Source organism: Corynebacterium phoceense, assembly GCF_900092335.1.
GTDB classification, from domain to species: domain Bacteria; phylum Actinomycetota; class Actinomycetes; order Mycobacteriales; family Mycobacteriaceae; genus Corynebacterium; species Corynebacterium phoceense.
In genome coordinates, this window is sequence record NZ_LT596208.1 from 1,627,358 (window position 1) to 1,685,028 (window position 57,671).

The 57,671-nt window shown below is 64.2% G+C and carries 53 protein-coding genes and 2 pseudogenes (1 of these 55 cut by a window edge); 22 read left to right on the forward strand and 33 right to left on the reverse strand.

Annotated features, from left to right (window positions below):
• The first annotated feature begins 119 nt into the window (after positions 1–119).
• Positions 120–1,346, forward strand: a complete 1,227-nt coding sequence (locus BN9444_RS11915) for a carboxylesterase family protein (protein WP_068801992.1) — start codon at positions 120–122, stop codon at positions 1,344–1,346.
• Between the two features lie 112 nt (positions 1,347–1,458).
• On the opposite strand, the gene idi is transcribed toward BN9444_RS11915, so the two are convergent.
• On the reverse strand, positions 1,459–1,962 hold the full coding sequence (gene idi, locus BN9444_RS11920; RefSeq protein WP_066511469.1) for an isopentenyl-diphosphate Delta-isomerase: 504 nt from the start codon (positions 1,960–1,962) through the stop codon (positions 1,459–1,461).
• Positions 1,959–2,501, reverse strand: a complete 543-nt coding sequence (locus tag BN9444_RS11925) for a hypothetical protein (protein ID WP_196131411.1) — start codon at positions 2,499–2,501, stop codon at positions 1,959–1,961. Before BN9444_RS11925 ends, idi begins: the two co-directional genes overlap by 4 nt.
• A 114-nt stretch (positions 2,502–2,615) precedes the next feature.
• Here BN9444_RS11925 and BN9444_RS11930 point away from each other — a divergent pair, with 114 nt between their 5' ends.
• The 12 genes and pseudogenes from BN9444_RS11930 to BN9444_RS11985 all read left to right on the forward strand — a co-directional run bounded on the left by BN9444_RS11930 (position 2,616) and on the right by BN9444_RS11985 (position 17,466).
• On the forward strand, positions 2,616–4,478 hold the full coding sequence (locus BN9444_RS11930; RefSeq protein WP_068801993.1) for an ABC transporter ATP-binding protein: 1,863 nt from the start codon (positions 2,616–2,618) through the stop codon (positions 4,476–4,478).
• A 9-nt stretch (positions 4,479–4,487) separates the two neighbouring features.
• The gene (locus BN9444_RS11935; RefSeq protein ID WP_066492437.1) at positions 4,488–5,564 is read left to right on the forward strand and encodes a MalY/PatB family protein; all 1,077 of its coding nucleotides are present in this window, start codon (positions 4,488–4,490) and stop codon (positions 5,562–5,564) included.
• Between the two features lie 92 nt (positions 5,565–5,656).
• Positions 5,657–7,027, forward strand: coding sequence for a branched-chain amino acid transport system II carrier protein (gene brnQ / locus BN9444_RS11940; RefSeq protein ID WP_066492439.1), 1,371 nt, complete (start codon positions 5,657–5,659; stop codon positions 7,025–7,027).
• 56 nt (positions 7,028–7,083) lie between these two features.
• Complete coding sequence (locus BN9444_RS11945) at positions 7,084–8,073, forward strand: LLM class flavin-dependent oxidoreductase (protein WP_068801994.1); 990 nt, start codon at positions 7,084–7,086, stop codon at positions 8,071–8,073.
• 141 nt (positions 8,074–8,214) lie between these two features.
• Positions 8,215–8,979, forward strand: coding sequence for a GntR family transcriptional regulator (locus tag BN9444_RS11950; RefSeq protein ID WP_066492442.1), 765 nt, complete (start codon positions 8,215–8,217; stop codon positions 8,977–8,979).
• 11 nt (positions 8,980–8,990) lie between these two features.
• Complete coding sequence (locus BN9444_RS11955; RefSeq protein ID WP_066492443.1) at positions 8,991–10,424, forward strand: ABC transporter substrate-binding protein; 1,434 nt, start codon at positions 8,991–8,993, stop codon at positions 10,422–10,424.
• Positions 10,421–11,326, forward strand: coding sequence for an ABC transporter permease (locus tag BN9444_RS11960; RefSeq protein WP_068801995.1), 906 nt, complete (start codon positions 10,421–10,423; stop codon positions 11,324–11,326). The genes BN9444_RS11955 and BN9444_RS11960 overlap by 4 nt, the downstream gene beginning before the upstream one ends.
• Entirely contained in the window at positions 11,323–12,108 is a 786-nt protein-coding gene (locus tag BN9444_RS11965; protein ID WP_066492448.1) for an ABC transporter permease, read from the forward strand. The genes BN9444_RS11960 and BN9444_RS11965 overlap by 4 nt, the downstream gene beginning before the upstream one ends.
• Complete coding sequence (locus tag BN9444_RS11970) at positions 12,105–13,388, forward strand: ATP-binding cassette domain-containing protein (protein WP_068801996.1); 1,284 nt, start codon at positions 12,105–12,107, stop codon at positions 13,386–13,388. The genes BN9444_RS11965 and BN9444_RS11970 overlap by 4 nt, the downstream gene beginning before the upstream one ends.
• A 1-nt stretch (position 13,389) precedes the next feature.
• Positions 13,390–14,979, forward strand: coding sequence for an FUSC family protein (locus tag BN9444_RS11975; protein WP_068801997.1), 1,590 nt, complete (start codon positions 13,390–13,392; stop codon positions 14,977–14,979).
• A gap of 357 nt (positions 14,980–15,336) precedes the next feature.
• A pseudogene (locus BN9444_RS11980) lies at positions 15,337–17,120 on the forward strand (BCCT family transporter).
• Positions 17,101–17,466, forward strand: coding sequence for a hypothetical protein (locus BN9444_RS11985; RefSeq protein WP_066492457.1), 366 nt, complete (start codon positions 17,101–17,103; stop codon positions 17,464–17,466). The pseudogene BN9444_RS11980 and the gene BN9444_RS11985 overlap by 20 nt, the downstream one beginning before the upstream one ends.
• Here the strand turns inward: BN9444_RS11985 and BN9444_RS11990 are convergent.
• Positions 17,422–18,750, reverse strand: coding sequence for a M20 metallopeptidase family protein (locus BN9444_RS11990; protein WP_066492459.1), 1,329 nt, complete (start codon positions 18,748–18,750; stop codon positions 17,422–17,424). The two genes, BN9444_RS11985 and BN9444_RS11990, sit on opposite strands and share 45 nt — an antisense overlap.
• Before the next feature lie 25 nt (positions 18,751–18,775).
• Between BN9444_RS11990 and BN9444_RS11995 the strand changes: the two genes are divergently transcribed.
• Positions 18,776–19,864 (forward strand): alpha/beta hydrolase, encoded by a 1,089-nt coding sequence (locus BN9444_RS11995; RefSeq protein ID WP_066492462.1) that lies wholly within the window; start codon positions 18,776–18,778, stop codon positions 19,862–19,864.
• Positions 19,865–20,073: 209 nt separating this feature from the next.
• On the opposite strand, the gene lepA is transcribed toward BN9444_RS11995, so the two are convergent.
• The gene (gene lepA, locus BN9444_RS12000) at positions 20,074–21,921 is read right to left on the reverse strand and encodes a translation elongation factor 4 (protein ID WP_066492466.1); all 1,848 of its coding nucleotides are present in this window, start codon (positions 21,919–21,921) and stop codon (positions 20,074–20,076) included.
• 18 nt (positions 21,922–21,939) lie between these two features.
• Between lepA and BN9444_RS12005 the strand changes: the two genes are divergently transcribed.
• The 4 genes from BN9444_RS12005 to BN9444_RS12020 all read left to right on the forward strand — a co-directional run bounded on the left by BN9444_RS12005 (position 21,940) and on the right by BN9444_RS12020 (position 25,495).
• Complete coding sequence (locus BN9444_RS12005; RefSeq protein ID WP_066492468.1) at positions 21,940–22,467, forward strand: type II toxin-antitoxin system PemK/MazF family toxin; 528 nt, start codon at positions 21,940–21,942, stop codon at positions 22,465–22,467.
• Between the two features lie 168 nt (positions 22,468–22,635).
• Positions 22,636–22,899, forward strand: a complete 264-nt coding sequence (rpsT, locus tag BN9444_RS12010; RefSeq protein ID WP_066511407.1) for a 30S ribosomal protein S20 — start codon at positions 22,636–22,638, stop codon at positions 22,897–22,899.
• An 80-nt stretch (positions 22,900–22,979) separates the two neighbouring features.
• Complete coding sequence (locus BN9444_RS12015) at positions 22,980–23,801, forward strand: DNA adenine methylase (protein ID WP_068801998.1); 822 nt, start codon at positions 22,980–22,982, stop codon at positions 23,799–23,801.
• 59 nt (positions 23,802–23,860) lie between these two features.
• Entirely contained in the window at positions 23,861–25,495 is a 1,635-nt protein-coding gene (locus tag BN9444_RS12020) for an alpha-keto acid decarboxylase family protein (RefSeq protein WP_068801999.1), read from the forward strand.
• On the opposite strand, the gene BN9444_RS12025 is transcribed toward BN9444_RS12020, so the two are convergent.
• The 24 genes and pseudogenes from BN9444_RS12025 to BN9444_RS12130 all read right to left on the reverse strand — a co-directional run bounded on the left by BN9444_RS12025 (position 25,496) and on the right by BN9444_RS12130 (position 46,527).
• Complete coding sequence (locus BN9444_RS12025) at positions 25,496–26,140, reverse strand: LysE family translocator (RefSeq protein ID WP_066492478.1); 645 nt, start codon at positions 26,138–26,140, stop codon at positions 25,496–25,498.
• Complete coding sequence (locus BN9444_RS12030) at positions 26,137–26,469, reverse strand: ankyrin repeat domain-containing protein (RefSeq protein ID WP_066492529.1); 333 nt, start codon at positions 26,467–26,469, stop codon at positions 26,137–26,139. Before BN9444_RS12030 ends, BN9444_RS12025 begins: the two co-directional genes overlap by 4 nt.
• 65 nt (positions 26,470–26,534) lie before the next feature.
• Positions 26,535–26,684, reverse strand: a complete 150-nt coding sequence (locus tag BN9444_RS14560) for a hypothetical protein (RefSeq protein ID WP_154666918.1) — start codon at positions 26,682–26,684, stop codon at positions 26,535–26,537.
• Positions 26,685–26,692: 8 nt separating this feature from the next.
• Positions 26,693–27,301, reverse strand: coding sequence for a ComEC/Rec2 family competence protein (locus BN9444_RS12035; protein WP_141681594.1), 609 nt, complete (start codon positions 27,299–27,301; stop codon positions 26,693–26,695).
• A gap of 431 nt (positions 27,302–27,732) precedes the next feature.
• Positions 27,733–28,596: a DegV family protein gene (locus BN9444_RS12040; RefSeq protein WP_066492489.1), complete on the reverse strand. Its 864-nt coding sequence runs from the start codon at positions 28,594–28,596 to the stop codon at positions 27,733–27,735.
• The gene (locus BN9444_RS12045; RefSeq protein ID WP_068802001.1) at positions 28,596–29,294 is read right to left on the reverse strand and encodes a histidine phosphatase family protein; all 699 of its coding nucleotides are present in this window, start codon (positions 29,292–29,294) and stop codon (positions 28,596–28,598) included. The genes BN9444_RS12040 and BN9444_RS12045 overlap by 1 nt, the downstream gene beginning before the upstream one ends.
• 6 nt (positions 29,295–29,300) lie before the next feature.
• The gene (rsfS, locus tag BN9444_RS12050) at positions 29,301–29,771 is read right to left on the reverse strand and encodes a ribosome silencing factor (protein ID WP_066492492.1); all 471 of its coding nucleotides are present in this window, start codon (positions 29,769–29,771) and stop codon (positions 29,301–29,303) included.
• A gap of 73 nt (positions 29,772–29,844) precedes the next feature.
• Positions 29,845–30,456, reverse strand: coding sequence for a nicotinate-nucleotide adenylyltransferase (gene nadD, locus BN9444_RS12055; protein WP_066492495.1), 612 nt, complete (start codon positions 30,454–30,456; stop codon positions 29,845–29,847).
• Between the two features lie 31 nt (positions 30,457–30,487).
• The gene (locus tag BN9444_RS12060; RefSeq protein WP_066492499.1) at positions 30,488–31,408 is read right to left on the reverse strand and encodes a cutinase family protein; all 921 of its coding nucleotides are present in this window, start codon (positions 31,406–31,408) and stop codon (positions 30,488–30,490) included.
• 43 nt (positions 31,409–31,451) lie between these two features.
• The gene (locus BN9444_RS12065; protein WP_066492500.1) at positions 31,452–32,285 is read right to left on the reverse strand and encodes an alpha/beta hydrolase family protein; all 834 of its coding nucleotides are present in this window, start codon (positions 32,283–32,285) and stop codon (positions 31,452–31,454) included.
• Complete coding sequence (locus tag BN9444_RS12070) at positions 32,286–33,566, reverse strand: glutamate-5-semialdehyde dehydrogenase (RefSeq protein ID WP_066492502.1); 1,281 nt, start codon at positions 33,564–33,566, stop codon at positions 32,286–32,288.
• Positions 33,544–34,296 carry an ABC transporter ATP-binding protein gene (locus tag BN9444_RS12075; protein ID WP_046646211.1) on the reverse strand — a complete coding sequence of 251 codons (753 nt, stop codon included), beginning with the start codon at positions 34,294–34,296 and terminating at the stop codon, positions 33,544–33,546. Before BN9444_RS12075 ends, BN9444_RS12070 begins: the two co-directional genes overlap by 23 nt.
• Positions 34,290–35,378, reverse strand: a complete 1,089-nt coding sequence (locus tag BN9444_RS12080) for a FecCD family ABC transporter permease (RefSeq protein ID WP_005528313.1) — start codon at positions 35,376–35,378, stop codon at positions 34,290–34,292. The genes BN9444_RS12075 and BN9444_RS12080 overlap by 7 nt, the downstream gene beginning before the upstream one ends.
• A 3-nt stretch (positions 35,379–35,381) precedes the next feature.
• Complete coding sequence (locus tag BN9444_RS12085) at positions 35,382–36,593, reverse strand: ABC transporter substrate-binding protein (protein ID WP_066511386.1); 1,212 nt, start codon at positions 36,591–36,593, stop codon at positions 35,382–35,384.
• A 258-nt stretch (positions 36,594–36,851) separates the two neighbouring features.
• Positions 36,852–37,073, reverse strand: a complete 222-nt coding sequence (locus tag BN9444_RS15240; RefSeq protein ID WP_230384159.1) for a hypothetical protein — start codon at positions 37,071–37,073, stop codon at positions 36,852–36,854.
• Between the two features lie 177 nt (positions 37,074–37,250).
• Positions 37,251–37,337, reverse strand: a pseudogene (locus BN9444_RS15500) (hypothetical protein); the annotation flags it as partial.
• A gap of 51 nt (positions 37,338–37,388) precedes the next feature.
• Entirely contained in the window at positions 37,389–38,294 is a 906-nt protein-coding gene (locus BN9444_RS12095) for a D-isomer specific 2-hydroxyacid dehydrogenase family protein (RefSeq protein ID WP_068802002.1), read from the reverse strand.
• A gap of 34 nt (positions 38,295–38,328) precedes the next feature.
• Positions 38,329–39,522 carry a glutamate 5-kinase gene (proB, locus tag BN9444_RS12100; RefSeq protein ID WP_084759311.1) on the reverse strand — a complete coding sequence of 398 codons (1,194 nt, stop codon included), beginning with the start codon at positions 39,520–39,522 and terminating at the stop codon, positions 38,329–38,331.
• A gap of 60 nt (positions 39,523–39,582) precedes the next feature.
• The gene (obgE, locus tag BN9444_RS12105) at positions 39,583–41,103 is read right to left on the reverse strand and encodes a GTPase ObgE (protein WP_068802003.1); all 1,521 of its coding nucleotides are present in this window, start codon (positions 41,101–41,103) and stop codon (positions 39,583–39,585) included.
• 115 nt (positions 41,104–41,218) lie between these two features.
• Entirely contained in the window at positions 41,219–41,497 is a 279-nt protein-coding gene (gene rpmA, locus BN9444_RS12110; RefSeq protein WP_066492511.1) for a 50S ribosomal protein L27, read from the reverse strand.
• Positions 41,498–41,537: 40 nt separating this feature from the next.
• Complete coding sequence (gene rplU, locus BN9444_RS12115) at positions 41,538–41,843, reverse strand: 50S ribosomal protein L21 (RefSeq protein ID WP_066492512.1); 306 nt, start codon at positions 41,841–41,843, stop codon at positions 41,538–41,540.
• 159 nt (positions 41,844–42,002) lie between these two features.
• On the reverse strand, positions 42,003–45,524 hold the full coding sequence (locus BN9444_RS12120) for an Rne/Rng family ribonuclease (RefSeq protein WP_068802004.1): 3,522 nt from the start codon (positions 45,522–45,524) through the stop codon (positions 42,003–42,005).
• 235 nt (positions 45,525–45,759) lie between these two features.
• Complete coding sequence (gene ndk, locus BN9444_RS12125) at positions 45,760–46,170, reverse strand: nucleoside-diphosphate kinase (RefSeq protein ID WP_066492532.1); 411 nt, start codon at positions 46,168–46,170, stop codon at positions 45,760–45,762.
• 39 nt (positions 46,171–46,209) lie between these two features.
• Positions 46,210–46,527 carry a hypothetical protein gene (locus BN9444_RS12130; protein WP_068802209.1) on the reverse strand — a complete coding sequence of 106 codons (318 nt, stop codon included), beginning with the start codon at positions 46,525–46,527 and terminating at the stop codon, positions 46,210–46,212.
• Between the two features lie 214 nt (positions 46,528–46,741).
• Between BN9444_RS12130 and BN9444_RS15390 the strand changes: the two genes are divergently transcribed.
• Positions 46,742–49,063, forward strand: coding sequence for an HtaA domain-containing protein (locus BN9444_RS15390; RefSeq protein ID WP_068802005.1), 2,322 nt, complete (start codon positions 46,742–46,744; stop codon positions 49,061–49,063).
• Positions 49,064–49,066: 3 nt separating this feature from the next.
• Here BN9444_RS15390 and BN9444_RS12140 read toward each other — a convergent pair whose 3' ends face one another.
• Genes BN9444_RS12140 through BN9444_RS12155 form a run of 4 tightly spaced genes read right to left on the reverse strand, consistent with a single transcriptional unit; the run spans position 49,067 to position 54,690 of the window.
• Positions 49,067–49,543 carry a DUF4233 domain-containing protein gene (locus BN9444_RS12140; protein ID WP_068802006.1) on the reverse strand — a complete coding sequence of 159 codons (477 nt, stop codon included), beginning with the start codon at positions 49,541–49,543 and terminating at the stop codon, positions 49,067–49,069.
• 33 nt (positions 49,544–49,576) lie between these two features.
• Entirely contained in the window at positions 49,577–50,416 is an 840-nt protein-coding gene (locus BN9444_RS12145; RefSeq protein ID WP_068802007.1) for an ATP-grasp domain-containing protein, read from the reverse strand.
• Positions 50,417–51,961: a bifunctional folylpolyglutamate synthase/dihydrofolate synthase gene (locus BN9444_RS12150; protein WP_066511358.1), complete on the reverse strand. Its 1,545-nt coding sequence runs from the start codon at positions 51,959–51,961 to the stop codon at positions 50,417–50,419.
• Positions 51,961–54,690 carry a valine--tRNA ligase gene (locus BN9444_RS12155; protein ID WP_068802008.1) on the reverse strand — a complete coding sequence of 910 codons (2,730 nt, stop codon included), beginning with the start codon at positions 54,688–54,690 and terminating at the stop codon, positions 51,961–51,963. The genes BN9444_RS12150 and BN9444_RS12155 overlap by 1 nt, the downstream gene beginning before the upstream one ends.
• 94 nt (positions 54,691–54,784) lie before the next feature.
• Here BN9444_RS12155 and panB point away from each other — a divergent pair, with 94 nt between their 5' ends.
• Both panB and panC read left to right on the forward strand, forming a co-directional pair.
• The gene (panB, locus tag BN9444_RS12160) at positions 54,785–55,594 is read left to right on the forward strand and encodes a 3-methyl-2-oxobutanoate hydroxymethyltransferase (protein ID WP_068802009.1); all 810 of its coding nucleotides are present in this window, start codon (positions 54,785–54,787) and stop codon (positions 55,592–55,594) included.
• Positions 55,594–56,388, forward strand: coding sequence for a pantoate--beta-alanine ligase (gene panC, locus BN9444_RS12165; RefSeq protein WP_068802010.1), 795 nt, complete (start codon positions 55,594–55,596; stop codon positions 56,386–56,388). Before panB ends, panC begins: the two co-directional genes overlap by 1 nt.
• Here panC and BN9444_RS12170 read toward each other — a convergent pair.
• Positions 56,385–57,350 carry a malate dehydrogenase gene (locus BN9444_RS12170; RefSeq protein ID WP_066490512.1) on the reverse strand — a complete coding sequence of 322 codons (966 nt, stop codon included), beginning with the start codon at positions 57,348–57,350 and terminating at the stop codon, positions 56,385–56,387. The genes panC and BN9444_RS12170 overlap by 4 nt on opposite strands.
• Positions 57,351–57,568: 218 nt before the next feature.
• Between BN9444_RS12170 and BN9444_RS12175 the strand changes: the two genes are divergently transcribed.
• On the forward strand, positions 57,569–57,671 hold the 5' portion of the coding sequence (locus BN9444_RS12175) for a TetR/AcrR family transcriptional regulator (RefSeq protein WP_066490503.1). 650 nt of this gene lie beyond the right edge of the window; only the first 103 of its 753 coding nucleotides appear in the window; its start codon is at positions 57,569–57,571; its stop codon lies off the right edge, out of view.

The following is a 57,671-nucleotide window of genomic DNA, read 5'->3' on the forward strand; positions in this document are numbered from 1 at the left end:
CCACCGTCACCGTGAGGATGAGCATCTGCACCGCGATGGGCGCCTCCACCATCCACTGGGAGAAGGCGTCCAGGACCTCGCGCAACCATTCCATGGGGAGCAATTGTAGTCTTTAAGGCATGCACGAGTTGAGCATTGAGGCCCCCAGCGGCACGTTCCGCGGCACCGCGGAAGGCGGAGTCCGCTACTTCCACTCCATCCCCTACTCGCATATCCCGAGTCGCTTCGCGGACGCGGAAAAGCTGGGTGACCAGGGCATCGTCGACGCGCGCGAGCCGCAGCCGGACGCAGTGGCGCTCACCATCACCACACCGGAGGACGCCTGCGACGCCCCCGTCATCGTCTATATCCACGGCGGACGCTTCGAGTCGGGCACCCACGAAGATCCGCGGGCCGAGGGCAGCGCGAATGCACGGGCTGGCATCGTCGAGGTGCAGCTCGGCTACCGCGTGGGCCTGGCGGGACTCGCGAAATTCCCCGAGGACGAGTACTTCCGCTACCGCGCCATCGACGACGCGCAGCTGGGCCTCGAGTGGATCCAGCGCAATATCGAGGCCTTCGGCGGTGACCCCACGAATGTCACGCTCGTCGGTCAATCCGCGGGCGCGACCATCGGCCTGTGGCTCGCGCGCCGGGACCACTACCGCGGCGCGTTCCGTCGTCTCGTCGCGCTCTCGCCGTGCTACCCACGCGAGCCCTTCGAGGCACGCAAGGCCACCCTGCGGCAGTTTCTCAAGGTGCCCATTACGCGCGCGGGCCTGGACAAACTCACCGACGAACAACTCGCGGCCGGCTACGCGAAGTTTCGCAAGAAGTTTGGCTTCGACATGGCGCTCGGCCCCTACCCGCTCGACCCGACGCAGCTCGCGGATATTCCCATCGTGCTCGGTTCCACGCGCGAAGAGTTCGCCAACCTCGGCGAGCGTTTCGACCGCGCGCCGTTTCCCAAGGCGATTGGCTGGTATATTGCGCCCAAGTTCGGCATGCGGCGCGAGCGCTTCAGCACGTGGGCAGACCTCGCGGGCACGAAGGGCATTGTGGGTCGGCTCATCGGCGACGGCTGCATCCGCCGCTGGGTCGAACTCGTGGGCCACAACGTGAACACGTGGATGGTCGAATTCGTTCGTGACGGCAACGCCTTGCACTGCCAAGAGCTGCGCCCGCTCTTCGGCGTCACCGAGTCCCCACTCACCGGCTGGCTCCAGCGCCTCGCACGCACCGGCGAGCCGGGCTTCGAGCCGTACCACCCCGAGCACGCCGTGTGGCGCTTCAACCTCGACACCGGCGAGGCGACCACCACGTACGGTGCGCTCGACTACGTGGGACAGGCGTTCCAGGAGGACTAAAACCAAGAAGGCCATGTCACGGTGGCCATAACCGCAGGTCGCCTAAACGAGACGAAAATGAGCGACCAGGGAATATGGCCAACGGGATATGGCCTTTGAGGTCGTAGGGGAATTAGAGGAGCGCGAGCTCCTCCACCATCCACGGACTGAACGCGAAGGGGGTCGCGGCGACAGCGCGGCGCACGTCATCGAGGGGAACCCACGCGTAGGAGTCGATTTCCTCCGGGTTCGGGTCGATGGTGCCCGCGAGCCAAGCGGTGTAGACGGGACAAATCTCGTTTTCTACGACGCCTGAGGAATCAACGGCGCGGTAGCGGAAATCGGGTAGGGCAAGGGCGACATCGGAAAGCTGGGCGCCGAGCTCGAAGGCGGCGCGGCGGTGGACAGCGTCGACGGTGGCCTCGCCGGGGCCGGGGTGGCCGCAGAAGGTGTTGGTCCACACGCCGGGCCACGTCTTCTTCGTGAGCGCGCGGCGGGTGAGGAGCACGTCGTCGCCGCGGAAGACCCAGCAGGAAAACGCGAGGTGCAAGGGGGTGTCGCTAGTGTGGACGGTTGCCTTGGGGGCGGTGCCGGTGGGGTTTCCTGCGTCGTCGCAGAGGACTACGAGTTCCGTCATAGGTTGAGGTTTCCAGTCCACGTCACGTTGCCCATCGTGAGGCGGGCGTTCCACAGGGTGCCGGGGGCGGCGTCGAAGCGGTACTGAAGGTTCGTCGCGGAATGCGCGCCCAGCGGCATGTCGAGGCCCGGCGCGAGGACGTCCGCGTTGGCCTCTGGGTCATACGGGAGGAGCTCGACACGGGTCCAGCCGCCGTTGCCGTCGGCGACCTCGAGGACTGGCTCGGTCACGGCGTCGACAGGCAGGGGCTGGTCGTTGAGGTTCTTGAGCAGCACGGTGAGCACGCTCCCCTGGACGGAGTCGGAGTAGACGCCCTGGAGCTGCCAATCGACGTTCATGCCGTCATCGTGGACGGGGGCGCCGAGGTCCGAGTTGACCTCTTTGTTCTTCACGTCCTGCGGCTGGTAGGCGGGGGTCTCCGAGGTGGTCACGGAAATGTCGTCGCCTGGGTTGAGTCCGGTCTCGCCTGGTTCGAGGATGCTGCACGAGGCGAGGAGGCACGCGGCGGACACAAGAAATGCCACGGTGAGCTTACGCAATGGAGGAACCTTCCGGAATATCGATGAGTGTGCTTCTACCTTAACCGACGCACCGGCCATCTTAGGTAACGGCAAGGTGCAACCGCGCGCGTGCGGTGGCATAGTAGCCGGTTGATGAAACCTCTCGTTCGTATCGTGCGCGGCGCCGCTGCGCTGTGGCCGTATTATCTTGCAATTTTCCTCACCGCCGTGGCCGGCGCGGTGCTGACGCTTATTTCCCCGTTCATTATCCGCGAGGCGACCAACACGATTGTCGACGCCGTGAGCGGCTCGTCCACGGGCGCGCTGCGCACCGTGCTCTGGCTTGCGGTTGCTTTGTTTGCTGCCGATGCCGCTAGAGGCATCGTCGCCAATATCGGCGGCTACTTCGGCGATGTCATGGTCGCGCGGCTGCGTCAGGTGCTCTCCACGCGCTACTTCGCAAAGTTGCTCGCACTGCCGCAGGGTTATTACGACAACCAGGTGACAGGCACGATCATCGCACGGCTCGACCGCTCGATCATGAACATCACGCAGTTCCTGCAGTCGTTTAGCAATAACTTCTTCTCGATGATCCTGCAGATCGTCGCGGTGCTCGTCATCACGGCGTTCTACTACTGGCCGCTCACCATCCTGCTGCTCATCTTGTTCCCGCTGTATTTCTGGCTCACGGCGCTCACCTCCACGCGCTGGCAGAAGTTCGAGAAGGTTAAAAACGAGCACATCGACGTGGCCAACGGACGTTTCTCCGAGGTCATCGGCCAGGTGAAGGTGACCAAGTCCTTCGTGGCGGAAACGCGCGAGCTCGCTTCCTTTGCACGCCACTACCGTGGGATCGTGGATACGACGAAGCCGCAGTCGAATTGGTGGCACTCCATGGATACCGCGCGCCAGCTCGCGATGGCGGCGGCGTTCTTCGGCATTCACTGCGTCATCTTCTGGCGCACGCTCAGCGGCGACTTCACGCTGGGTGACATGGTCATGCTCATGCAGCTGGTGACCATGGCCAAGCAGCCGGTGACCATGCTCTCGTGGATCGTGGACTCAGGCCAGCGCGCCATCGCGGGCTCGGCAGACTACTACAAGGTTATGGATGAGGACCTCGAGCCCACGGCGAATGCGTCGCTCGTCAAGGCGATCGAGGCTTCGGACGAACCGACCTTGGACCTGGATACGGCAGAACCGCTGGACGTCACCCCCGGCGCGCCCGTCTTCGACTTCCAGCACGTCGGCTTCGAATACGAAGAAGGCAAGCCCGTCGTCACGGACATCACGTTCACCGCGCCGGAGGGCCACAAGGTGGCGCTCGTGGGCGAGTCCGGCGGCGGCAAGTCGACGCTCGTCAACCTGCTACTGGGCCTCTATCGCCCCAACTCCGGCAGCATGCACATCCTGGGCCACGACGTCCGTGACCTCACCGCGGCGGAAATCCGCGCCTCCGTGGGCGTCGTCTTCCAGGAACCGTTCCTCTTCTCCGGCACGATCCGCGAAAACATCGCCTACGGCAAGCCGGGCGCGACCGAGGAAGAAATCCTCGAGGTGGCCAAGCGTGCCAACGCCCACGACTTCATCATGGCGTTCCCGGAAGGCTACGACACGATCATCGGCGAGCGCGGCCTCAAACTCTCCGGCGGCCAGAAGCAGCGCGTCTCCGTGGCCCGCGCGATGCTCAAGGACGCGCCCATCCTGGTCCTCGACGAGGCGACCTCGGCGCTCGACACGAAGTCCGAGCGCGTCGTGCAGGCGGGCCTCGACGAGCTCATGAAGGACCGCACGACGCTCATTATCGCCCACCGCTTGTCCACCATCGCGGACGTCGATACCATCATCACGCTGGACCACGGGCGGGTCGCGGAGATTGGTACGCCTGCGGAGCTGGCGGCATCGGGAGGCATTTATGCTGAGCTGCTCGCGCTCACGCAGTCCTCGGCGAAGGAGGACCGCGAGCGGCTCAAGCGCTATGGATTTATTGAGCCAGGATCTGAGGACGATGAGTAGTCTGGGTGCATGCAGTTTCCCAGCCTTGAAGAACTGAAAGCCCGCGGCACCCGCAAGTGGACCGTCTACGGAGACGACGTCCTGCCCCTGTGGATCGCGGAGTCCGATTTCCCCACCGCCCCTCCGGTCATGGAGGCGATCGAGCGCGCGGTAAAGAACGAGTCCTTCGGCTACACGCCGGGCACGTCGACGTTGCCGGAGGAACTCGCCGGCTTCTACAACCGTCGCTTCGGGTGGGAGCCGAACCCGGACTACATCTTCACCATCGGCGACGTCGTGCGCGGCATGCTGCTCGGCGTCCAGTACTTCACCACGCCCGGCTCCCCCGTCGTCGTGCCGGTGCCCAGCTACCCGCCGCTGCTCGAGCTGCCGGAGACCGCCGGCCGCGAGAAGATCGAGACCTCGCTGGACTTGGATGAGATCGAGGCTGCGTTCGCGAAGGGCGCCGGCTCCATCGTGCTGTCCACGCCATTCAACCCGCTCGGCATCGCGTTTGAAAAAGACTGGCTCACACGACTGGTGAACATCGCCGATAAATACGGCGCCCGCATCCTCGCGGACGAAATCCACGCGGGCATTGTCTACGAAGGCACGCACATCCCGCTCGCCTCGCTCTCGGACCGCGTCATCACCGTGACGGCGACCTCCAAGGCGTTTAACGTGGCGGGTCTCAAGTGCGCGCAGATGATCTTCGCCAACGCAGACGACGTGAAGACGTGGCGTTCTCTCACCGGCGTGGCCAAGGACGGCACGGGCACACTCGGTGTGCTCGCTGCCGAGGCCGCCTACCGTGACGGCGACCCGTACCTGGACGAGCAGCTCGCCATCCTTAAGCAGAACCGCGACTTCGCCGCTGACGCCTTCGCCAAGGCCGGTATCGAGTCCACGCGCCCCGCGGCGACGTACCTCATGTGGCTCACGCTCCCCCAGCTCGGCGAGAAGCCTGCGGCATGGCTGCGCGCGCACGCAAAGGTCGCTGTCAACGAAGGCGTGACCTTCGCGGCCCCGGGGCACGCCCGCCTCAACTTTGCGACCTCCCCGGAGATCCTCCGTGAGGCGGTCGAAAGGATCACGACCGCACTGTAGTCTCACATGATGGGATTGTGTTTCCATACTGAGGATCGCTACTCTGTTGAGTAGTCGATAAGTATTCAAGCCGCGAAAGGATCCCCAATTCCATGGCTTCACCTGTCTCCTCAGGATCTCCCCAAACACCGAGCGCGATGACCGTCGTGGTCGCCTCCCTCATGCTCTTTTCCATGTTCTTCGGTGCGGGCAACCTCATCTTCCCGCCCATGGTGGGGGTTAGCTCCGGCACCAACTTCTGGCCCGCCATCCTGGGCTTCCTCACCGCGGGCGTGCTCCTGCCAGTCCTCGCCGTCGTCGCCGTCGCGATCACCGGTCGCTCCGTGCGCGATATCGCCAACCACGGCGGCTGGCTCTTCGGCATCGTCTTCTCCGCCATGGCGTACCTGGCCATCGGCGCGTTCTATGCCCTGCCGCGTACCGGCGCTGTGTCCATGGAACTGGCGATTACTCCCATGACGGGCTGGGAAGGCACCGCCGCCAACGGCATCTTCAACGCCATCTTCTTCCTCATCGCACTCGCGCTGTCATGGAAGGCCAACTCCATCATGGACACTCTGGGCCGCTTCCTCACCCCGGCGCTGGTGACGCTGCTCGTCGTGCTGATCGCGCTGGCCGCCTTCGCCAATCCGCGCAACCCTGGCACGCCCACTGAGGACTATGCCTCCGGCGCCTTCGCCACCGGCCTGTTCGAGGGCTACAACACGATGGACGCCATCGCGGGCCTCGCGTTCTCCATCGTCATCGTCTCCGCGCTGCGCGGCAAGGGTTTCAAAGCCGGTGCCCCGGTCATCAAGGCGACGGTCGTCTCCGCCGCCATCGCGGGCGTCCTGCTCGCCGCCATCTACCTGGGCCTGGGCTACATCGCGCAGACCATGCCCAACGGCCAGTCCTATGAGTCCGGTTCACAGTTGCTTGCCGATGCCGCCAACTCCACAATGGGCACCGCCGGCCAGGTCGTCTTCTCCGCCATCGTCCTGCTCGCCTGCATGACCACTGCCGTGGGACTTATCACCTCGACCTCGGAGTTCTTCTCCGCCCTCGTGCCGAAGACGACGTACCACCTGTGGGCCATCATCTTCACCGCACTGTCCATCCTCTTCGCGTTCCAGGGCCTGGAGACGGTGCTCTCCATCGCCGTGCCGTTCATCGTCTTCCTCTACCCGCCGGCGATCACGCTCATCGCACTCACCATGGTCCAGCCGCTGGTGAAGAAGCAGGTCATCTTCTACTGGGGCTACCGTCTCGCATTGTGGATGTCCGTCCTGTGGTCCGCACTGAGCCAGCTGGGCATCTTCCCTGACATGCTCGCGCTATCACCGGGCCAGGACGCTCAGCTGGGCTGGATCGTGCCGACCGTCCTCGCCTTCATCGTGGGCCTGCTCCTCGACTTCGCCACCCGCCGCGGCCGCGCCAAAGACGCCGCCGTGTTGCAGGGTGAGCCCGTGACGGTACCGGAATAAACGTGACGCGGATAGGGTTTTCTAGTAAGTACGCTGTTTACTTTCAAGGAGAATCCATGACCCGCGCCGCACTCTCAGTCCTCGACTTCTGCACCGTCTACGAAGGGGAAACCTACGGCCAGGCCATGGCCCGCTCCGTGGAGCTTGCCCAGCACGCAGAGAAGTTCGGATTTAAGCGCATGTGGTACACGGAGCACCACAACATGCCCACCATCATCTCTTCCAGCCCCGCCGTGCTGATTGCACACATCGCCGCCAACACCCAGTCCATCCGCCTGGGTTCTGGCGGCGTTATGCTGCCCAACCACTCCCCCTACGTCGTCGCCGAGCAGTTTGGCACACTCGCCGAGCTGCACCCCAACCGCATCGACTTAGGCCTGGGCCGCGCACCGGGCACTGACATGCAGACCTTGGGCCGCGCACTGCGCCGCGACTCGCACTCCGCCGAGCGCTTCCCTGAGGACATCAAGGAATTAAACGGCTACCTCACCGGTAAGTCGATCATCCCGGGTGTGCGCGCCATCCCTGGCGAGAACACCAGTATCCCGATCTACATCCTGGGGTCGTCCATGTACGGCGCCTCGCTCGCCGCGAAGCTGGGCCTGCCCTACGCTTTCGCCTCCCACTTCGCACCCCAGCACCTCCAGACCGCGACGAAGTATTACAAGGACAACTACGAGCCGTCCGAGCAGTACCCGGAGCCGTACCTCATCGCCGCCGTCAACGTGCTTGCCGCGGACTCGGACGAGGCCGCCCAGGAAGAATGGGAGAAGGTCTGCTTCAACCGTGTCAAGGCCTTCGCGGGCCGCGGGAAGTACCTCACTGACCAGCAGGTCGAGCAGATCGTGGCGTCCTACCAGGGCCAGCAGATCCTCGAGATGCTCAAGTACTCCGCCGTGGGCACCAAGGACGAGGTGCGCGACTACCTCGAGCAGTTCCAGCAGTCCGTGGGCGCCGACGAACTCATGATTTCGCTCCAGTCCACGACGCATGACAGCGTGCTCCACAACATGGAGCTCCTCGCGGAGGCCTGGGACCTCACGTAGTGCTCTACCGCACCTGGGTGAATAATATGCGCAAAAATATGCAAACTGACTTCATTCATTGATGCGTCACGATGTAATATCTAAGCGACCTTTCACTGTTCCACGTGGGTCATTTCTATTCTATTCAGGGGAGAGACCACCATGCCTGGTCGGCGCGAACCGCAGCAGTACCAAAAGATCGCAAGCTTCCTGCGCGGTGAAATTTCTTCTGGTCGCCTCGGTGTAGGCGATGTCCTTCCCAGCGAGGCGGAATTGTGCGAGCAGTTCCAGACCTCGCGCGGCCCCGTGCGTCAGGCGATGGCCGAGCTGCGTTCCGAGGGAACCATCTCCTCGGGCCGCGGCCGCCGTTCCGTCGTGCTGGGCAACTTCAGCTCCGAGTCTTTCGAGGCCTCCTACTCCGCGGCGCAGCGCTACAAGGAAGCTGGATTCACGCTCGAGCAGAAGATTCACTGGCTCGCCCGCCGCCCGGCGCCCCGCGAGGTGGCCGAGGCCCTTGGTGTCAAAGAGGGCGACCCCATCGTCTATATCCACCGCACTCGTCAACGCGCGGGGCAGACGCGCCTCATCCAGGAGGAATACTTCCCACTCGAGGTGGGACGCCACATCCTCGACTTCGATGAATCAGAGCCGTCACTGCATGCCGTCCTCGCCCGCGCTGGCGTCGAGGTCGACAATCTTTCGCGTCAGCTGCGCGCCCGCCCCGCGACTCCGGAGGAGGCGGAAACGCTCGGCATTGAGGAGGGCTTCCCGGTCTTCGAGGTGACCAATCGCCTCCACAATCACAACGGCGACCCCATCGAGTACGGCGTTTACGTCTTCCCCGCTGACCGTATGCAGATGCAGATGAACGCCATCCGCGGCGCCGGATCCCCCCTGCGCTTCACTCTCCAATCACCCACCGAGTAACTTAATAGGGTATGAAACTACCCTCTCTCGGGGCGGTGGCGCTCGCGTTCACACTCGCGGGCTGTTCCGCCGGGCACACCGCCGTCGTCGAGGCGACCGATACTCCCTCCGTGGTCCTCGCCACCACGGCCGCGGCGACCTCGCTCGACTTCACGACGACCGGCGGCGCCGCCATTCCGGCCGCGCTCATGGGCAACGTCTACGAGACCCTCGTGACCATCGCGGACGACGGCTCCATCCAGCCGGGCCTCGCCGAGTCCTGGGATATCGACGGTACGGAGTACACCTTCCACCTGCGCGAAGCCACCTTCAGTAACGGCGACGCTTTTTCTGCAGAGACCGCCGCGTGGGCGATTAATCATACGCATGAGTGGACGAACGCCCTGGGCAAGCAGCTCGCCGCCGCGCACGCGCGCGCCGTGGACGAGCACACGTTAAAGATCAGCCTGGACGCGCCCTCGGAGTCTTTCTTGTGGAAGCTCGGCACGACCGTCGGCGCCATGCTCCATCCGTCCGGCGAGACCATCGGCACCGGACCGTATACGGTGCGCGCCTTCTCCCCTGGCGAGTACGTCGACCTCGCCGTCAACCGCGACTATTGGGGCGAGTCCGCGCACGAGGACGTCCAGATCCGCTACTTCCCGGATATCGTCTCGTCCGTCAACGCTTTGCAATCCGGCAGCGTCGACATCGTGTGGGCCGTCCAGAATCCGGAGCTCCTCGCCAACTTGCCGGAGGACTACGAGGTCCAGGTGGGTGCCACGAACGGCGAGGTGCTCGTCTCCATGAACAACCAGACCGCGCCCTTCGACGACGTGACCGTGCGCCGGGCCGTCGCCTACGGTGTCGACCGCGAGCTCGCCAACCGCATCCTCTTCGACGGCATGGCGACCGACACCGGCGGCGCCCCCGTCGCCCCCGCGGACCCATGGTTTACCGGGAAAAACTACTACCCGTACGACCCGGAGAAGGCCAAGGAACTCATGGCCTCCGCTGGCGCGGAGGGTACCCCATTGACCATCACGGTGCCCACGCTGCCCTACGCGCAGACGCTAGGCGAGCTGCTCTACTCGCAGCTCACGGATATCGGTTTCGATGTCACGCTTGAGTCCGCGGAGTTCCCTGCACTGTGGCTCGGCCAAGTCATGGGTGCCAAGGACTACCAGATGTCCATCGTCGCGCACGTCGAGCCGCGCGATATCACCACGCTCTTCGGCAGCCCGGACTACTACCTGGGCTACGACAACGCGCACACCCGCGAGCTCTTCGCCGAGGCCGACGCCAAGGACCCGGAGCTCATGCACGACGCCGTCGACCAGATCATGGACGACGCCGGCGCGCTCACCGTCGCGAATATGCCCAATATCGTGCTCTCCCACGGCGTCACGGGCGTCGACGCCAACCAGGTCACGGACGGCATTCGTTTGAAGGAGATCACCCAGTGAAAATCCTCGCTCGCTACCTCGGCACGCTCTTCGCCGCCTCCGTCATCATCTTCGCTCTCATGCGCGCTGTCCCCGGCAACCCGGCACGTGTCGCCCTCGGCGTCAACGCGGACGACGAGTCCGTCGCCGCGCTAACACATGAGCTCGGCCTGGACCGCCCGCTGCTCACGCAGTACTGGGAATGGCTTTCCGGACTGTTCACCGGCGCCTTCGGCACGTCCTTGAGCTCCGGCCAGGACATCACGCCGCTCGTCCTCGACCGCGCTCAGGTCTCGCTCATCCTCGTCCTCGCCGCGATGGCGCTCGCCCTCCTCGGCGCCATCCCCGCCGGCATCTTCCTGGCTCGACGCGACTCGACGGCCGTGTCGGCGCTCACGCAGCTGGGCATCGCCGTGCCGAGCTTCCTCGTCGGTATCCTCCTCGTTGCCGTCTTCGCCGTAAAACTCGGCTGGTTGCCCGCCAACGGCTGGGTCGTGCCGGTCTCGCCGCGCTATCTCGTCTTGCCCGTCATCTCCCTGGCGCTCGTCCAAGGCGCGATGCTCACCCGTTACGTGCGCAGCGCCGTGCGGGAGCAGCTCCACCGGGACTATATGCGCACGGCGCGCTCGCTGGGGGCATCGGAAAGCCAGGCATTGCTGCGGCACGGGCTGCGCAACGCCGCGCTGCCGGTGCTGACCGTCGCGGGGCTGCAGCTCACCACGCTGGTCATCGGCGCGGTAGTCATCGAATCCGTCTTCGTCATCCCAGGGCTGGGGTCCATGCTCCTTGACGCGGTCGCGGTGCGCGACCTCACGACGGTACAGACGCTCGTCATGCTGCTCGTGGCGTTTACGCTCACGGTCAACCTGTTCACGGACGTAGTGTACCGCGTCATTGACCCCCGGATTGGAGCGCGCGCATGAGTCGCACAGGGTGGATTGGCGCGATCCTCGTCGCGCTCACGGTGCTCACGACCGTGGTCGCGTTTATCTGGACGCCGTATGACCCGTTCCAAGTCTCGAACCAGCTTGCGGCCTCGCCGTCGGCGGAGCATCTTCTCGGCACCGACCGCTTTGGCCGCGACGAGCTCTCGCGCCTTATGTCCGGCGCGCAGATTACGCTGTCTGTTGCCATCGTCGCGGTGCTCATCGCGGCAGTCATCGGCGTGCCGCTGGGCATCGCGGCGGGCATGGGCTTCCCGCTCATCATGAGGGGCGCGGACCTGCTCCTCGCGTTCCCGGCGCTGCTGCTCGCGATTATCGCGGGCGCGGTGTGGGGGCCGTCGACGCTCACGGCGATGATTGCCATCGGCATCGCAGGCATTCCGTCGTTTATCCGCGTCGCCCGGGCAGGCACGCTGCAGGTCATGCACCAGGACTTCATCGCGGCCGCGCGGATTTCGGGCGTATCCAAGCCGGTCATCGCGGTGCGCCACGTGCTTCCCAATATCGTGAGCCTCATCGTCGTGCAGGCCTCCGTCTACTGCGCGCTCGCCATCCTCGCCGAGGCTGGCCTGAGCTACCTGGGCCTGGGCACCGCTCCCCCGGCCGCCTCCTGGGGCCGCATGCTCCACGACGCACAGACCATGCTCGGCACGCAGCCGCTGCTCGCACTCTGGCCGGGCCTGGCCATCGCGCTCACAGTCTTGGGCTTTAACCTGCTGGGCGATGGCCTGCGCGACCTACTGGATCCGGAGGATCAATGAACGTTCTGGAAGTACGCAACCTCACGATTCCGGGGATCCTCCACGGCCTCACCTTCGAGGTCGGCCGCGGCGAAAGAGTGGGCCTCATCGGCGAGTCTGGTTCGGGCAAGTCGCAGACAGCTCTGTCCATCATGGGGCTCGTTGCGCATTCCGGTGATGTGGAGCTCGATGGAAAAGCCGCCATGGTCTTTCAGGAGCCGCTCTCCGCGTTGGACCCGTTGATGAAGATTTCGCGCCAGCTGCACTATGTCGGCGCGACGCCGGAGTCCCTCAAGGACGTAGACCTCGACCCTGCTGTGGCGAAGCGGTATCCGCATGAGCTCTCCGGCGGACAGCGCCAGCGCGTGCTCATCGCCATGGCGCTCGCGCAGAATCCGGAACTGCTCATCTGTGACGAGCCCACGACGGCGCTCGACGCGACGACTCAGGCAGGCGTGCTCGCTTTGATCGAGCGGCTCGCGGATGAACGTGGCTTCGCGCTACTTTTCATCTCGCACGACCTGCGGGTCATCGACCGCATGACGACGCGCCGGCTGTTGCTCAAGGCGGGCCACTTTGAGTCACTCGAGTCCGAGTATGGCCGCAGCCTCGTGCCGCAGCCGATTACCCCATCGCCGGCTAGGACCGGCGAGCCCATTATCGAGGTCCACGCCGCCGCGCCCTATGGGCTCGAGCACGTCGATCTCACGGTGGCGCGCGGCGAGCGGCTCGCCGTTGTGGGCGGCTCCGGCTCCGGTAAGACAACCTTGTTGAAGATGCTCACGGGGCTGCTCAAGCCAGCGTCAGGCACGATCGAGGTCCACGGGAAAATCCAGATGGTCTTCCAGGACCCGCGGGGCTCGCTCAACCCGCGGCTGCGGGTCGGCCGGTCGATCAAGGAGGCCGGTCCGGACGTGGCGCAGGCTCTCGTGGACGTCGGCCTCCAACCTTCAGACGCGAAGAAGTACCCGCACGAGTTCTCCGGCGGCCAGCGCCAGCGCATCTCCATCGCGCGCGCCCTCGTCGGCCGCCCGGATATCCTGCTCGCGGACGAGGCGGTCTCCGCCCTCGACGTCACGGTGCGCCGGCAGATCCTCGAGCTCCTCGACCGGCTCGTCGACGAATACGGGCTCACGCTCGTCTTCGTCACACACGATCTGGGCGTCGTCAAAGAGATCTGTTCGTCAGTCGCCGTTGTCCACGAGGGCCGGATTGTCGAGCACGGCCCTGTCGACGAGATCTGGGAGCACCCCCAGCACCCGTATACGCAGCGTTTGCTCGCGGCGGCTAAGCTACCCTGACGTGGAAGCGCTACCCCAAAGACCCAGTCCCCTCCAGTTACTCACCGCCTACAACTCGAAGGTTCGCCGCTGGCCCGGCGCGCTGCGCGCAGCACTCGCCATCCTCATCCCCGGCTCCATTGCGCTGCTCCTGGGCTATGACCATGCGGTCCTGCTCATCTCCGCCGGCGCGTTCGCGGTCATCTACGGCGAGGGCCATCCCTACCGCACGCGCCTGCGGGTGATGGCGACTGCGGCGCTGTTGCTCTTGGGGGCATCGGTAGGCGGCGTGCTCGTCGACGGCCTTCTCGCTGGCGGTCTCTATGCGGTAGCTCTCGGCGTCCTGGGCACCTTCGTACAAAACGCCTTGCGCCTGCCGCCGCCGGGCTGTTTCTTCATCGTCATGGTCGGCGGCGGCTCGACCATGATCACTGGAGTGCCTGCCTGGGAAGTCGGCCTCTGGTGCGCGGTCGGTTCGCTCACCGGCATCATCCTTGGCATGCTGCCCGCAGCCCTCGACGCGCATGGGCCGGAGAAGCGCCGCGTCCTCGGCGTCGAACAGGCCGCGCGCGCCTTCGTAGAAGAGCCCACGCTTGCCCACCATCACCAGGCGCAGACCGCGTTGGTCTCCGCGTGGCAAGCGCTTTCCGATGCCGCCATTATCCGCGGCGGCCGCATCCTCCAGCCCGCACAGCGCGACCTCGTGGACCGCACGCTTGCCGCCCAACGCGCCGTCGCCGCACAACACGTGGATTCGGCGCTGCTCTCGGATGAACCCGCGGATATCGATCCTTCCCGCACCGTCATTCCGCACACGAACCCGACCGCGCGCTACCGTCTCTACCGTTCGGCGACGCGCAATTCGCACCCGTCCTTGGCGGCGCAGCGCGTCCTCGTGGGCGGTCTGCTCACCGTGCTCATTGGGCTCGCACTCGGGCTCAACCGCCCGGACTGGGGAGCGGTCTCCGTGCTCCTCGTCCTCCAATGGGGTCCCGACCGCGTGCCCGGCACCATTCGCGGCGTGCAGCGCATGCTCGGTTCGTGCCTGGGCGTGTGTCTCTTCGCGGCGTTCCACTATTTCGGCGTCTCCGGGTGGACGCTGTTGCTCGCGCTCGCGGCCTGCCAGTACGCGGCGGAAACCTTCGTCGTGCGCAATTACGCGATCTGCGTTATCTTCTCCACGCCGCTGGCGCTTCTCATGGGCAACTCGAATTTCGCGGCAATTGAGGCGCGTCTCGCCGAGATTGCCTTGTCCGTCTCGCTCGCGCTCGCCGTGCTGTGGCTGTGGCGTCCCCGTGCGGCGGCCCAGGATCAACAGCGTCTTCAGGCACGCTGCGTCCAGGCGATGTCCACGCTGCTCGGCTCGTTGCTCACCACCACCCCGGACGCAGCGCTCACCACCCGCCGCGATCTCCAGTATGAGCTGCTCTCCGAGCGCCGTGCCATTCTTTCGCTCGCCGCCAATGGACACGGTGAGCTTTTCTGGGAGCGCCACCAGCGGCTGCGCCGCGCGGGCTATCACCTGCTCGACTTCTGCTCACTTCACCCGGACCGCCGGCCCACCGAGCCGGAGCTGCGCGAACTCGTTAGCGCAGTAGAAAAGTCTGGATAACCTCGTAGCCGCGGCCCTCACCCAGGTGCGACTCGACAAGCGCGACCTCGTCGGGCGGAAAGAGCGCGCTACAACACCTTATGAGGAGTAAATGTCGAGCAGGACGGCAGGGTTGAGGACATGCTCCTCGACGCGCTCAAAGACGTCGAGTTCCACTAGGGCCTCATCAAAATCAGGTACATGCATGCGTATCACCTACCGGTCTAGATTAGCCACATAGTAGCAATCTTCGCGCCGCACAGGGATAATTGGCGACACTGTCTACTTTAAGGATTTCCCGTGACAACCTCGGATCCCTACCACTCTTCACTCAACCCCGCGGATAAGGAGACCGCGGTCGGCTTGTATCCCCACGACATGCACCCGGGCCTCGTCCCGGGCATTTCCGTCGATGACCAGCGCAACCGCTTCGGGCTCGACAAGCCGCTCTTCTTCACCACGGCCGCCTTCATCATCGCCTTCATTATCTGGGGCGTCATCTGGCCTGACTCCGTGGCCAATGTCTCCTCAGCCGCGTTCTCGTGGGCGATTACGAACGCCGGCTGGCTGCTCAACATCACGATGATCCTCGCGATCTTCGTCATGGCCTACGTCGGCTTCTCGCGCTTGGGCCGCATCAAGCTCGGCACAGATGACGAAGAACCCGAGTTCGGCCGCTTTAGCTGGATCGCCATGATGTTCGGCGCTGGCATCGGCGTCGGTATCTTCTTCTACGGCCCGTCTGAGCCGCTGTCGCACTACCTCACCCCACCGCCGCACACCGTGGACGGCAACTCGGTCGAGGCCCTCCACCAGGCCATGGCACAAGCCAACTACCACTGGGGCATCTCCCCGTGGGCGGCGTATGCCCTCGTGGGCGGCGCCATCGCGTACTCGTCTTACCGCCGCGGCCGCGTCCCGCTCGTGTCCTCCATCTTCAAGCCGCTCTTCGGTTCCCGCGACACGGACGGCCCGCTGGGCAAGCTTATCGATGCCCTCGCGCTCGTCGCGACCCTCTTCGGCACCGCCGCAACGCTGGGTGTCTCCGCCATCCAAATTGGCGAGGGCGTGACCATCATCTCCGGCCACCCGGTGGCGAACACGGGCCTGGTCATTATCATCAGCATCCTCGGCTGCGCGTTTATCCTGTCCGCGGTCTCCGGCGTCTCGCGCGGCGTGCGCTACCTGTCGAATATCAACATCACGCTCACGCTCGGCTTCGTCATCTTCGTCTTTATCGTGGGCCCCACGCTGCTGCTGCTCAACCTCATCCCGTCGGGCATTATCACCTACCTCGACCAGCTTTTGCCCATGATGGCCAAGGGCCTGTCCTGGGGTGATGAGACCATCGAGTTCCAGTCCTATTGGACGGCGTTCTACTGGGCATGGTGGATTGCGTGGACCCCGTTCGTGGGCATGTTCGTCGCCCGCATCTCCCGCGGCCGCACCCTGCGCGAATTCACCCTCATCACGGTCTTCGCGCCCACGGCCATCCTCATTCTCGCATTCACCGTCTTTGGCGGCACCGCGATTAGCTTCAACCAGAAGGGGCTCGAGGGCTTCGATGGCTCCGCATCCAACGAACAGGTGCTCTTCGCCATGTTCCAGGATCTGCCGCTGGGTACCATCACGCCGTTCCTGCTGCTCTTCGTCCTCGCGGTCTTCTTCGTGACCTCGGCGGACTCCGCCTCCGTCATCATGGGCACCATGTCCTCCAAGGGCGACCCGACCCCAATAAATTCGTCGTCGTCTTCTGGGGTCTGTCCATGATGGGCATCGCGGTCGTCATGCTGCTCACCGGCGGCGAGGAGGTCCTCTCCGGACTGCAGAACCTCACCATCCTCGCAGCCCTGCCGTTTAGCGTTGTCTTGCTCGTCATGATGGTCGCCTTCATCAAGGACCTGCACTCCGACCCGATGTTTATCCGCCGCGCCTACGCGCGCACCGCCGTCAAAAACGCCGTCGTCCGCGGCATCGAGGAACACGGAGACGACTTCGAGATTTCCGTCGAGCATGCGGAAGAGGGCCGCGGCGCCGGTTCCGACTTCGACTCCGCCGCGGACCGCTACACTGAGTGGTACCAGCGCACGGACGAAGACGGCGAGAACGTCGACTACGATTTCGAGACAGGAGAATGGGCCGATGGCTACAAGAATTCCTAGTGAGGTCGTCCTCGACGGCTACTCACTCGCCGAGCAGCACCAGATCGACCATCTCTTCCTCACCGAAGGCGGCCCGTTCTCGCTGCTCGCCATCGTCGGCCTCGTGCTCATCGCAATCGCAGGCTGGCGCTTCCGCTGGCTGCTCATCCCCGGCGTCCTCCTCGCACTCCACCGCCTGTGGTGGATTCCCGTTCTTGCCTACCGTCTCTTCGACGATCCCGCCGCAGCCGGGTATGCAGCGCAGTACTACCCCCTCTACTGGCTGCCCCAAACCCTTGCGCTCATCGCGGCCGCGGTGGTCCTATACCTGGTGGGCAGCCTGGCGCGCCGCATGAATCGTCGGTGACGGGTGCGACTGCGCCGCATGCAGTCGCTCCACCGCCACCGCAGCCAGCGCCGCCGCCTGATCGCCGAGCACGCGATCATCAAAGCGCGCGAGCGGCGAGTGATTCCACTCGCGCTTTTGCTCCGGCAGGCTCGGGTCAACCGTGCCCAGCCACGCGAACGTGCCCGGTACCTGCTGAAGCACGACGCCAAAGTCCTCGCTGGCCATCATCGGCGTGCGCATGCGCACCACGCGTTCCTGCCCGAACTGGCGAGCCCACACGCCCGCGGCAAACGCGTCCTCGCGCGCATTCGTCTTCGTGGACGGGTAGAGCACCTCGAACTCGGTCTCCACAGAGCAGCGGTGCGCCGCTGCGACATTGGTGGTGACCTCGGTGATGACTTGGCGGACCCGTTCAATGGCGGCATCGTCAAGCACACGCACCGTGGCCGAGCAGCCCGCGCGCTCCGGGATGGCATTAATCGCGCCGTCGCCCGCCCAGAGGTTGGTCACGGTGATGACCACCGGATTGAGCGCGTCAAAGCGGCGCGTGACCGCGGACTGCAGCGCGAGCTGAATCTCCGCCAGCGCCAGCACGGGATCCACCGCGTCGTGCGGGCGCGAGCCGTGACCGCCCTTGCCCAGCACCGTAATGCGAAGGTTCGACGAGGATGCCATGAGCGGCCCCGGTGCGTGGTTGAACGTGCCAAAGTCCTGCGGGCCGACGTGCAAACCGTACGCCGCAATCGGACGGCGCCCCGCCGCGTCAAGCACACCTTCCTCAATCATCGGCTGCGCGCCGCCCGGGCCTTCCTCGCCCGGTTGGAACATGAAAATAATGTCGCCCTCGAGCTCTTCGCGGTGCGCGCAGAGCATGCGCGCCGCGCCAATGAGCGCCGACGTGTGTAGGTCGTGGCCGCACGCATGCATGTAGCCATTCGTCGAAGCAAAGGGGCTGCCAGAGCGCTCCCCCACCTCGAGCGCGTCCATGTCTGCGCGCAGCAACACCGAGACCGGATGGTCGCCCCTCTTACCCCCGCGCAGCACCGCGACGACCGAGGACACGGCTAAGCCGGTCGACACCTCCAGCGGCAGACCTTCGAGCTCCTCGAGCACGCGACGTTGCGTACGCGGAAGCTGATTTCCAATCTCAGGGTTTTCGTGCAGGTCGCGCCGAATAACCTGCAGGTTATTCAATAATTCCTTAGCTTCGCTGCGCAGGACGTCGACGGCAGGCTCGCCCTGCAAGGTCGCGCCCGGCGCCGGAAGCGGCGGGAGCTGCTGGCCAATGTGGGGTGTAGTCATGCCCGCCTATTGTAAGGTAACGCGCATGCGAATTCTCCCTCTTGCTCTCGCCGCTACCCTTACCCTCGCCGCCCCGGCGGCCCACGCCCAGGACCTTTCCTCCGAGGCACACCAGCTCTCCAGCACCAACCACGGCTCCTCCCGCGTCACCGTCGAGGCCGTCACCACGCTCCTCGGCGCGCTGGGGCCCAACGCCAAGCTTCTCACCGATCTTTGGGCTGCTTCCGATGCCGCCTATCCCCACCCCATCACCTCCCTCCCCTCCGCATCCATCACCCGCCACAAGGTCGATGGTCGCCAAGAGCGCTGGGACATCGCCTCACCGGCCATGGGCCGCGTCATCGAGGCCGACGTCCTCGTGGGCACCGGCCCAGTCGTCTTCCTCTTCGAGGGCGTCGACTCGCCGGAGACCTCCGGTTGGATCAAACGCGGCATTGCGCAGAAGGTCTTCGCGGACTCCGATGCCACCGTCATCATTCCCAACCAAGGCCGTTCCTCCATGTGGCAGGACTGGCGCCGCGATGACCCCAAGCTCGGCCGCATGAAATGGGAGACGTTCTACACGAAGGAACTCGCCCCGCTTGTAGACCGCGAAATCCCCAATAACGGCAAGCGCGCCGCCATCGGCCTGTCCATGGGTGCCTCCGGCGCCGTCATGATGGCCAATAACAATCCGGGATTCTTCGACGCCGTCGCGGGCATCTCCGGCTGCTACTCGACACTCGACCCGACGGGCCGCGGCACCGTGGAGCTTACCGTCGGCAACGGCGGCGGCAGCACCGCCAACATGTGGGACGCGTCCGACTGGAAGCGCAACGACGTCACCTCGCACCCGGAAGGCCTGCGCGGCACGCGCATTTACCTCTCCGCGGCAACCGGCGAGGTCACCGAGGCCGACCAGCGCGGCTACGCTGGCAAGCCGCTCACGGATCAGATTGGCGGCACGCTGCTCGAGGCAGGCTCGCGCCAGTGCACGCAGCGTCTCGACTCTGCTCTTACCCGCGCCGGCATCGAGCACACCACGAACTATCTCGACCGTGGCGTCCATGACTGGTCCATGTTCTCGGGCCAACTCGCTCCCGCATGGGCGGCTATCCGCCCCGCTCTCTACTAATCACCCCGCCGCTCGCCAGCTTTGGGTTTATAGCGCCTCGGCACCGCCACCACGGCCCCAAACGTCATAAACCCAAATCTAAGCCCGACCGAACCGCGCCAGCTTTGGTTTTGTGGTGATTCACCACCCCAATGAGGCGTCAAGGCGCCATAAACCCAAAGCTGGACAGAAAAAGCCCGCCACGAGGGCGGGCTTGGAGGTGACACGGTTTAGTCGTCGTCGGTGGACAGCGCTGCGACGAAGGCTTCCTGCGGAACGGAGACCGAACCGAGGGACTTCATGCGCTTCTTACCGGCCTTCTGCTTCTCGAGCAGCTTGCGCTTACGCGAGATATCGCCGCCGTAGCACTTGGCCAGAACATCCTTGCGCATCGCGCGGATATTCTCGCGCGCGATGACCTTGGAGCCGATGGAGGCCTGGACCGGCACCTCGAACTGCTGGCGTGGGATGAGCTCCTTGAGCTTCTTCGTCATCTTGTTGCCGTACCACTGCGCAGAGTCGCGGTGGACGATGGCGGAGAAGGCGTCGACAGGGTCGCCGTTGAGGAGGATATCGACCTTGACGAGGTCCGCGAGCTGCTCGCCAGCGTCCTCGTAGTTGAGGGAGGCGTAGCCCTTGGTACGGGACTTGAGCTGGTCGAAGAAGTCGAAGATGATTTCACCCAGCGGCATGGTGTAGCGCAGCTCGACGCGGTCCTCAGACAGGTAGTCCATGCCGCCCATCTGGCCGCGCTTGGACTGGCACAGCTCCATGGTCGGGCCCACGAAGTCCGCTGGCACGATGATGGTGGTCTTCACTACCGGCTCGTAGACCTCGCGGAGCTTACCTTCCGGCCAGTCTGACGGGTTGTGGATGATCTGCTCGGCGCCATCCTCGCCAACCACGCGGTAGGTCACTGACGGCGCGGTGGAGATGAGGTCCAGGTCGAACTCGCGCTCCAGGCGGTCACGGGTGATTTCCATGTGAAGCAGACCCAGGAAGCCGCAACGGAAACCAAAGCCAAGGGCGACGGAGGTTTCGGGCTCATAGGTCAAGGAGGCATCGTTAAGCTGCAGCTTCTCCAGCGCGTCGCGCAGGTCCGGGAAATCGGCCTGGGAGATGGGGAACAAGCCGGAGTAGACCATCGGCTTAGGATCGGCGTAGCCCTCGAGAGGTTCCTCGGCGCCGCCGGAGGCCCAGGTGACGGTATCGCCGACCTTGGTCTCGCGGACGTCCTTTACGCCGGTGATGAGGTAGCCAACCTCGCCGGGGCCGAGGCCCTCGCACTTTTGCATGGTCGGCGAGACGATGCCCACCTCGAGCAGCTCGTGGTTGGCGCCCGTGGACATCATGGTGACCTTCTGGCGCGGCTTGAGCGTGCCGTCGACCATACGGATGTAGGTGACGACGCCGCGGTAGGTGTCGTAGATGGAGTCGAAGATCATGGCGCGCGCGGGGGCGTCCGGACCGAAATCGGAGGTCGGAGCGGGAACGAGCTCGGCGACCTTGTCAAGCAATGCGTCAACACCCTCGCCCGTCTTGCCCGAGACGCGCAGAACATCCTCTGGCTCGCAGCCAATGATGTTGGCGATCTCCAGGGAGTACTTCTCGGGGTCAGCCGCAGGGAGGTCAATCTTGTTGAGGACCGGGATGATTTCCAGGTCGTTTTCCATCGCCAGGTAGAGGTTCGCGAGGGTTTGAGCCTCGATGCCTTGGGCGGCATCGACAAGCAAAATGGCGCCCTCACACGCCTCGAGGGCGCGGGAGACCTCGTAGGTAAAGTCCACGTGGCCGGGGGTATCGATCATTTGCATGACGATCTCTTGCCCCTCGAAGGGACCCGAACGGGGGATCCAGGGAAGGCGCACGTTCTGCGCCTTGATGGTGATGCCGCGCTCGCGCTCAATATCCATGTTGTCCAGGTACTGGTCGCGCATGTCGCGCTCCTCTACGACCTGGGACAGCTGCAGGATGCGGTCAGCCAGCGTCGACTTGCCGTGGTCGATGTGGGCGATAATGCAGAAGTTTCGGATTCGGGCTGGATCCGTAAACGTAGTGGCCGCAAAGTTTTTAGACATGGGTTTAGAATAGTCGACATGACGAGCGCGAACCCAACCGGATGGACGCGAATTAAAAGGGCATTGTCCATTCGCGAGGCCCACCCCTTGGACACCGGTCTGCGCCGCATTAATGACCGCATTGGCCTGCACGGACGCCGCGCGACCATCCGCAAGGCCGCGAAGATTCGGATTGAGAAGACCGAATCCCGCGCGCGTTCCATCTTCTTTGCCCCCGATATGGACGGCCAGGCTGACTCCGGTGAGGTCGTGTGGGTGTGGACGCCGACGACTCCCCCGCAAGAACGCGCGGTCCTCGTCGTAGGCAGGACGCGCGCAACCATTCTGGGGCTTCTCATCTCCCCCAACCCGGACCACTCCACGGACGACTGTTGGCTGCCCATCGGCTCGGGCGAGTGGGACGAGCAAGGCCGTCAATGCTGGATTCGCCTCGACCGGGTCCTGGAGATCGCGGAGGAGCAAGTCCGCCGCCAAGGCACGCTCTTCCCGGAGCGCCGCTTCGAGCGGATTGCCAACCGGCTCAGGTCCCGTTACCACTGGGGATAGGTTCTCTGCTAAGCTACTCAGGTTGCTTCCACGCACCGTGGCGCGCGAGTCGGGACGAGCAGGACCTTGGGTTCGCCCTTCGAACACTCGCGCCGAGAGAAATCGGGACATGTCCGTGCGGGGTAAGTCGCTAACAGTAATCATTTCGATTCCCAAGAGGTAATTTCAATGGCAAACATCAAGTCCAAGAAGAAGCGCATCATCACCAACGAGAAGGCTCGCCAGCGCAACAAGGCAGTCCGCTCCGCCGTCCGCACCGAGATCCGCAAGTTCCGCGCTCTCGTCGAGGCTGGCGACAAGGCTGGTGCCGAGAAGCAGCTCCGCGTTGCTTCCCGCGCTCTGGACAAGTCCGTCTCCAAGGGCGTGTTCCACCGCAACAACGCCGCGAACAAGAAGTCGGGTATGGCCAACGCCTTCAACAAGATGGCGTAACTAAAAAGTAAAGGCGGCTCAGGCCGCCTTTCTTTTTGCCTATAGAGTCGAACATACATTCGTCCAGTATATTTTTCTCCATGACGTCCTCCCTCAAGCCGCTCCTCAAGTGGGTCGGCGGCAAGCGCCAGTTGCTGCCCGCCATCCGCGCGGTCGTGCCGGAGTTTGAGCGCTACCGCGAGCCCTTCCTCGGCGGCGGCGCCGTGCTCTTTAGCCTCGCGCCACAGCAGGCCATCGCGGGGGATCTCAACAGCGAGCTCATCACCGTCTACACGGTCGTGCGCGACCACGTCGACGAGCTCATTGCGCTGTTGAAGACCTACCCCAACAACGAGGACTTCTTCTACGAGCTGCGCGGCCTCGACCGCTCCTCAAGCTTTGCCGAGCTTTCGAGTGTCTCCCGCGCCGCCCGCACCATCTACCTCAACAAGACGTGCTACAACGGGCTCTATCGCGTCAACAACGCCGGGCAGTTCAACGCGCCGTTCGGTCGCTATAAGAACCCGGCCATCTGCGACGATAAGACCCTGCAGGCGGTCTCGCGCTACCTCCGCGGCAATGACGTGACGCTCCTCCACGGCGACTACCACGCAGTTTTGAAGGGCGCAGGCGAGGGCGACTTCATCTACCTCGATCCGCCCTACGATCCGGTCACCCCCACGAGCAATTTCACGGGGTACCAGTCGGGCGGGTTTAGCCACGCGGACCAAATCGCGCTGAAGCTCGCGTGCGACGAACTCGACTACAACGGCGCAAAGTTCCTGCTCTCTAACTCGGCTACGCCCTTTATTACGGAGCTCTACGCCGACTACACGGTGGAGACCGTCGGCGCGAACCGCGCCATCAATTCCGTCGCCTCGAAACGCGGCAAGGTCGACGAGGTCCTCGTACGTAACTTTTGAACCACTTTTCTTCTACAGTGTGAGGTACCGCACTCACCTGACACGAAGGAGAAAGACCCATGTACACCATCGGGGATTATCTGCTTGACCGTCTGTCCAGCGTCGGAGTAACCGAGCTCTTTGGCGTCCCAGGCGATTTCAACCTCAAGTTTTTGGATCACGTCGTCGATCACGCCACGGTCCGCTGGGTTGGCAATTCTAACGAACTCAATGCCGGCTACGCGGCAGACGGCTACGCCCGTCTCCGTGGGATCGGCGCGTTCCTCACCACGTTTGGCGTGGGCGAGCTCTCCGCCACGAATGCGCTCGCCGGTTCCTTCGCCGAGCACGTGCCCGTCATCCACATCGTCGGTGCCCCGCGCAAGGAGCTCCAGGCCTCCCGCGCCAAGATCCATCACACGCTGGGCGACGGGGACATCGGCAAGTTCTACCGCATCGACCGCGAGATTTCCTGCATCGCGGAGGACCTCAACGCCATGACTGCCCGTGCGCAGATCGATAACCTCATCGTCCAAGTCCTCTTCCAGCGCAAGCCCGGCGTCATTCACCTCGCCGCGGACGTCGCGGAGACTCCCACCGAGCCGCCCACCGGTCCCCTACCCCTTATCGAACAGCACGACTCGGAGGCCGCCGCCCGCGACTTCGAGCGCGACCTTCGCGCCTTCCTGCCCGGCCGCACGCTTGCCGTGCTTGCCGATGTCCTCGTGCACCGCTTCGGTGCCCAAGACCGGCTCGCAGATTTCCTCGAAAAGACCAAAGTCCCCGTCGCCACGCTGAGCTGGGGAAAGACCGTCGTCAACGAGGAGGAGACCAACTTCGCAGGCATCTACGCCGGCGCGGCTTCCTATGAGTCTTGCCGCCACACCATCGAAGATGCCACCGCGCTCGTGACCCTTGGCGTGGACTTCACCGACAACATCACGGCGGGCTTCACCACCAAGATCGAGCAGTCCCACCAGATCGACGTCCGCCGCGACACGGCGTTCATCGGCACGAATGCCTACACCCCGCTGAGCATGCACCGCGCCATCGATATCCTCGAGAAAGTCATTACAGACCTGAAACCGGAGTACATGCCCACCGGCGCGCCCGAGGCGGAGGCCGTCGCAGACTCTGCACAACTTACCCAGTCCCAGCTCTGGTGCGCACTGTCCGAGGCGCTCACCCCTGGCAACCTCGTCCTCGCCGAGCAGGGCACCTCCTTCTTCGGACTGGCCGCCCACCACTTCCCCAGCGACACGGTCTTTATCGGCCAGCCCATGTGGGGTTCCATCGGCTACACGCTGCCCGCCACCCTGGGGGCCGCACTCGCCGAGCCGCGCCGGCGGCCCGTCTTGCTCATCGGCGACGGCTCCGCGCAGCTCACCATCCAGGAAATCGGCCAGCTCATCCGCGAGCGCATCCCCGCCGTCATCCTGCTCGTCAATAACGATGGCTACTCCGTTGAGCGCGCCATCCATGGCGAGGACCAGTACTACAACGACATCCCCGCGTGGAATTGGTCGAAGGCCCTCGATTTCTTCGGCGCAGGCGACTTCGGCCTCACACTCAAGGCGGAAACGCTCGACGAGCTGGGTGCCGCCTTCGAGAAGACGAAGGCCCACCCCGGCCTCGTCTTCCTCGAGGTGCGCACGGGCAAGAAGGACTATCCCAAGCAGCTCGTGCGCGTCGCGGAGGCACTGGCCGCGAAATAGCTAAACCAGTGCAGTCACTCCACGCACGACCAGCACCGCGCCGGCCGCGAGGAAGAAGAGACCGGCGCCCAAGTCGATAAAGGGTGTTGCCACGAGCATCTTGCGGCGCACCGCCCGCGTGGACACCACGAAGCTCAGCACCAAGAAGAGTGCGAGCGAGCTCCACGCCAGCCCCAGGATCAGGGCGACGGATGTGCCCACGCTCGGATGCGCCGGCAACAGCGGTGCAACCAGCGCGGCGAGGAACAACACGATCTTCGGATTCGACAGATTCGTGGTGAGCCCCTGCACGAACGTGTGGCGCACCGTGCCCAGCGCGGCGGCGGCCTCCGCCAGACCCACTGGCGGCGAGGTGCGGTTCTCCCAGCCCGAGCGGACCAAACCCTGGCCCATCCAGAGGAGCCAGCCGCCGCCCACGATCTGCACGGCGTCGAGAATCTCCGGGAACGCCGTGAGCAGCGCCGCCGCACCCAGCACCGTGAGCGAGACCCACATGAGTACGCCCACCTGGATGCCGAAGGCCGCGGCCACCGCATGGCGACGCGAGCGCGTCGCCGTGCGCAGAATGAGGATGATGTCCGGGCCCGGCGACAGCGCGCCGAGCAGGTTGGCGACGATAACGGTGAGGTACGCGCTCAGGCTCACTGGGCGAAACGCTCCACGAGGTCGTCTCGACCGAACATGCGCGCCGTATCCACTGCCGTGGGCTGGCCCGCCAACGGGTCCGCGCCGTGCTCAACGAGCAGGTCAATAATCGCTTCTTCCTTCTTAAAGATGACGCCCGCCAGCGGCGACTGCCCGCGATCGTTCAGCAGATTCGGGTTCGCACCCGCCTCGAGCAGCGCGCGGGTGAGCTCCAGCTGTCCGTTGTAGGACGCGAGCATGAGGAAGGACTGGCCGTCCTGATTGACCAAGTCGACGTTGACGCCCTGCTTCACGTACTCGATAAGCGTAGGGTCGCCGTGGCGCGCCATATCAAAAAGCTTGGAGGCGAATTCTTCCACTGATTCTTCTGTGTTGTTTTCCACGGAGAATCAGTCTAGCCCGCCAGCTCCGCAATCCTGCGGACGGCCGCCTCCACCTCGTAGGCGGGATCGCCGCCCTGGCCCACTGTCGTCGCGGCGAGTTCTTCCACGATGATGACGGCCTTTGAGATGTTATCCCCGCTCCAGCCGCGCGCGACACGCATGCTGTTCTTCACCACGAAGGGATTGAGCCCCGTCTGCTTCGCCAACGTGAACTGATCGCCGCGCTGGTCATNTTGGCCAGCACCGAGACGAGCGAGACGCGCCCCGTCATCGCCGCAACCAACGGCAGCGTCGCGATATCCGCCGCCATCGCGACGGCCAGCGCCCGCGTCACGACGTCCGGCAGCCGCAGTGGGGCGAGCATTCGGTAGAGCGCCGGGAACAGCGCGATGAGCCCAGCAGTCGCGGCCATGGACAGTGCGAATCCAAAGTTCGTCGCGAGGTCTGGCCGGTAGAGCAACAAGAAGATCCCGCCTAAACACAGCGCGTGCGCTGGCTGCATGCGCGCCGAGTTCGCCACGGCGGCCAAGCCGACGAGACCGGTCACACTCGCGCGAAGCACGGACGGCTCCGGGCCCACCAACCCTACGAAGAACGCCATCGCCGAAAGCGCGAGCCCCACCTGCAACTTAGGACCGGCGCCGAGCAGCCGCGCCGCGACAAAGACCGTCGTCGTCACAATCGAGATATTGGACCCGCTCACCGCACTCAGATGTGACAACCCGGTGTCCGCATAGAGCTCGCTGTGCGACTGCAGCTCGGTGTCCCCCAGGACCATCGCCGGAATGAGATTCTGCCCCGCCGCCCCCGTATGTGCCGCGACCTTCGCGCGGAAATGTTCTTTCACCGCCCCCGCGAACGCCCACCAGCCCTCGGGCGGCGCATGCGCCGTGATGACGCCGTGCTCAACGACGACGCGCGTGCCATCCGGAAATCGCTCGTCGGTAAAGAGGGCGTCCACCGCGCCGGGCCGTGCGACCTCGAGGACTTTCCCGNTGGTACCGGCTGGGGCTCCCGCTGGTTCCACAGCAGGACCCCCGCGATGAGCACGAGGCCCGCCACGACGGCGGGGATGAGAGGCACGCGAAGGCGCGGGCGCGGATACTCGACGTTGAGCAGCTCTTCTTCCCCCGTCGGCGCCAGCAAGTCAGCCAGCCTCCCCGCGCCCGAACGCTGCGACGCATTCTGGCCCATGCGGCCCAGAATAAACTACTTCTGCGGAGGCTTCCACCCGAACGTCGTCTTATGCGCAGGCTTCGGGTCCGGCCCCTGCTCACAGCTAAAGACTACGGACACGCCCAGCGCGCCGGGGCCCGTGTGGACCGCCATGACGTCGCCTAGCGGCATGACCATAAACGTCGAGTCCGCTGGCAGCATCTGCTCAAGCAGCCCCCGCAGCGTCTCCGCCGCGGCCTCCGCCTCGTTGTGCTGGATGGCCACGAAGCACGGCTCACCCTGCGCGCGTTCCTGGATGAGCTCCGTGAGCTTGGTAAAGGCCTTGGTCTGCGTGCGCGTCTTGCCCACGAGCTCCAGCTTGCCGTTCTGGATCGCGAGAATGGGCTTCGTGGCCAGCAGCGCCGTGGACAGCACCATCGTGGCCGTGGAGATGCGCCCAGACTTGCGCAGCTCCTCCGTGGAGTGGACGTAGACCCACGTGCGCCCGCGGTCGAGCGTGTTCTGGGCCGCGTCGTAGCAGTCGTCGAGGCTCGCGCCGTCTTGCGCTAGGCGCGCCGCGGCCATCGCCGCAGCTCCCAGCACCATGCCTGCGGTCCCCGAGTCGATGACGCGCACGGTATCTGGGAAGACGCCCGAAGCCGTCACGGCCGCGGACCACGTGGAGGACAGCTCGCGCGACAGGTGCAAAGCCACTACCCCATCGTCGTGGGCGCGCTCCATCTGGCGGCCAAACGCCGCGGCGAGCTCCAACGCCGAGAGCCCCGAGGTCGAGGTCTCCGTTTGTCCGTCCTTGGCTTCGGACTCCATGACGTGGAGGTCGAGCACCGTGATATCGAGTTCCTCGCAGATGTCTGCCGGCAGACCCGCGGAGGAGTCAGTGACTACGCGTACGGCCACTAGATATCCGCCCCGCCGTCGCCGGATACGCGCGCGCCCATGTTCCAGCCGTCGAAGTACCACGTCGCCTCAGCGACGTTGGTCTCCGTAAAGCAGGCTGGTGCCAGCGGCGTCTCCGGATTAAACCGCGGCCGCGCGGTGAGCTGCGACCAGTGCGTATTCTTCAGGCCTGAGAGCATGCCAAACTGCGCGACATCAAGCCCCAGCAACTGGCAGGTGAGCGCCGAGATCGCGCCGCCGTGCGCCACGATGAGCACGGCATGGTCATTCCACTCGGGATAGGACTCCATGAGCTCGTCGATGACGGGACGTGCGCGGCGCGCGACGTCGACACGGGACTCGCCGCCCGGCGGTGCCCACGTGGGATCGTGGCGCCATATGGCGCGCGCACCGGGAAACTCCTCATCGATGTCTACAGAACGCCGGCCTTGCCAGTCGCCTAAGTTGGTCTCGCGCAAGCGGGCATCGGAAAGCACCGGCACGCCCAAGGCCTCGCCGATGACGCGCGCGGTCTCTGCGGCCCGGCGTAAGTCCGAAGCCAGGATGCGGGTGATGCCTTTGTCTGCGAGCAGACGTGCCGCCGCCTCGGCCTGCGTGTAGCCCAGCTCGGACAGTTCGGTGTCCAAGTGGCCTTGCATGCGCCCAGTGGCGTTATGGGTGGTCTGACCGTGGCGGATCAGAATGAGGCGGCGGGACATGATGGTTTAGTACTCTTCCTCGTCTTCCGGCGCGGGGCCAGCAAGCGGGATGTCCTCGATATCGGAGACTTCGCGGGTGTTAACCTCGTTGCTCCACTCGCCGGGACGCTCGGGCGTTTCAATGCCCTCGATGTCGATGAGCGGGCAGTCGTGGTAGAGACGGTCCAAGCCATAGTAGTCGCGCTCGCCCTCGCGCTGGACGTGGACCACGATGTGGCCGTAGTCGAGCAGCACCCAGCGGTTTTCGCGGTTACCCTCGCGGCGCTTGGGCTCAAAGCCTGCGGCGGTGAGTTCGTCTTCAACTTCCTCGACGATGGCGGCGACCTGGCGCTCCGTCTCCGCAGACGCGATGACAAAGACCTCGGTGATGGCAAGAACGTCAGAGACGTCAATGGCGGCGATGTTCTCGCCGAGCTTTTCATCCGCGGCCTTCGCAGCGATCTCCGCCATGCGGCGGGCGGTGTCCGTAATAGACAATTGTGTTCCTCTAATGGTCGTGAATTGGTTATTTCTAGTTTCCCACGGCCTGGCCATTTTTCCTAGTTCAGCACTAGTTAAGGCCCAGCACGCGGTTCTGGTTGGGAAGGTAGAGATGGTTCTTGGCCATATACTGCACGACCCCGTCCGGCACGAGGTACCACACCGGCTGGCCGGCCTTCGCGCGCGTGCGGCAATCCGTGGAGGAAATCGCCATGGCGGGGATATCAATGAGCGTAATTGTGGCGTCCGCCGGCAGCATGTCTTTCGTGAGCTCATAGCCCGGACGGGTCACGCCCACGAAGTGCGCGAGCTCAAGCATGAGCTCCCAGTCATGCCACGAGGTAATGGAGGCCAAGGCGTCCGCGCCCGTGATGAAGTAGAGCTCGGCACCCGGGAAGAGCTTGCCGATGTCCCGAAGCGTATCGAGCGTGTAGGTCTCGCCCTCCCTATCGATGTCCACGCGGGAGACGCGGAAGCGCGGGTTGGACGCCGTCGCAATGGTCGTCATGATGTAGCGGTGCTCCGCGTCCGTGACGCCGGTCTTTTGCCACGGCTGGCCGGTGGGCACGAAGATGACCTGCTCGAGATCGAAACGGTGAGCGACCTCGCTGGCCGCGACGAGGTGGCCATTGTGGATGGGATCAAAAGTGCCACCCATGATGCCAATGCGCTGTGCAGTCATGGATGGCATTGTAACCGCTGGGGGTAGCCGCCTAACGCGCCTGGTCGATCCAACGGCCGACGGCGTCTGCCACCTGGTTATCCCACTGGGACCACCACTGGAAGTAGCGGCCGTGGTTGCCGCCGTTGCCGCGCGAGGCCATGAGCGTGCCCACGGAGGTATCACACACGCCGTCCTGCGGCAGGCAGTAGTTGATGCGGTTCGGCGTGCCGGCCGCGGTCACCGTGTTGAGCGGGGTCCAACCCAGCGGGCCGCCCTCAGTGGCGGTGTTGCCCACCGTGGTGGGGTCGCCCTTGCGCGTCATGGGGTTGCCCATGTAGACCGCGCCGGCGAGCTGACCGCGAGCGGCGAGCTCCTTCTCGTGCTCGGCGAGGACCATCGCGCCCTGGGAGAAGCCCGTGAGGATGTACTTCGGGCGGCAGCCGGAGGCGCGCTCGTAGCCGTTGATGGCGTTCATAACACCCTTGCGGCCAGTCTGCACGGAGTAGTTGAACTGGTTGGCCGCGGAAATCGCTGTGTTCAACACCGGGGAGGCGTACTGCGCAAGGATGGCGATGACGTCTCCAATGCCCTGCGGCAGTCCCACATCCGGCACCGTGTAGGCCGGGTACGTCGCCGGGTAGTCCTGCGGCGTAAGCCCCAGGACGTAGACCGAATTCATGACAGACGCGCCGCCGTGCGTGGCCTGGTAGCGCGACTCCACCGTGCGCAACATGGCGCGGATGGTCTCGCCCTCCCAGCCGTTGGAAGCGTACGGCGCGCCAGCAGAGTACCACGTGGGGTAAATCTGGCTGTTTTGCCCGGAGCCGCGGGCCGCAACCACAACGACGGCCGGGCATACGTCTGCCTTCGCTTCCGGTACGTTGAGGGTCGCCGGAGCGGCAATGAGGGCGAGAGCAGCGGCTGCCGATGCCGCCAGAGAGCCAAACTTGGCTGAAATGTGTTTAAACACGGCGTGAAAACCTTCCCAGTATTTTCTTATTCGCTAGGACACCCTACTGGTTTGGAACTCTATGTGCACGTTGGACTTCCTGTGAATTTTTCACCCATCCGGCCAGCCTGTCAGCAAAGTACGCATCTGTGACGCGTGGGGTTTCAAAGTAACTAGCGTGCACTTCCATTTTGGTCTGCAGCGCGTCCACCGCGTTCGGCACCGTCGGTCGGCAGATAACGTCCCCGCCCAGACAGTAGTTCACCGACTTCGGCGAATGCCACGGCACCGGATTGCCCATGTACATCGCCCCCTTGACGCGGTCTCCCAGCTTCTGCTCCAGCGCCGTGCCGATGACGGCGCCCTGCGAGAAGCCGACCACGATATAGTCAGGATGGCACCCTGTCGCGGCCTCCCGGGCATGCAAGAAGCCCGGCGCGTTCCGCGCACCCCGCACCACCGAGTCAATCGCACCCACCGTCGTGCCATACGCAAGCTCCGGCAGCGGATGCTCCTCGAGCACGCTGCTCAGCCGCTCCGTGGTCTGGCTCGACGTAAGCCGCTCGCCGTCCTTGGCGAGCGGCGGCAGGTTCATCGCCGCCGGGTACGTGTGCTCGTCGAGCCCCAGCACCTCCGCGTCGTCGAAGAGTCCCGGGTGGCGCTCCTCCGCCAAGTGCAGCAGGCCCGCGATATTCGGCCCCTCGTAGCCGTTGGACATCCGCTCGCCATAGCGCGCGGGTCCCAGGAAATCCCCGTGCTCCGGGTCCTGGTCCGAGCCGCGCGCCGCGACAATGGTCACCGCAGGGCACACCTCGCTTGCCGATGCCCCCGGCACCGCTGCCGCTGCCGCGGCGGCGGAGAGCACGGATACTACCACCGCACAGCGCACGCGTTTCATCTACGGCCTCGTCTGTCCGGATCCCTGCAGGATCCACTTTGTCGAGGTGAGCTCCGGCAGCGCCATGGGCCCACGCGCGTGCAGCTTCTGCGTGGAAATACCAATCTCCGCGCCCATGCCGTAGACCTCGCCGTCCGTGAACGCCGTCGACGCGTTGAGCATAACCGCCGCCGCGTCGACCTCGTTGGCAAACTTCATGAGGACATCGGCGTCCTGCGCAGCGATGGCCTCCGTGTGGCCTGTCGAGAACCGCGCGATATGGGCAATCGCGCCATCGACGCCCTCGACGACCGCGGCGCAGATATCCAGCGACAGCGACTCGTTCGCCCACTCTTCCTCGGTCGCCTCGAGCGCATTCTTCACTCCGAAGCCCTCAAGCTCCGCCACGCGCCCGTGAATGGTCACGCCCGCATCTTGCAGCGCCGCGATGACGCGTAGCTTCTCCGCGTCCGGCAGCGCCGCGTCGAGGAGCACCGTCTCCGTGGAATTACACACGGACGGCCGGCGCGTCTTGCCATTGATGACCATCGCAATCGCCTTGTCCACATCCGCGCTCTTATCGACGTAGAAGTGGCAATTACCCGTGCCCGTCTCGATGGCCGGGACCGTCGCGTTCTCCACCACCGCGTTGATCAGCCGCGCCGAGCCGCGCGGGATGACCACATCGACAAGCCCACGCGCCGTGATGAGGTCGTGGACCGAGTCATGCGATTCGCACGGCAGCAGCTGCACTGCCTCGCGTGGAAGGTCGAAGTGCTCAAGGGTGTCCTGGAGGATCTCCACGAGCTGCTCGTTGGAGTTGCGTGCGGACTTAGATCCGCGCAGCAGCGGCACGTTGCCAGACTTGAGCGCAAGGCCAAAGGCATCCACCGTGACGTTCGGGCGGGCCTCGTAGACCATGCCCATGACGCCGAGCGGCACGCGCACCTGCTTCATCTGGATGCCGTTGTCCATGGTGTGGCCCCGCAGTACCTCCCCTACTGGGTCCTGCAGGGCGGCGACCTGGCGCAGGCCGCCGGCGATACCTTCGACGCGCGTGGCGTCAAGCGAGAGCCTGTCGATTAAAGAATCATTCATCCCGGCCGCGCGGCCAGCGGCGACGTCGCGCTCATTGGCCTCGAGGATCTCAGGGGTGCGGGCCACCAGGTTTTCAGCGGCGCGCAGAAGAATCTCATTCTTGCGCGGGGTAGAAAGCTGCGCGAACCGCGGCGCAACTTTCTTCGCCTGACGTGCCAGGTTTAGTACTTGGTCTCGTTCTTCATCGCGAGTGAGTTGGCTCATGAGGCTCAAGCTTACTGAAGTTAGCCTCGACAGGACAGACCATGGGCACGCCTTCGTCATCGATGACTCGAGCGCGGATGCCATAGACCTCACCCAACAGCTCGGTGTTCAGCACCTCTGCGGGCGTTCCATGGGCATGCACGCGGCCGCCGTGGAGAACCACGAGCTCATCGCAATAGCGCGCGGCCAGGTTGAGATCATGGATAGCTACCAACGCCACCGCCCCGCGGGAGACCTCCTTGCGCAAGGTATCCAGCAGATGCACCTGGTGGCGCAGGTCGAGCGCGGAGGTCGGCTCATCCAACAGCATTAGATCCGGCTCGCGGGCCAGCATCTGCGCCACGGCAACGAGCTGGCGCTGGCCGCCCGAGAGCTGGTGGACGTAGCGGTGCGCGAGATGCACGATGCCGAGCTTTTCGAGCGCCTCAACCGCCGATTCCAAGGCGTTGGCCGAGCCGCGCTTAGCGGAGATGACCACCGATTCAAAGGCGGTCAGGGAGGCGCTGGTCAAAAGGTCCTGCGGCACGTAGCCCACGGTGGCATCACCGGTATCGCACGTACCCGAAGTTAGTTTTTGGATGCCAGCGATGGTTTTGACCAAGGTGGACTTGCCCGCGGCATTCGGACCGATAAGGCCGACGATGGTGCCGGGGCCTGGTTCTGGGAGGTCAACGCCCTTTAGAACCTCCCGTTTACCAAAGTTCACGCATGCTTGTTCTACTTTCAGCACTTGATCCTCCTCTTGGTGAAGATGAGCAGCACGAAGAAAGGAACGCCAACAAGAGCGGTGATGATGCCGATGGGCACGGCAACGCCGGGGATGATGGTGATGGATACCGCGTGGGCACCCGCCAGCAGCATCGCGCCCGCTGCCATGGAGGCCGGAGCGAAGAAACGCTGATCCTCGCCCACCAGAAGGCGCGCCACATGTGGGCCAACCAAGCCGATGAAGCCAATGATTCCGGCGAAAGCAACGGCACTTGCGGCCAGCAAGGATGCCACCACGAGGGTGGAAACGCGCAGCCGCTGCACGTTGATGCCCAGCGCTGCCGCGCGCTCATCGCCCAGGCGCAGCGCCGTGAGCTTCCACGCGTTGAAGACGGTGAAGGGCACAGCGATGAGCAAGGTGGCGGCGATGATCAGGTTGGACACCCAGTTCGCGCGCTGCAGTGAGCCCATGGTCCAAAAGACGATCTGCTGCAGGGCCTCAGTCGAGGCGCTGTATTGCATCAGCGAAAGCAGCGCCTGGAAGAGGAATACCAGGGCGATGCCAAGCAGAATCATTGACTCCGCACTAGCGCCGCGCCACACCGCCGCACCTGCGACGATGGCCACAGCCACGAGAGCCGACAGCCAAGCGACGGCCGCGAGATTGAACTGCGGATTTCCCAGCACGGTCCAGCCCAACACGATGGAGGCCGCGCCACCGAAAGCCGCGGCGGCGGAAATACCCAAGGTGAAAGGCTCGGCCAAAGGGTTATCCAGAATGGTCTGCATGTGCGCGCCGGATAGCGCCAATGCGGCGCCGATGAGCACGGCCATAACCGACGCCGGTAGACGCAGGTTCCACAGGACCGTGCGGGTGGTTTCATCCACCTGGCCCGGTAAGAAAATGCCACGCAACATCTCCATCGGGGAAAGGTGAATCGGGCCGACCACCGTGGCGACAACGAAGGCCACGAAGGCCGCCAGCACCAGTCCACCGATGGTGAGTACCTTGCGTAAGTTATTGCTTCGGTACTCGGCGATTACCTGGTTGGTTTCGGTTTTCTGGTCAGTCTGCGAACGATCAGAAGAGGTCAAAAGTGCCATTTTCTAGTGCTTGTGTGCGTCTTTGGTGGTGAAGAAAACGCCGCTGTAGTCGATGGGCAGCCACTTGTCGTGGAAGTCAGCGAAGTCTTTTTCTGGGTCTAAGTCCTTGAAGGTTTCTGGGTGCATCCACACGGCAAACTGCTCCAGGGCGAAGACGTTGAAAGGCGAATCGTAGAACTGGTGGTAGACAGCATGGAAGTTGCCTTCCTTTGGGGCCTCAAGCTGATCAAAGCCCGGGGTCTTGAGCAGGCCTTCGAGGGTCTCCTGCGCCTTTTCTTCCTTGGCCGCGTAACCCATCTCCACGTGCGGCAGGACCTCCGGCTTTTCCGGGTTCTTGGCCCATGCGCCGCCGGTGGCGATGATGTGCTCTGGCTGCTCAGCAAGCACCTTTTCTGCGGTAAGGTCTCCAGACTCGGTGTCCAGCAGGCTATCGCCCAGGTTCTCACCGCCGGCGGCATTAACCAGGTCACCTAGGTTAGAGTCCTTGACCGTGGAGCAGCAATCCTTCAGGCCCGCTGCGCGCCAGACCAGGGTGCGCGGCTTATTGCCCGCCTTTTCCGCGCGAGACTTGATGTCATCTACCTTGCCGGTGTAGAACTTGTTGAACTCTGCGGCCTTGTCCTCGTGACCGAAGAGCTGGCCGAAGACCTCCATGGACTTCGGGGTGTTTTCCAATGGCTTCTGGCGGAAGTCGGTGAAGACGTATTTCAGGCCGGCCTGATCCATCTTGTCTAGGAAGCCGGTCTTTTCCGCACCCTTCTTGTGGTCGAGGGTCATGACCACGACGTCCGGCTTTTGCGCGAGCAGGTTTTCGACGGTTACGTCGCCCTTGGCGATGTTGCCGATAGTCGGCAGATCCTTGTACGCCGCATTGGTTTCGGCGAACTTGGACTCGAAGCTGGGTGCAGCCTCATGCAAGTCCTTGCCGAGTGCAACGACGTGCTCGAGCGGATCCTCGCGGTTGAGGATCGAGGTAGCAAACACGCCGCGGCCCTCGCCCAGAACGATACGCTCAGGCTGCTTGTCGAAGGTGACCTCGCGGCCGGCGACGTCAGTGATGGCCAAAGCAGTGTCCCCCGCGGCGCCGGTAGAGCCGGTGGACGCGGAGGTGTCTTCGCTGTTGCTGCACGCGCTCAACGCAGTCGCGGATGCGAGCATGGCCAGGGTGGCTGCCGCAATGCGGACGGAGTACTTGGGCACGTTGAAATGGGTCATGAAAGAGAATCCTTTGCTCACAGTCAATCCATAGATAAGTTAACTAAGGCTTAGCTAATTGGAATACGCTTGAGCATACAACCACTCGCATAGACCCGGAAATGGTCCCCCCGAGTTTGATTTAGGTCACTTTAAAGCTGAATAACATCCTCTTAAAGAAACCCACCCCCAACAGCATGGTTATCCGCGCTGGATGTCACGCGCGGCTATACCTCAAGCGCGCAGCCACTCCCCCCGCGGCCCCGCGGACCCCGCGGACTACTGCCCCAGCTCCTTGCGGCGCTCGGCTGCCAGACGTAGGCGCTCGGCCCTGTCTTTGTCACCTTTCTTTCTCAATTCCTTATAAAGTTCTTCGTCGTCGTCGGAGAGCTTGACCGCCTCCCTGACACCCCACGAGGCGAAACCTGCAATCGGTAAGCCAAGCCAAAAATAGTCCCAGTCGTCAAAGACGAAAAGACCCAGGAAGAAGAGGAACATCATCGCTGACCAAACGACGGCATCGATTCGGTGAACTAACCCTCCGCGGCGCTGCAGCCGGTCGAGCTCGGCCTGCGCTTCCGATTCCTTGAACCGAACGACCTCTACAATTGGATTGTCAGGAAGGTCATCAAAGAGGGAAGCAATCTCGCCGCGGGTACGCGCAACAGCCGCCTTTCCTATACGGTCTTCAAACTCGTTGATGTCGATGAGACCGTTAGCGCAGTGGGTGCTGAGGAGGTCTAGGGCATTGTGTGCGTAGGGTATTGTGCCGTTCGGCGTCCCCTACACGAATGTCTATGTTCATGCTTTTACACTTTAATATCCAGCGTTCGGATCCACACGGGTAGGAATTTCCTCGCCAGCCTCAAAGGCCGCGGCCACCTTTGCGGTGTGTGCTCCCAAGTGGCGGCGCACCGAGTTACGGGTATTGGCAATGTGCGGTGTAATGACCACCCGCGGGTCCTTCCACAACGGGTGATCATCCGGGAGCGGCTCCGGCTCAGTGACATCGAGCGCTGCGCCGGCAATCTCGCCAGAGTCCAGCGCTGCCAAAAGATCCTCGGTGCTGATGAGTGGGCCACGGCCCACGTTGACCACCACCGCGTGTTTCGGCATCTGGGCAAACACGTCTTTGTCGACCATGTGGTGGGTCTGCGGGGTAAGCGGCGCGATGAGCACAAAGTAGTCGGCCTCAGGCCAGACCTTGTCCACCTCGGAGATGGGATAGGTCTCATCCGCGCCTGGAACCGCGTTGCCGGACCGGTTTACGGCGATGATGCGCGGGCCAAAGCCAGAGAGCATCGTGATGAGCCGCTTGCCGATGCCGCCGGCGCCGATGATCGCCACAGTCTTGTCCTCGTGCAGGTAGGACTTGTGATCCTGCACCTCATCGTAGTTGGAGAAGGTGTCGTTGACATAGCGATGGGCATGCAGCTGCGCGAGCAGCAGCGCGATGGTGGATTCCGCCACGGTGTTATCGAATACGCCAGCGGCGTTGGACCAGGTTACGTCGGTCTCCTTCATGACGTCGAGCAGATGGTCTACGCCTGCAGACGGAATCTGCACGAAGTTGATGTTCTCCGGCAGTGGCAACGGGAAGTCCGAGCCGTCGCCGTTGTAGATGAGGAAGTCGGCATCGGAAAGCTCCGCGAGCTCATGGCCAGCTCCCCGCAAGGTCTCGATGGATTCTTCCCATTGTTCCGGCAACATGGCGTATTTCATGGTCTTCTCCTGAGGTTTCTCTGGCTTCTAGTGCCTAGATTCGGGAGGCATAGTTCGACAGGTAGTCGGCGTGGACAACGCTGCGGCGCTGGTATTTCGGCAGCTCCTCCATCTGCTTGCCCAGGATGCCCCGCAGCTCCGCGGAATCAAAACGTACTTCGCCGCGGCCGATGACCTCACCTTCCGGACCCATGATGTCGATGATCTCGCCCGCGTGGAACTCGCCAATGACCTCAGTAATGCCGACGGCGAGCAACGAGTTGCCGCCCGCGGTCACGGCCTTGACCGCGCCGGCGTCGAGACGCACGGCGCCGCCGGTATCGGCGCAGTAGAGGGCCCAGAACTTCCAAGCGGAGAGCCTGCGTTCCTCGCGGGTATGGAAAACGGTGCCCACCGAGGCATCGGCAAGCGCGGCGTCGATATTGTCGGCCGAGGTGAGCAGGACGGGAATGCCGCCGCGAGTGGCCAGACGCGCAGCGGAGACCTTCGTGGCCATGCCGCCGGTGCCCACGCGGCCGCCGTCGCCGGCCGTCACGCCGTTGAGGTCTTTGCCCGTGCGGACCTCCTCGATAAAGCGGGCGCCGGGCTCGGATGGGTTCTTGTCGTAGAGGCCATCGACGTCGGAGAAGAGAAAGAGCGCATCCGCGCCCACGAGGTTGGCGACGAGCGCGGAGAGGCGATCGTTGTCGCCGAAGTGCATCTCGGAGGTGGCGACGGTGTCGTTCTCGTTGACGATGGGCACGGTACGCAGTTGGCGCAGGCGCTCGAGGGTGCGCTGGGCGTTGCGGGCACGGTCGCGGGCGCCAATATCGGAGGCAGTGAGCAAGACCTGCGCGACGGAACGGTTGTAGCGGGCGAAAGACACGCCCCACTCGTAGGCAAGGTGAATCTGGCCGACGGCGGCCGCGGCCTGCTTGGTCGCGAGATCGCTGGGGCGCTTCTGCAAGCCCAGCGGCCCCATGCCCGCGGCGACGGCGCCGGAGGAGACCAGAATGATGTCCGAAGTGCCCATGCGCGTCGCGATGGCGTCGACGATGTGGTTGATCTTCTCCGTCGAGGTGATGAAGCTGTCCTCCTTAGTGAGGGAAGAGCTGCCGATCTTCACCACAATTCGCTTCGCTCGGCTCAGTTCCTCACGCAGCGGCGACTGCAATGGCCCACGCGGTGCATGGTGCTCCGGCACGATGGGTTCGCCGTCGAAGGGGCTTAAGGGAAGCGGATAGCTCATGAAGCGAAATCATACCTCTTCCGCTCAGGCGCCCCTATGCTCGGCGGGCAAGAGGGCACGTTATCCTTGCCAGCGGTCTTTGTTTGCCTGCTCGCGGGTGACCTCTGCGTCGTTGCCAAAGTCGTATTCGTCGATAAGACCACGGCGTGCCTGCGAGGCGCGCTTACGCTCTGCGGCGGAGACACGATCGGTGCCCAGCAGACGGCCGTCGAAGCCGCGGCCGGCATTGGTCGCCTTGCCGCCGGTCATCGGCTCCCACTCGAAGGTAATGCCGCCGATAGTGACGGGGCAGCCTTCCACCGCACCCTGGTCGCGCAGCTCGTCCTCCACGCCGGCCTTGGCCAGGCGGTCGGCGAGGTAGCCCACGGCCTCGTCGTTTTCGAAGTCGGTCTGAACAATCCAGCGGTCGATCTTCTCGCCCTCGACGATGAAGCCGCCATCGATCTCCGGATCCTTGCGCACCGTGAAGTCCGCAAAGCGGCCCTTCTTCGCCGACTTCGGACGAATGATGGTGTGTTCCTTGTCTACCTTGACTTTGGGCTGAGACTTACGGTGTTGCTGCACCATTTCCAGGAGCTTGTACTTGAGCGGGTCCAGGCCCGTGTGCGCCACGGCGGAGATGATGAAGACGGGCCAGCCAAATTGCTTCTCAATGTCTTCCTTGAGGAACTCGGCAAGCTCCAGAGCCTCCGGGATATCCGCCTTGTTGAGGATGACAATGCGCGGGCGCTCGCGCAGGTCGCCCAGGCCGGTGTCCTGTTCCAGCAGATCCTGGTAGTTGGACAGTTCCTTCTCCAAGGCCTCGATATCGGAGATGGGGTCGCGGCCCGGCTCCAGCGTCGCGACGTCGACGACGTGCGCGAGCACCGCGGTGCGCTCGATGTGGCGCAGGAAGTCGAGGCCCAAACCCTTGCCCTCGGCGGCGCCCGGGATAAGGCCCGGAACGTCGGCGATGGTGAAGGACTCGTAGCCCATATCGACCACGCCGAGGTTTGGCTGCAGCGTGGTAAATGGGTAGTCGCCAATCTTCGGCTTCGCGGCAGAGAGCACGGAAATCAGGGAGGACTTGCCCGCAGACGGGAAGCCCACGAGTCCGACGTCGGCCATGGACTTAAGCTCGAGCACGAGGTCGTGCGCCTCGCCCGGCTCGCCCTGCAGCGCGAAGCCCGGGGCCTTGCGCTGCGCGGAGGCCAGCGCCGCGTTGCCCAGGCCACCAAAGCCGCCCTCGGCCGCGATGAAACGGGTGCCCGGCACCGTGAGGTCGGCGAGCATCTCCCCCTTCTCGTTGTAGACCACCGTGCCGGCTGGGATTTCCAGGATGAGGTCCTCGCCGCGCGCACCATTGCGCCAGTCGCCCGCGCCATTCGCGCCACGGCCAGCCTTGATGTGGGGACGGTAGTGGAAGTCCATGAGCGTGTGGATCTGCGAGGAGACCTCGAGCACAATATCGCCGCCGTGGCCACCATTGCCGCCGTCGGGGCCGCCGAGGGGCTTGAACTTCTCGCGGTGGACGGACGAACAGCCGTGTCCGCCGTCGCCCGCCTGCAGGTGGAGCACCACGCGGTCAATAAAGCGTGCCATGGAAATCCTTCCGGAATTAAAAATCGAAGAAAACTAGACGCCAGTCTAGTGGAGATAAACAAAGACCCGAGCCTCCCATTTAAGCGGGAGCCCCGGGCCTTGAAAGCGTGAACGCTTAGGCAGAAGCCTCAGCAGCGGCCTGCTCGGCCGGCACGATGTTCACAATGCGACGGTTGCGCTTGATGCCGAACTGGACGGAGCCAGCCTCGAGAGCGAACAGCGTGTCGTCGCCACCGCGGCCGACGTTCTCGCCCGGGTGGAACTTGGTGCCGCGCTGGCGAACGAGGATCTCGCCGGCCTTCACCTGCTGACCACCGAAGCGCTTAACGCCGAGGTACTGCGGGTTGGAATCGCGACCGTTGCTGGAGCTGGAAGCACCCTTCTTGTGTGCCATGTGGTTTCCCTCCTTTAAGGGTATAAAAGCCGGTTGAGGCTTACTTGATACCGGTGATCTTCAGGGTGGTTACCGGCTGGCGGTGACCCTGACGCTTCTTGTATCCGGTCTTGTTCTTGTACTTGAGGATGTCGATCTTCGGGCCCTTGCCCTGCTCGACGATCTCTGCAGAGACGGAGACCTTCTCCAGGTCAGCGGCCTTTGCCTTGACGGTTGCGCCATCGACGAGCAGAACCGGGGTGAGAGCCACGGACGAACCCGGCTCACCCTCGATCTTCTCGACCTTGACGAGGTCACCTTCAGCAACCTTGTACTGCTTGCCGCCGGTCTTGACGATCGCGTACATAGAGGGCTACCCCTTATCTAAACTCGGCTCAGGACCCGGTCGGGCCCTGAATGGACATTAAAATTACATTGCGTTTGAGGCTCTCGCGCGCACGGTGATGCAGCGCTTGACTCAAGCCTAAACAGCGACTGTCAAAGACTACCCCGTACACCGCCTAAATTACAAACCGCGGTTGCGACGCGCCGCACGCCTCCGGCCACGCGAGCCTTCGGCAGCCTGAGGTTCGCTCGTCTTCACGAAGCGCTTCACAGCGCGCCGGCGTCCGCGCGAGCTTGCCGATGCCCTCTTCTCCTCCGTCGACTGCTTCTCCACCGTCTCCTTACGCTGCGCTTCTGGCTGGGCTTGTGCCTGCCTGCGCGTGGCGCGGCGCACCGCACGGCGACGCCCACGCGAGCTCACGGTACGGATCTCGGCCGGGGACTCCTGCTCAGGCTGCTGCAAGGGGACATCGGAAGGCTCCGGCGCACGCTGGAAGTCCTCGCGGCGGGGCCTGCGGTCCGAACGCGAGTTGCCGCGGGTGCGGCGCTTACGACGCGGTGAGGCCTCGAACTCGGCGACGGCCTCCTCGTAGGTCTTTTCTGGATTCGTCTCCGCTTTCGCAGAGACGTGTTCTTCGTCCGGGATATGCGACTGGAATTCCTGGACATCGTCGAGCTCCTCGGCATGCTCGGCGGCCGCGTAGGCGATCTCTGCGGCGTCGACCTCCTGCTTCTGCTCCTCGCGCTTGTCGCGGCCGCGGTTGCTGCCGCGCGAGCCACGGCGACGGCGACGCTGGGGCTTGCGCTCCTCGTGGTCATCTTCCTGCGCGTCATGGCCGCCCGCAACGACGGAGGCCGCGAGGTCCTCGAGCGAAGGCTTGTCCTCGCGCTTGTTCTCGTGCTCGTCGTCGCGCTGCTCGTTCTTGTGCTCGACATGCATGGCCTTGGCGGCCGGGTGGTCCGGCTTCGCGGGGCGCTTGCGCTTGCTGCGGCCGTGGTGGTGCTCCGGCTCGGACTCGTCCACGGGGTATTCGTGGATGATAAGCCCGCGGCCGTGGCAGGCCTCGCACTCGGTGGAGAAGGTCTCGATAAGGCCGGTCCCCAGGCGCTTGCGCGTCATCTGGACGAGGCCCAGCGAGGTGACCTCAGAGACCTGATGGCGCGTGCGGTCGCGGCCCAGAGCCTCCTTGAGGCGGCGCAGGACTAAGTCCTGGTTTTCCGGCAGGACCATATCAATGAAGTCGACGACGATCATGCCGCCCATGTCGCGCAGACGCATCTGGCGCACGATTTCCTCGGCAGCCTCCAGGTTGTTGCGCGTCACTGTCTCCTCAAGGTTGCCGCCCGAGCCGGTGAACTTACCGGTGTTGACGTCGATGACGGTCATGGCCTCGGTGCGGTCAATGACGAGCGTGCCGCCCGACGGCAGCCAGACTTTGCGGCTGAGCGCCTTGTGGAGCTGCTCGTCGATGCGGAAGGTCTCAAACGCGTCTGCCCCGCCGTGCTCACGGCGGTCGAAACGCTCCACGCGGTCCGCGAGATCCGGCGCCACGGACTGCACGTAGTGATCCACCGTGTTGTAGGAACGGCGGCCGTCGACGACGAGGTGGCTGAAATCTTCGTTGAAGAGGTCGCGCACGACCTTGACGAGCAGGTCCGGCTCCTCGTAGAGCGTGACCGGCTTGGCGCCCTTGGAATTCTTTTCTTTATTCGCACGCTCGGTAATGTCCTCCCACAGCGTGTGCAGACGACGCACGTCCGTGCCGATGGCTTCCTCGGAGACATTCTCTGCGGCCGTGCGGATGATTGCGCCGCCATCATCCGGCACGACGCGGTTCAAGATCTCCTTGAGACGCTTGCGCTCCGGGACTGGCAGTTTGCGGGAGATACCCGCATTGCGGCCACCCGGCACGTAGACGAGGTAGCGGCCGGCGAGCGAAATCTGCGTGGTCAGTCGCGCGCCCTTCGCGCCGACCGGGTCCTTGGCGACCTGCACCAGAATCTGGTCACCCGATTTGAGCGCGTGCTCGATCTTGCGTTGGCGGCCGCCCAGGCCCGTGCGGCGCCAATCGACCTCGCCGGCATAAAGCACGCCGTTGCGGCCCTGTCCGATGTCGACGAACGCAGCTTCCATGGACGGCAGCACGTTCTGCACGCGGCCCAAGTAGATATTGCCGATCATCGACGCCTGCGACTCCGAGGTCACAAAGTGCTCGACGAGCAGGCCGTCTTCAAGCACGCCCACCTGGGTCACGGTGCCGTGGCCGTCCGTACGCTCCTTGTCGCGCACGACCATGGTGCGCTCCACCGACTCGCGGCGCGCGAGGAACTCCGCCTGGCTCACGATGTGCTTACGCTCGCGGCCCTTCTCACGCATCTCACGGCGGCGACGCTTCTGCGCCTCGATACGCGTCGAACCGCGAATGGCGCGCGGCTCTTCGATGCGCTCAGGCTCGTCGTGGTGGTCCTGCTTGTCGTGCTGCTTCGAGCTGTGCTCATTCTCGTGTGGCTGCTGCTCGTGCTGCTGGCGCTCCTGCTGCGGGTCCTGCTTCTGGGACGTGCGCTTCACAGCGCGACGGCGCCCGCGGCGCGGGGTGGGTGCCATGAAGACCGGCGCATAGTCGACCGACGTGTCCGTCTCAGGCTTCGGGGTGATAGGCGCGAAGTCCTCGTCGAAGTCTTCGCCGGCTTCCACCAGCGCCTCGTGCAGCTGCTCGACGTCTGGCTCGTGGGACTGGTCGTGCTCCTGCTCTGCGGCGTCCTCGGTGGTGTTTTCAGCGGCGTCGTCGAGCCCTTCTTCCAGCTCGGCCTCAACCTTCTCCTCAATCTGGGAGATCTCGTTCGCCACGTTCTTGCGCACGCGCTCGCGCAGCATGGCGTCTTCAGCGTTCTCTGCGCCCTCGGCGCTCTCCTGCTTCGGCTCCTCGTGAGCCTGGGCCTGATCAGACTTCTTCGTGCGCTTCGTAGCGCGGCGACGCGACTTCTTCGGCTTCTCCTCCGGAGTCTCGACCTGCACCGTGGCGAGTTCGGCCTTCTCTTCCTCGAGCTCTGCCTCGACCTTGGTCTCAATCTGGGAGATCTCATTCTCGACGTTCTTCCGCACGTGCTCGCGCAGCTTCTCGTCTTCGGCGTCCGCCGGCTGCTCGGTCTCGGCTGCCTCGGCAGCAGGCTGCGCTTCGGTCTTCTTCGTGGCAGCTTTGCGCGTTGCCTTACGGGAGGACTTCTTCGTCGCGCGCTTCTTCGGCTTCTCTTCGGCTGCCGGTGCGACGGTCTCATCGACGGCGGGCTCAGCAGTCTCCGGCTCGGCCTTCTCTGCCTTCTTAGCGGCCTTCTTCTGGGTCTTCTTCGGCGCCTTCTCGGCGGAGGTCTTGGCAGCCTTCTTCGCAGCCTTCTTCTTGGGCCTGTCTTCAGCCTTCTCCTCGGCCTTCTTTTCGGCGGCGGGAGCGCCTGCCTGAGCGACAATCGCATCGAGAGCCGCGGCAACCTCATCCGGGCTCAGCGAGGACTGGGCGGCCTTCTTCACGCCCTGCTCGGCGAAGACGCTCACGAGGGCGCTGGACGGCAGAGCAATCTGCTTGGCCAAAGCATAAAGGCGGGTCTTCGGACCGAACTGCGTGCGGTCGAGCTTCGCGATGAGCTTCGCCGCGGCGCTAAGCGAGCCGGTGTCTTGTGTAGTTGTCTTAGAGTTCTTCGGTGCAGCCACGTCTGCTACTCACTTACCTTTTCTCTTGTCGCTCCCCGGGCGCGCACTTAACGGTGCAGCAGCCACACGAGGCAGCGGTGTGTATGAAAGCTTGTCGACGCTTCTCATTCTGTGAGAAGTATCGTGCCTCCCATTCTGGCACACCCGGCGCACCCTCGTCCGCGCGCGGACACGAAAACGCCAAAAGCCCAGGCACATGGCCTGGGCTGTGTACTTCGGTGTAGTGGAGTACGGCTTAGAGGTTCGGGAACCAGATAGCGATCTCGCGCTCTGCGGACTCCGGGGAGTCAGAACCGTGGACGACGTTCTCGCCAACGGTGAGGGCGAAGTCGCCGCGGATGGTGCCCGGGGTGGCCTTGGAGACCGGGTCGGTGCCGCCAGCCAGCTGACGCCATGCCTCGATGGCACGCTCGCCCTCGACAACGCCAGCAACCAGCGGAGCAGAGGTGATGAACTCGACCAGCTCGCCGAAGAACGGCTTGTCTGCGTGCTCGGCGTAGTGCTTCTCCGCGGTCTCGCGGTCAGCAACGCGCAGGTCCATAGCGGTGAGCTTGAGCCCCTTGCGCTCGATGCGGGAGATGATCTCGCCGATGTGGCCGTTGGCAACGCCGTCCGGCTTGATAAGAATGAGGGTACGTTCAGTCATGCGGAACATAGTACATGACGCCCCGCTTCCGCGCGCACGTTATCGGCCTTGCGCGAGCGAGTGCACAACCGCCTCCGCTTCTTCTTCGCTGGTGCCCCGGAACCACAGGCGTACCTGCCCCACTGCGACGCCGAATTGACCGTTGTCGAGCAGCCGCTCCAGCTCGGCCGTTTGCTCCTCGTTGAGGACCTTCTCCTGGCTCTCGATGACCCTCCCCTGGTACACGAGCCCGATGACGAGCGCGAGGGCAGCGAGGACCATGCACACCACGGCGACGAGGCGCGGCGCACCAAAAAGTTGGCTGCCTATCGCCGCAAGGCAAAAGAATGCAGAGAAAGCGAAGAGAACGTAGCGCATGCGCACCAGCATAACGAGGCCGCGCAGCGCATTCCGGTTTACCCCCAAAAGTATAGATATTTAATAATCTACCCTGCCCACGTACCCTTCGGCACAAACTTAGCACCCCCTTACTTCTCGAAGGTTAGGTTACCCTTTGTTAATTGTGCTTTATTGAGTGCGCGCGCTACTCAGCCGCCTTTGTTTCATCTCATTGACCAAGGAGAACCCCATCGTGGCATCTCGTTTCCGACGCGGCACATTCATTGCCGCCCTCACCACCACCGCCCTCATCCCTCTCACTGTGCCTGCCTCCGCCGCAACGGCGGACGGTCACCTGCACTGGGGCATCCGCGCCAGCTTCAACAGCTACACCAACGGGGCGACCTACGTGGGCGACGGGGCAACGCGCACGGACAATGGCTTTGATTTCGAGCTCACCGACGTCACCTTTGACAAGGAGTCGAAGCGAACCGAGGCCCAGTTCAACGGCACTATCCTCTACCGCAAGTACTGCCAGGATGCCTCGCAACCGATGACGAGCGTGTGCGATCTCGACTTGCGATTCGAAGACCCGAAGGTCGTGCTCTCCCCCGCCGAGTCCTACCTTGAGGCTCACGTGAGCTCCAAGCAGTACCTTAAGAACGAGATCTACGCGCCCAAAGAGGCCGTCAAGATAGCTACCCTCAAGCCCAGCTCCGCCACGTTCACCAACGAGGGCGGACGCGTCTCGTGGGAGAATATCGCTTCTACCCTGACCGAAGAAGGCAACCGCATGTTCTCCGAGTTCTACTCCGTGGGCGAGGGACTCGATCCCGTGGCGCTGAACTATGTCGGTGAGGGCGCCACCTTCGTCGAGTCGGACATCACGCTGCGCACGCAGACCTGGAACTCCCACGCTGACTATGACGACGGCGTGCACCAGCTCTTCGATACTGGCACCGGCGTACTCGTCGGCATGCCCGATGGACAGGGCTACGCGCTCATTGACAACAACCTAAAGGAAATCGCGGCCTTGCCCGCCCAGACCGGCAACCGTGGCCTCGCGGCCTACGATTCGAATCACAAGGTGCTCTACTACGTCGACGAGACCGACCGCGCCGAGCTCAAGGCAGTCGACATCACCGATTCCGGCTTCGGCACCCCGCGTGTAGCCGCCACCGCCTCCCACGACATCTACGCGGTGGGCTACCACCCGGGCACCGACGTCATTGCTGCTATCGTCCCGGAGGATTTTAGCGCCCGCACCGCAACGCTGCTTTCAGGGTCGAACGGAACCTTCACCGAGGCGCCGCTGCCCACCGGAGAACAGCTCTTCGGAGACACTCGCCTGGACGCGGAGCCGGGCACTATTTGGGCTAACGACTTCGCGTGGAAGAACCAGGCGGAGCTTTTGCCCATGAAAGACGGCACGTTCCTCTACAACGGCTCGCCGGAGCCTTACTTCGAGGGCGAGGAACTCCCCACGAAGTCGCTGCTTTACTCCATCAAGCCCGACGCCACCGAGGTCACTGAGCGCGCCACCTTCATGAAGGGCTCGCGCTACACTTCCCAGAGCACCTACCTCGACGGGCTGTCCACCGATGGCGTGCACATCTACCGCTTTAACTCGAATCCCAATCCGTCGGCCGCCGCCGCGCAGTCGCTCATTTACGATCCGGATACCCGCGACGTCAAGGCCGAGAGCGAGCCGACCTTTGGCGTGCTTCCGGGTTGGGCGGCTGTCGGCTTCGACGCAGACGGCACGCCCATTCAGCTTAATGGCTCGACCGGCGATCTCAACTGGCTCCAGCAGGGCAGCTTCACCGTGACGAAGTCCTTCCCGCTGCCCAACGGGCGCGAGACGACCAATGTCACGAACAACACGTTCCTGGTTCGCAAGGACGGCACCATGTTCGTGCCCACTCTCGACGAGTCGCGTGGAGACTGGAAGGAGCACTACGTCCTGCGCCGCATCGATGTCGCGTCCGAAGATACGCCCGCAATCAGCGAGGAAGACAACCTGGCTAAGCTGCGCAAGCGTGCGCTTGCTATTCCCCAGAAGAAGCTTGACGATGCCACCTCGGCACTGGCCGCAGATCCCACCAACGCTGAGCTGCAGCGTGATGTCGCTATCGCTCAAGCAGAGCTCGACATCGCCACCGCCAAGCTCGACAATGACGCAGACAAACTCGCTGCCGCGCAACAGGCTCTCGCTAAGGCCCAAGCTGGCCAGCCGGAGTCGGGCAAGCCCAAGCCTGAAAACCCGAAGCCGGAAAACACCCAGCCAAACAAACCCAAACCTGAAAACCCAAAGCCGGAAAACACCCAGCCAAACAAGCCCAAACCTGAAAACCCAAAGCCGGAAAACACCCAGCCAAACAAGCCCAAACCTGAAAACCCGAAGCCGGAAAAGCCCGAGTCGGAGAAGTCAAGCAAGCCGGAGTCGATGAGTGCCTCGGCGACGGTGGCCTGGATCGTGCCGATCCTTACGCTCCTCGCGGCTCTAGGCAGCGTCGGCTACGCCGTTATCCACGGCATGATCCCCGGTCTCAAGCTGCCGAAGCTCCCCTTCTAGCGATTAATTCGGAGCGTCGAGGTGTTGCGTCGTGAGGTAACCGCGGCGCATGCGCTCGACAATGATGGAGCGCAGATACAACGCCAGTCCCCATAGCATCGCAAAGATGATGGCAACGGCGAGCACAGACCAGTGGATGAAGATGCCCATCGCAGCGCCCACGATTTGGCCGGCGAAGATGACGGCGAGCGCCCACGGCTTCTTAATGAAAGCGAACATGATGACGTGGAACGCGAGCCACGCGCCCACCAGCGCGATAGTGGTGGTCGTCCACAGCTCGCCGTTGTAGAGCATGCGCAACGCCAGCAGGGCAAGGACCAGCGTGATGACCTCCATGGTGAGGCCATTGGCCAGGACCATGCCAGTGAACTGCTTGAGCGGGTCCTTGGCCGGAGCGTGGCCCATACCCAGCGGGCCTACCTCTGACTCAACGCGGGGCTTTCCCCGCAGATCGTCACGGTTGTTGTTGCGCGAAGTCATGCAAGTGAGTGTGCCAAAACCAGTGAGCCAAGTCTAATTAATCTGGGCCGCCACGTGGTCCAGAATTGCCCCCGCAACGTCGACGCCGGTGATTTCCGTGAGCGCCACGAATTGAGCGTTGGAATTGACCTCGCAGATAAGCGGTGCGCCGTCCGCATCAAAGAGCACGTCGATGCCGCCGAAGTCGAGGCCGGTCGCGCCCATAGCGCCCCGCGCAGCCGCGATGGTGGCGGCATCGGGAGCAAAGGCCTCGGCCGTGCCGCCGGCTGCGATATTCGCACGGAAGTCGCCGGAGCTGCGGCGGATCATGGCAGCGACGAGGTCATCGCCCACGAAGTAGAGGCGGGCGTCCGTGCCTGCGGCCGCAGCGATGAAGCGCTGGAGGACGGCGTCCTCCGTGCCCAGGCCGCGCAGGAAATCCAAAAGTCCGGCGCGGGACTCGACTAATTCCACGCCCGCGCCCCAGGAGCTGCGGGCACGCTTGGCCACGAGCGGGAGCCCGAGAGTGTCGATGGCGGCGTCGGCGTACTTGCCCCAGGCGGTCTGCGGGGCAAAGCGCAGCGGCACGAGCAACGTGTCCGGCTGAGGCACGCCTGCGGCGAGCAGGGCCGGGTACGTGAGCGCCTTGGAATCGCAAGTCTCGACGGCCGCGGCGGAGTTGAATACGCGCGTGCCCCGGGCCTCGAGGAGCCGGAGGAGTGCGACGTCCTTGTCGAAGGCCAGGGCGAAGGAGGGGGCATCGGCAAGCTGGGCATGGGCATTGGTGACGCGGTCCAGCGTGAGCCCGCGGGCGCGGGCGGCGTCCTCAAGCAGGCCGAACTGGCGGTCAAAGACCGGCCAGTTGAGCCACGCGTTGTGGACGAGCCAGCCCATCTACGCTCCCAGGAGGGTGCGGGCCTCGCCGGCCGTGGCGACGGAGCCGGTGATGATGATGCCCTTGCCCGCGAAGGCCTGGGCGCCGTCTTCGTCGGCGAGCTCGATAGCCTGGTCCACCGCGTCGAGGATGGTATGCGCGGTGTAGACGCGCTCGTCGCCGAAGACGTCGGCGGCGAGTTCCGCGAGCTCCTCCATCTCCATCGCGCGGGGGTTGGAATTCTGCGTGATGACCACGCGATTGACAGCGGGCTCGAGCGTCTTCAAGATGTCGAGGACGTCCTTGTCACCGAAGATGGACACGACGGCGGTGACGTCTGCGAAGTCGAAGTCGCGGTCGAGCGCGGCGACGAGCGAACGCATGCCGTGCGCGTTATGCGCGGAGTCAACGAAGACCGCCGGGTTGGCACGCAAGCGCTCGAAGCGGCCCGGGACCGTGGCTTGGGCGAAGCCGTTGCGGACACTTGCGATGTCGAGGGCGTGGCCAGCGTGGGCGCCGAAGAAGGCCTCCACAGCGGCGAGAGCGGTGGCCGCGTTGTGGGCCTGGTGCTCGCCGAAGAGCGGAATGAAGATGCCCTCGTAGGTGCCGCCCAGGCCGCGCAGAATGAGCTGCTGGCCGCCCACGGCGACAGCAGACTCGGCGACGGCGAACTCGGAGCCCTCGCGCGCGACACCAGAGTCAGTGTCTACGGCGCGCTGGAGGAGGACCTTCATGGCGTCGGGCTCCTGCACGCCAATGATCGCGATGTTCTCGTCCGGGCCGGCGTCGAAGCCCTCGTCGTGCGGGCGCGGCTTGATAATACCGGCCTTCTGCTCAGCGATCTCCGGGAGGGTCTCCCCCAGCCAGTTCATGTGGTCCATGCCGATAGGCGTGATGACGGAGACGTCCGCGTTGATGACGTTCGTGGCGTCCCAGGTGCCGCCCATGCCGACCTCGACGACGGCGACGTCGACGGGAGCGTCCGCGAAGGCCGCGAAGGCCAGCGCCACGAGGACTTCGAACTTGCTCATCGGGGCTTGCCCGGCGAACTTGTCGTCGACCATCGCCACGTAAGGGGCGATCTCCTCCCAGATGCGTACGAGGTCGCGCGCGGGAATGGGATTGCCGTCGATGACGATGCACTCGGTCATCCTGCTCAGTGCTGGCGTGGTGAACAGGCCGGTGCGGCGGTGGAAGGCGCGCAGGAGCGAATCCGTAAGACGAGCGGTTGAGGTCTTTCCATTCGTGCCGGCGATGTGGATGGCCGGGAAAGTCTTCTCCGGGTTGCCCAAGATGTCGAGGAGCATCTCCACGCGGTCGAGCGAGGGATTCGGATCCGTCTCGCGCGGGCGCGCGTTGAGCTCCGCCTCGAGTGCTGCCAGCTGAGCCAGCTCTTCAGGGGTGTCCTCCGCGGGCGCGGGCTCCTCGTACTCGTCCTCGGAACCCATGCCGAGGTTGAGCGTGAGCCCGGAGTCGGTGATCTCCACCGGGCTGTCCGCGGTGCCCTCGGCAAGTGCGTCGACGATCTCGAACTCGTCGTCCTTGCTGTCCTTCTTGTCTGCCACTACTTGAGTGCCTCCAGGCGTGCGGTAATGCGCTCGACCTCTTCTTGTGCAACCTGCTGGCGGGTGCGGATCTTCTCCACGACGGTATCGGGAGCCTTGGAAAGGAAGGCCTCATTGGCGAGCTTCTTGCCGGTCTGCTCAAGTTCCTTCTCCGCCTTGCCCAGGTCCTTGGTCAGGCGCTTGCGCTCGGCCTCGACGTCGACGGTGCCGGAGGTATCCAGTGCGACCTCGACGGTGGCCTGGGTGAGGCGCACCTCGATGGACGCGGACGGCGCGAAGCCGTCTTCCGGCTCGGTTGTGTTGGCGAGGTTGCGGATCATAGCCTCGAGCGGCACTAGATCGCAGGCGGCGAAATCGAGGCGGCCCGGGACCTTCTGCGAAGGCTTGACGCCTTGGTCGGAGCGGAAGCGGCGCAGCTCGGTGATGAGCTTGTCCGCGTCCGCGATGCGGCGCGCGGCAACCTCGTCCTTCTCGGCGCCACCGTTGGTGTCCTCCTGCGTCGGCCACGGGGCGACGACGATGGTCTCGCCGCCGGTGAGAGCCTTCCACAGGACCTCGGTGACAAACGGCATGGTCGGGTGGAGCAGGCGCAGGACCACGTCGAGGACGCGGCCCAGAACGAGCTGCGTATTGTGGCCGGTCAGCCGCTCCGCGTCTGACGTTTCTGCCGAATCGAAGTCGCGCGGGATCTGCGTCTTGGCAATCTCGACGTACCAGTCGCACAGCTCGTCCCACGCGAAGTGGTAGAGCAGCTCGTTGGCCTTGGCGAACTGGTAGTCGTCCAGGTACTTATCCACCTGAACGCGGACCTCTTCGGCGCGGTCGAGGATCCAGCGGTCGGCATCCGAGAGCGCGTCGCGAGCGGGCAGCTCGCCCACGCCCGCGCCGTTCATGAGCGCGAACTTGGTGGCATTAAAGAGCTTGGTCGCGAAGTTTCGGGAGGCCGCGGCGGCGTCCTGGCCCAGCGGCAGGTCAACGCCCGGGTTGGCGCCGCGTGCCAGCGTGAAGCGCAGGGCGTCCGCACCGTAGTCTCGGACCCAGTCCATGGGGTCGATGCCGTTGCCGAGCGACTTGGACATCTTGCGGCCCTGCTCGTCGCGGACGAGGCCGTGCAGATAGATGTCGTGGAACGGAATCTGCGGACGGCCGTCCTTGCCTTCGCCGAGGAGCTCCGGGGTATGAGCCCCCGCGAAGGTGCCGAACATCATCATGCGAGCGACCCAGAAGAAGAGGATGTCGTACGCGGTGACGAGCACGTTCGTGGGATAGAACTTCTCCAGATCCGGGGTCTTCTCCGGCCAGCCGAGCGTGGAGAAGGGCCACAACGCCGAGGAGAACCAGGTGTCGAGGACGTCGGGGTCCTGGACGTAGCCGGCCGGCGGCTCCTCGTCGGGGCCGACGCAGACGATATCGCCGTCCGGGCCGTACCAGATCGGGATACGGTGGCCCCACCACAGCTGGCGCGAAATGCACCAGTCGTGCATGTCATCGACCCAGTCGAAGTAACGCGGCTCCAGGGAGGTCGGGTGGATGACGGTATCGCCCTCGCGGACGGCGTCGCCGGAGTACTTGGCGAGCTTCTCCACGGCGACGAACCACTGCAGGGACAGGCGCGGCTCGACGGGCTCGCCGGAACGCTCCGAGTGGCCCACGGAGTGGACGTAGGGGCGGATTTCCTTGACAATGCGCCCCTGCTCGGCGAGCGCCTCGCGGATCTGCACGCGGGCCTCTTCGCGGGTCAAACCATCGAACTGGGTGCCCGTGTTTGCGATATGGCCGGTTGTGTCCATGATGTTCGGCATGTCCAGGTTGTGGCGCAGGCCCATCTGGTAGTCGTTCGGGTCGTGGGCCGGAGTGATCTTCACGGCGCCGGTGCCGAATTCCATGTCCACGTAGTCGTCGGCGATGACCTTGAGCGTGAGGTCGTCGCGGAATGGGTGCGGGAACTCCTGGCCGACGAGGTCCTTGTAGCGCTCGTCGTCCGGGTGGACGGCAATCGCGACGTCGCCGAGCATTGTCTCCACACGGGTCGTGGCCACGATGAGGTGCGGCTCGTCGTCATTGAGGGAGCCGTAGCGAATGGAGACGAGCTCACCCTCGACGTCTTTGTAGACGACCTCGATGTCGGAGACGGCGGTCTCGAGCACCGGCGACCAGTTGACCAGGCGGTTGGCTTGATAGATCAGGCCTTCGTCGTAGAGCTGCTTGAAGATAGTCTGGACGGCGCGAGAGAGACCATCATCAAGCGTAAAGCGCTCGCGGGACCAGTCCACGGAGTCGCCGATGGCGCGCATCTGATTCTGAATAGTTCCGCCGTACTCGCGCTTCCACTCCCAGACCTTCTCAATGAATTCCTCGCGGTCGTAGTCCCAGCGGGACTTGCCCTCGGTCTCCTTCAGCTTGGCCTCGACCTTGGTCTGGGTCGCGATACCCGCGTGGTCCGCGCCCGGCAGCCACAGCGTAGCGAAGCCCTGCATGCGCTTGCGGCGGATAATCGAGTCGATGAGCGTGTGGTCCAAGGCGTGGCCCATGTGCAGCTGACCGGTGACGTTCGGCGGCGGCAACACGATGGAATACGGCTCGGCCTCGGACTCGGCCGACGGTGTGAAGTAGCCCGCCTTCACCCAGCCTTCGTAGAGGTCAGATTCGACCGACTGCGGATCCCAGGACTTGGGCAGCGCGTCGGCGCGGTTGGTACCAACTAAATTCTTGTCATTTCGCTCAGTCACCCGGCCAAGTCTACCCTGTGCGTCAACGGCGAATTCTTACCCCCTTTTCGTCATTTTCCCCCGCCCGCGCGCGCCCGGCGTTACATTGCTTTCCATGTCTTCACACGTAACCCGCCTGCGCACGCGCCACTTCCTCGACGCGCATGCACAAGGAACCAAGTTTTCCTGCTTGACCAGCTACGATGCCCTCACCGCCGGCATTTTTGACGAGGCTGGCATCGATCTCCTCCTCGTCGGTGACTCCGCCGCGAACGTCGTCTACGGCCGCGAGACCACACTCTCCCTTACCCTCGACGAAACCATCACCATGGCCAAGGCCGTCGTCGCCGCCACACAACGCGCCTTCGTCGTCGTCGATCTTCCCTTCGGTTCCTACGAGGCCTCGCCGTCTCAGGCGCTCGCATCCGCCGTCCGCGTCATGAAGGAGACCGGGGCGCACGCCGTGAAGTTCGAGGGCGGCGCAGAGCTCGCCCCCACCGTCGAGAAGTTGGTCGCCGCAGGCATCCCCGTCTGCGCGCACATCGGGTTCACGCCCCAGTCCGTCCACGCCTTGGGCGGCTTCCGCGTCCAAGGCCGCGGGGACCACGCCGACCGCTTGCTTGCCGATGCCTCCTCCCTCGCCGCCGCCGGCGCCTTCGCCGTCGTCCTCGAGATGGTCCCGGCCCCCGTTGCCGCGCGCGTCACGAAGGCCATCGACATCCCGACAATCGGCATCGGCGCCGGGGCCGACACCGACGGCCAGATCCTCGTATGGACCGACATGGCCGGCCTGTCCACCGTCGCCCCGCGCTTCTCCCGCACGTACGCAGACCTGCGCGCCACGCTCGCCGAGGCCGTCTCCTCCTACATCGCGGACATCAACTCCGGCTCCTTCCCCTCCGAGGCAGAAAGCTTTCAGGACTAATGCAGATTCTCACCACTAAAGCTCAACTATTCGCATTCCAACGCACTGGCTCGGTCGGATTGGTTCCCACCATGGGCGCGCTCCACGGCGGCCACGCCTCACTCGTGCGCCGCGCACGCGAAGAGAACGACACCGTGGTTGTCTCCGTCTTCGTCAATCCCCTGCAGTTCGACAAGCTCGGCGACTGCGAGGATTACCGCGAATACCCGCGTAACCTCGACGCGGACGCCGCGTTCCTCGAGTCGCTCGGCGTCGACGCAGTCTTCGCGCCCTCGCCGGAGGAGATGTACCCGAACGGCCAGGCCATCTGGGTACGCACCGGCCGCATGGGCGAGGGTCTCGAGGGCGTGACGCGCCCCGGGCACTTCGATGGTGTCGCCACCGTCGTGACCAAGCTGTTCAACCTCGTGCGCCCGGACCGCGCCTACTTCGGCCAGAAAGACGCACAGCAGGTCGCTATCATTCGCCGCATGGTCGCCGACCTCGACCTGCCCGTCGACATCGTGGCGGTCCCCATCGTCCGCGCCGCCGACGGCCTCGCCGAGTCCAGCCGCAACCAGCGCCTCTCCCCCGACGAGCGCCCGCAGGCCCTCCAGCTGTCCCAGGCGCTCTTCGCGCTGCGCGACGGCGCCACGCTTGACAAGGCCCGCGCGATGATCGACAGGCTCGACTACCTCGTCGTCGTCGACCCGCTTACCCTGAACGCAGTCGAGCCGGACCAGCGCCCGGCCCTCGCGCTGTGCGCAGCGTGGGTCGGCCCGGTCCGGCTCATTGACAACCTCGAGCTGAGCTAGAGGAGATCCTTCACGGCCTCGCGCTCGGCGCGCAGCTCGGCGACGGAGGCCTCGATGCGCTCCTTCTGGAAGTCGCTGAGCTCGAGGCCCTGAACGATCTCCCACTTACCGTCGCGCGCAATGGTCGGGAAGCCGCAGATGAGTCCCTCGTCCACGCCGTAGCTGCCGTCCGAGACAACAGCGGCGGTGCGCCAGTCCTCGGTGCCGGCGAACCAGTCGCGCATGTGATCGATGGCCGCCGAGGCCGCCGACGCAGCAGACGACGAACCGCGGACCTCGATGATCTCGGCACCGCGCTTGGCCACGCGCGGAATGAACTCATCGGCGTACCAGGCCTGGTCGACCTCGACCTTCTCGCCATTTGCCTCGGCGAACGTGAGATCCGGGAACTGGGAAGCGGAGTGGTTGCCCCAGACCGCGACCTTCGTGAAGTCCGTCGTGCGCTTGCCGGTCTTCTCGGCCAGCTGGCTCAGTGCACGGTTGTGGTCGAGACGCATGAGAGCGGTGAACTGACGTGGGTCCAGATCCGGCGCATTCTTCGAAGCAATAAGCGCGTTCGTGTTCGCCGGGTTGCCCACGACGAGCACCTTGACGTCGCGGTCCGCGAAGTCATTGATGGCCTTGCCCTGCGGGCCGAAGATGGCGCCGTTGGCGCTGAGCAGGTCAGCGCGCTCCATACCCTTCGTGCGCGGGCGGGAGCCGACGAGGAACGCGGCGGTGGTGCCGGTGAATGCTTCCTCCAAGTCGGTGGTGACGGTGACGGACTGGAGCAGCGGGAAGGCGGCATCGGCAAGCTCCATGGCCACGCCGGTCGCGGCCTGCTTCGCGGGCTCAATCTCCAGCAACACCAAGTCGACCGGCACGTCCTTGCCGAAGACCTCGCCGGAAGCCACACGGAAAGCAAGGGCGTAGCCGATATTGCCGGCCGCGCCCGTAATCGTCACACGCTGAGCAGAAGTCATCACAGTTCCTTTCACACGACTGAATTTGCTCTTAGTGTCTAGTTTCCCTGCACACCCATGAAAATGCGACCACTGTGACCTAACCCCAACCGGGCACCCCCCAAATGGGCTCCACCTTTCACCCATTTCGGGTAGATTTCCACATTTGAATTTCACGGCCCGCGCTTTTCGGGCACGATGGATAGGCAGAGAAATTTGAGAAAGGGAGACCCACAGCGATGGCTACTGATGACAACGCTACGACCGAGACAACCGGCACCACCGCGGCCGAGGTCGCCGTCGAGCGAGTCGTCGAAATTGCTACAGAGCAATTTTCCCGCA

Coding starts and splice junctions, on each gene's coding strand:
- BN9444_RS11915 (WP_068801992.1), top strand. CDS start 120: ATGCACGAGTTGAGCATTGAGGCCCCCAGCGGCACGTTCCGCGGCACC.
- idi (WP_066511469.1), bottom strand. CDS start 1,962: ATGACGGAACTCGTAGTCCTCTGCGACGACGCAGGAAACCCCACCGGC.
- BN9444_RS11930 (WP_068801993.1), top strand. CDS start 2,616: ATGAAACCTCTCGTTCGTATCGTGCGCGGCGCCGCTGCGCTGTGGCCG.
- BN9444_RS11935 (WP_066492437.1), top strand. CDS start 4,488: ATGCAGTTTCCCAGCCTTGAAGAACTGAAAGCCCGCGGCACCCGCAAG.
- brnQ (WP_066492439.1), top strand. CDS start 5,657: ATGGCTTCACCTGTCTCCTCAGGATCTCCCCAAACACCGAGCGCGATG.
- BN9444_RS11945 (WP_068801994.1), top strand. CDS start 7,084: ATGACCCGCGCCGCACTCTCAGTCCTCGACTTCTGCACCGTCTACGAA.
- BN9444_RS11950 (WP_066492442.1), top strand. CDS start 8,215: ATGCCTGGTCGGCGCGAACCGCAGCAGTACCAAAAGATCGCAAGCTTC.
- BN9444_RS11955 (WP_066492443.1), top strand. CDS start 8,991: ATGAAACTACCCTCTCTCGGGGCGGTGGCGCTCGCGTTCACACTCGCG.
- BN9444_RS11965 (WP_066492448.1), top strand. CDS start 11,323: ATGAGTCGCACAGGGTGGATTGGCGCGATCCTCGTCGCGCTCACGGTG.
- BN9444_RS11970 (WP_068801996.1), top strand. CDS start 12,105: ATGAACGTTCTGGAAGTACGCAACCTCACGATTCCGGGGATCCTCCAC.
- BN9444_RS11985 (WP_066492457.1), top strand. CDS start 17,101: ATGGCTACAAGAATTCCTAGTGAGGTCGTCCTCGACGGCTACTCACTC.
- BN9444_RS11990 (WP_066492459.1), bottom strand. CDS start 18,750: ATGACTACACCCCACATTGGCCAGCAGCTCCCGCCGCTTCCGGCGCCG.
- BN9444_RS11995 (WP_066492462.1), top strand. CDS start 18,776: ATGCGAATTCTCCCTCTTGCTCTCGCCGCTACCCTTACCCTCGCCGCC.
- lepA (WP_066492466.1), bottom strand. CDS start 21,921: ATGTCTAAAAACTTTGCGGCCACTACGTTTACGGATCCAGCCCGAATC.
- BN9444_RS12005 (WP_066492468.1), top strand. CDS start 21,940: ATGACGAGCGCGAACCCAACCGGATGGACGCGAATTAAAAGGGCATTG.
- rpsT (WP_066511407.1), top strand. CDS start 22,636: ATGGCAAACATCAAGTCCAAGAAGAAGCGCATCATCACCAACGAGAAG.
- BN9444_RS12015 (WP_068801998.1), top strand. CDS start 22,980: ATGACGTCCTCCCTCAAGCCGCTCCTCAAGTGGGTCGGCGGCAAGCGC.
- BN9444_RS12020 (WP_068801999.1), top strand. CDS start 23,861: ATGTACACCATCGGGGATTATCTGCTTGACCGTCTGTCCAGCGTCGGA.
- BN9444_RS12030 (WP_066492529.1), bottom strand. CDS start 26,469: ATGGCGCGCCACGGCGACCCTACGCTTATCGAGTACGTGAAGCAGGGC.
- BN9444_RS14560 (WP_154666918.1), bottom strand. CDS start 26,684: ATGCGTGTCGCGCGCGGCTGGAGCGGGGATAACATCTCAAAGGCCGTC.
- BN9444_RS12045 (WP_068802001.1), bottom strand. CDS start 29,294: ATGTCCCGCCGCCTCATTCTGATCCGCCACGGTCAGACCACCCATAAC.
- nadD (WP_066492495.1), bottom strand. CDS start 30,456: ATGACTGCACAGCGCATTGGCATCATGGGTGGCACTTTTGATCCCATC.
- BN9444_RS12065 (WP_066492500.1), bottom strand. CDS start 32,285: ATGAAACGCGTGCGCTGTGCGGTGGTAGTATCCGTGCTCTCCGCCGCC.
- BN9444_RS12070 (WP_066492502.1), bottom strand. CDS start 33,566: ATGAGCCAACTCACTCGCGATGAAGAACGAGACCAAGTACTAAACCTG.
- BN9444_RS12080 (WP_005528313.1), bottom strand. CDS start 35,378: ATGGCACTTTTGACCTCTTCTGATCGTTCGCAGACTGACCAGAAAACC.
- BN9444_RS12085 (WP_066511386.1), bottom strand. CDS start 36,593: ATGACCCATTTCAACGTGCCCAAGTACTCCGTCCGCATTGCGGCAGCC.
- BN9444_RS15240 (WP_230384159.1), bottom strand. CDS start 37,073: ATGATGTTCCTCTTCTTCCTGGGTCTTTTCGTCTTTGACGACTGGGAC.
- BN9444_RS12095 (WP_068802002.1), bottom strand. CDS start 38,294: ATGAAATACGCCATGTTGCCGGAACAATGGGAAGAATCCATCGAGACC.
- proB (WP_084759311.1), bottom strand. CDS start 39,522: ATGAGCTATCCGCTTCCCTTAAGCCCCTTCGACGGCGAACCCATCGTG.
- obgE (WP_068802003.1), bottom strand. CDS start 41,103: ATGGCACGCTTTATTGACCGCGTGGTGCTCCACCTGCAGGCGGGCGAC.
- rpmA (WP_066492511.1), bottom strand. CDS start 41,497: ATGGCACACAAGAAGGGTGCTTCCAGCTCCAGCAACGGTCGCGATTCC.
- rplU (WP_066492512.1), bottom strand. CDS start 41,843: ATGTACGCGATCGTCAAGACCGGCGGCAAGCAGTACAAGGTTGCTGAA.
- ndk (WP_066492532.1), bottom strand. CDS start 46,170: ATGACTGAACGTACCCTCATTCTTATCAAGCCGGACGGCGTTGCCAAC.
- BN9444_RS12130 (WP_068802209.1), bottom strand. CDS start 46,527: ATGCGCTACGTTCTCTTCGCTTTCTCTGCATTCTTTTGCCTTGCGGCG.
- BN9444_RS12140 (WP_068802006.1), bottom strand. CDS start 49,543: ATGACTTCGCGCAACAACAACCGTGACGATCTGCGGGGAAAGCCCCGC.
- BN9444_RS12145 (WP_068802007.1), bottom strand. CDS start 50,416: ATGGGCTGGCTCGTCCACAACGCGTGGCTCAACTGGCCGGTCTTTGAC.
- panB (WP_068802009.1), top strand. CDS start 54,785: ATGTCTTCACACGTAACCCGCCTGCGCACGCGCCACTTCCTCGACGCG.
- panC (WP_068802010.1), top strand. CDS start 55,594: ATGCAGATTCTCACCACTAAAGCTCAACTATTCGCATTCCAACGCACT.
- BN9444_RS12170 (WP_066490512.1), bottom strand. CDS start 57,350: ATGACTTCTGCTCAGCGTGTGACGATTACGGGCGCGGCCGGCAATATC.